Consider the following 57,671-nt stretch of genomic DNA (forward strand, 5'->3'; position numbering starts at 1 on the left):
GCATATGCTTTGCTTTGAAAGTTCATACGTCTAACCTCAACCTACACACCACATTATCAAACCTTGCGATCCGAACCCGAGGCGCGGCGCGATGCCGTATGGAAGCCATGAACGTGAAACGTCTGACTGTTTCTGCAACCCCGGGATCACTCCGAGTCGTCGCAGTCTGGAAGAGCCTGATCGAACATCATGCGCACGTGTGCGGCTGGTCCGCGCACGTGAACACCGCGGGCGGACGCGAGTCGCTGAGCGTCGATCTGGTCGATTGCCCGGCCGAACGCCTCGCGATCATCTCGGCCGCGTTGAGCGCGGGACCGATGACGGTGCTGACGAGCGACGCGGAGTCCACCCTCCATTCCTCATGAACCCAATGCCATAGCCCGCACGCCCTTCGCGGCATGGCTTTTGAGCGGCCTCCGTGGCACTGCTCCCCGAGCGACCTTCGCGGTCGCTTCTTTTTTAATGCGCGTCACGAGACTCGTTCCCCCACCTGCTGCGGCTGCATCGGCCGACTCGCCTCGATGCGCGCGCGGAAATAATGCGCGGTGCGCAGCAGCCCTTCATCGAGCGACATGCCGGGCTGCCAGCCGAGCAGTTTGATGGCCAGCGAGATGTCCGGCTGCCGGTGCCACGGGTCGTCGGCCGGCAGCGGCTGGGTTTCGAGCGGCGAAGCGGAGCCGGTCACCGCGACGATGCGCTGCGCGATCTCGCGCATCGACACTTCGTGCGGATTGCCGAGGTTGACCGGGCCGCCCGGATCGTCGGCGCTGTTCATCAGCAGGATGAAGGCATCGATCATGTCGTCGACATAGCAGAACGAACGCGTCTGCGTACCGTCGCCATAGACGGTCAGCGGTTCGCCGCGCAGCGCCTGCATCATGAAGTTCGACACCACGCGGCCGTCGGACGGATGCATGCGCGGGCCGTAGGTGTTGAAGATGCGCGCGATGCGGATCGACAGACCATGCTGGCGGCGATAGTCCATGAACAGCGTTTCCGCGCAGCGCTTGCCTTCGTCGTAGCACGAGCGCGGACCGATCGGATTCACGTGACCCCAGTAGTTTTCCTTCTGCGGATGCACGAGCGCGTCGCCATACACTTCGCTCGTCGATGCCTGGAAAATCCGCGCTTTCACCCGCTTGGCCAGCCCGAGCATATTGATCGCGCCATGCACGCTGGTCTTCGTGGTCTGCACCGGATCGTACTGGTAGTGAATCGGCGACGCGGGGCACGCGAGGTTATAGATTTCATCGACTTCCACATACAGCGGGAACGTCACGTCGTGACGCATCAGCTCGAAGTTCGCACAATCGAGCAGATGCGCGATGTTGTCCTTCGTGCCGGTGTAGAAGTTATCGACGCACAGCACGTCGTGCCCCTGCGCGACGAGCCGTTCGCACAGATGCGAGCCGAGAAAGCCGGCGCCGCCGGTAACCAGAATGCGCTTGCGGGTGAGTTCTTTCATGGTGCGTGATCCTGTGGTTGGAGCGCATGGGCGCTGAAAAGCAGCGTGGCGTCACGCGGTGACGTGCAGCAGCGCGTCGTGCCAGTCCTGCGCGAAACGGTCGATATGAAAACGCTCCAGCGCCGTGCGCCGCGCGCCTTCGCCGAGCCGCCGCGCTTCGTCTGGATCGCGCAGCAGCCCGAGCATCGCGTCGACGAGCGCATCGACGTCGGTATGCACGAAGCCGTTTTCGCCGTTACGGATCACTGTCGCGAGCTCGGTGGTCGCGAGACCGACGATCGGCATGCCGATCGTCATCGCCTCGACGATCGCGAGGCCGAGGCTGGTCCAGCGGATCGGATTGAAAAAGAAGCGGTAGCGCGCGCTGAACGAGGCCAGATCGAGATTGCCGATTTCGCCGATACCGTCGAGCCGCTGCGCGTCCATGCCCACGAGATCGAGCGGCACGCGCGTGCGCGTTTCGCTGAAGATGTCCGCGCCGAGCCGCCGGCCGCGCTGCGCGAGATGATTGACTACCACGATGCCGCGCTGCAGTTCGCCGCTGTAACGCACGCCGTCGGGCACCACGACGCCGTGTTCGATCACCCGTGTAGGCGTGACGCCGCAGTCCCACATCAGCCGGTTGAAGTGCGTGACGTGCACCAGCAGCGTGCCGGGATCGTCGACCCAATGCCATTGCTCGAACGCGTTTTCCTGCGGCGGATCGTGCTCGACGTAGACGCGCGGCAGAAGCCGCTGCGCGGCGCTCAGCACGTGCTCGCGGTCGTATTCCCAGTGCGTGCGATGCTGGTACAGCACCACGTCGAACTCGTGATTGGCGACGTCGTCGATCGCGATCTCGTGCACGTTCTCGCCCCACGGCAACACGCCGACCTTGCCGGCATAACCGGGCGGATGACCCGGTTTCGTCACCAGATAGAAATCGTGCGGCGTCTGGCTCAAGTAGTACATGTAGTTGCCGTGCACGTGCCAGGTCAGCACACGCAGTCGGCGGCAATTACGCAGCATGGTGCAGATCCTCGAAAAACAGTGAAACGGTTCCCTCATGCAGGCTACCGGGCGCGCCAGCTTGCGCGCCCGGTGCGCGCGCAAGCTGCTCGCGGGCGGTCTCGGCCACCTCATCGACGCCGATGTTCAGCGCGCACGGATGGCCATACGGGCAGTCGCGGAACATGCACGGCCGGCATGCCGGATAGTCGGCCAGCACGCGATGCCGCGCATGATCGAGCGGCGCCCAGCGCCGCGTGTCACTGCCGCACGCGATCACGACCGACGCGGTCGCCATCGCCGCGGCGATGTGCGAGATGCCGGTGTCGTTGCAAACCACGAGCCGCGCATGCGCCGTCAGTGCCGCGAGCCCGCCGAGCGACGTTGCACCGGCCAGATGCAGCGCGGGCGCGTTCATCGCGCCGAGCACCGCGCAGGTCAGCGGCGCTTCGGCGGCCGTGCCGGTGATCGCGATCTGCCAGCCGTCGGCGGCGAGGTGGTCGGCGACGGCCGCGAAGCGCTCGGCGGGCCAGCGGCGCGACGGCAATTGCGAGCCGGGGTGGATCAGCACGAGCCGCTCGTCTTCGATGCCGTGATACGCGCGCAGCGCGGCAAACTCAGCGAGGTCGGGCGCGCTGAGCGGGAACGTCAGGCGCCGGTCGTGTACCGGCGCGCCGAGTGCGCTCATCAGCGCGAGATAGCGCTCTGGCTCGGGCAGCGCATCCGGCCAATCGATGAAGCAGCCTTCGCGCGTGGCCTCATCGGGCTGCACGAAGCCGGCATCGGCACGCGCGCCGAGCCGATGCAGCAGATCGTTGGCGACGCCGCCGCTGCCGTGCAGCTGGATCGCCAGATCGAAACGCCGGTCGCGCATCCGCGCGAAGAACGCGGGCAAGCCATCGTCCGTTTCGGGCTGCTCCGGAAAACCGACGGCGCCCGGAAACACGATCAGCTCGTCGACGAGCGCCGCATAGCGCTCGACGAATGCGCGCGCCCACGGCAGTCCGATCAGCGTGATATGCGCAGCGGGGGCGGCGGCGCGCAGCGCGCGCAGCGCGGGCACCGCGCACAGCATGTCGCCGAGCTGCAGCGCGCGAAACATGACGATACGGCGCGGCGCGAGCGCCGCCAGCAGCGAGGGTATGGTCATGGAAAGAACACCTTGAAACGGATGGCGCCATAGAGCCGCCAGTAGATCGACAGGAACGGAATCAGAATGGACGTCCAGATCATTTCGGCGACGTGGCGCCAGCCGTGATTGCGCCCGCGCAGCCGGCGCGCGCAGAAATAGCCGGTCAACCAGCACCACGCGATCACACCCGCGCCCGCAAGAATCGGCTGATCCGCGAACCCGCCGCCGATCGCGAGCAACGCGGCAGCCAGAATCGCGTAATACAGCAGCGGCGGCCGCGAGCCGATGCGCGTTCGAAACAGTTCGGGATGCTTGCGGTAAAGCAGCGCATCGAATTGGCTCTTTTTCTGCTGCGCGATGCTGACGCCCCAACGCGCGGGGCGCACCGGATGCACGACTACCGCGTCGCGGGCCTGCACGATCTGGCCGCCGGCGGTAAGCAGCGTGAACTGCAGGTCCGAATCCTCGCGCCACGCCGACGTGAAACGTTCGTCGAAGCCGCCGGTCGCGACGAGCGCCGCGCGCGTCACGAACACGTTCGCGGTCGCGAACTCGGCGCGGGCGAGGCCGCTCGCGTCCGCTTCGTAATCGGTCGGCAGCTCGGGTAGCTCGGGCAGCGGCACGACGATCCTGCCGGCGGCCGCCGTGGCGCCGGAAGCGAGCGCCGCGACGCCGGCCGTCAGCCAGTGCGGATCGGGCAGCGTGTCGTCGTCGGTGAAGGCGATCAGCGACGCGCGCGCATACTGCCAGCCCGCGTTGCGCGCGCCGGCCGGACCTTGGGTGCGCGTGACCGGCAGGTAGTGCACCTCCAATCCACGCGGCGCCTGCTCGCGCGCGAACCGTTCGACGCAGGCGCGCGTGGCGTCGTCTGGACCGTCGTCGCAGACCACGATCTCGTAGCGATGCGGCGCGAACTGCTGCGCGCAAAGCGCGTCGAGGCAGTTCGCGAGCATCTGGGGACGGCGATAGGTGGGCACGACCACCGACACGTCGGGCCACGACGGCGTGCGCAGCGTGCGGCCGGTTTCCTCGGCATCCTCACTGCTGTAGCGCGCGGCCACGCCGCCATGCAGTGGCGCCGGACACATGACCGACGCGTTCATACGCGGCCCCCCGTCTTATCGACGAGGAACGGGCCGATCACGAGCGCGTCGAGCGGCGAGGTCCAGAATGACTCGACCGCGTCGCGCGGCGAATTCACCATCGGCTCGCCGCGCGTGTTGAACGACGTATTGACGAGAATCGGCACGCCGGTGCGCTGCTTGAACGCGGCCAGCAGGTCGTAGTACAGCGGGTGCTGCGCGCGGTTGATGGTCTGCACGCGCGCTGTGCCGTCCACATGCCGCACGGCCGGAATTCGCGCGGCCTTGTCGGCGCGCACGTCGAAGATGAACAGCATGAACGGCGCGGTTTGGCCGTTCACGAACCAGTCGTTTGCTTCCTCTTCGATCACGACCGGCGCGACCGGGCGGAAGTCTTCGCGATCCTTGATCTCGTTGAGCTTCGCCTGCATGTGCGGATCGATCGGCGACGCGAGGATCGAGCGAGCCCCGAGCGCGCGCGGCCCGAATTCGGTGCGGCCCTGATACCAGCCGATCACTTTGCCTTGCGCGAGCAGATCGGCGGTCTCACCGGCGATATCGTCGAGGCGCCGGTACGGCACTTTCGACCAGCGCAGAAACTGCTCGATTTCCGCTTCGCTGTATTCCGGGCCGAGGTACGCGTGATCCATTTTCCAGCGACGCTCGCGGTCGCCGCGCGCCGCGCGCTCGCGATAGTCGGTCCACAGCGCCGCGCCGAGCGCGGTGCCGGCGTCGCCGGCCGCCGGCTGCACCCACACTTCGCTGAACGGCCCCGCGTCGCGCACCTTCGAGTTCATCACGCAGTTCAATGCGACACCGCCGGCCATCGAGAGCCGGCTCAAACCGGTCTGCCGATGCAGCCAGTGAGCGAGTTCCAGCACGGTCTCCTCGAGCACGCGCTGCAACGAGTTGGCGATATCGAAGTGGCGTTGCCCGAGTGGACCGCCGCGTTCGCGCGCGGGACTGAAGCGCTCGGTCAGACGCGGCGCATCGACGGTATAGCTGCCGTCCTGGCGGTACTTGACGATCTCGCGAAACACATCCACATAGGCCGGCTTGCCGTACGACGCGAGCGCCATCACCTTGTACTCGTCCGACGAGTGCAGGAAGCCGAGCCAGTCGGTCACCGCTTCGTACAGCAAGCCGAGCGAGTGCGGCAACTCGACCTGTTTCAGGCGCGTGTACTCGCCGCCGACGAATTGCCCCATGCTGGTCGTCACGCCTTCGCCGCGGCCGTCCATCGTCAGCACGGCGGTGTCGTCGAACGGTGCGGCGAGAAACGCGCTCGCCTCGTGCGCGAGATGGTGCTCGACGAAGTGCCATGCGAAGCCGTGCTCGCGATCCACGCCCTGGAACCGCTTGCGCAGATGATGCGGCGCGCCGTCGACCAACTGGCCCTTCGCGTTTGCGATATAGCTGAGAAACAGCGGGTCCCACGGCGACGCGGACGGGTTGTCCGGACGCGTGCCGGCCGGATCGAACGGCAGCTCGATCGTCGCTCCCGGCTTCTTCGGCATGCCGCCGAACAGCGCGGGGTCGTACGAGTAAGCGACGTGATCGATGTCGGCGAGCGTGATGCCGGCGGCTTTGAGGCAGTAGTCGATCGCGTCGAACGGCAACTGCCAGGTCGAGAACGGCACCGGACGTTTCGCGTGCTTGACGTGCGTGAAGCGTTCGTCTTCGGCGGCGGCGAGCACTACGCCGTCACGCAGCAGCGCGGCCGCGCTGTCGTGATAGACCGCATTGATTCCGAGTGTGTACATGGCGTTAGCAGTGGCAGTGGGTTCAGGGGATGGTTGGCTGATCCGTCAGCGACGGCGTGTTCGTGTCATCGCTGCGGCCCGCGCGCTCGGCTGCGCAACGCCGCGGGGCATGCGCATGCGCGTGCCGCAATTCGAGTGCCGCGTGCACGACTTCTTCGATCGGAACACCGAGCAGGCAAGCGTGATGCCCGTGCGGACACACGCTGCGATAGCACCAGCGGCATTCGACGTCGCGGTACAGCACGCGTTGCGGCGTTTGCCACGGCGTGTGCTGCGGGTTGGTCAGCGCGTAAAGATCGACGACCGGCGTGCCGAGCGCGGACGCGACATGCACGGGGCCGCTGTTGTTGGAGACGAGCACGCTTGCGCGTTCGAGCAGCGCGGCGAGCTCGGCGAGCGTCAGTGCACCGCTCAGGTCATATAGCTGCGCGCACACGTCTGGAGCAGCGGCGCGCATCACGGCCTCGACGAGCGCTCGCTCACTCGCGCCGCCGGTCAACAGCACGGCGGCGCCGGTTTCGCGCGCGAGCCGTGTCGCGACTTCACCGAAGCGCTCGGGCGGATAGCGGCGCGACGCGGCGGTCGCGCCTGGATGCAGCACGATGCACTCGTCGTGGCGGGAGATGCCGAGGGTCCTCAGTTTCGAGTCGAGCGACCGGCGCGCGGCGGGCGGCACGCGAAAACGCATGGCGGTGTCGCTCGACTGGGCGCCGACGTGACGCACCAGATCGAGCTGGCGTTGCACCTCGTGCCGCGTGCGCTGCTGCGGCTCCGGTTCGTGCAGCCAGTCGGTCAACAGCGCGTAAGGATTCTCGCGGCAATGCGCGAGGCGGCGCGGAATCCCCGCGAGATAGCACAGCATCGCGGCCGGCAACGGGCTCTGGCTATACACGGTGAAAATCACCGCCGCGTCGAAGCAGCCGCGCTTCAGCCGCTGCTGCATCCGATGATCGTCGAGCAGATCGCGCGTCACGTTCGACGCGGGCGCGACCCACGGCGCGTCGTATTCGATCACGTCGTCGACGTCGTCGAGAAACGGCGCGAGCGCGACGCCGCTGCGCGACGCGAGCAGCGTGAGATGGCGATCTCCCGCGGACTCGCGCAGCGCGTGCAGCGCGGGCGTCGTCATCAGCACGTCGCCGAGATTGTCGAGGCGCACGCACAGAATCCGTTTGACGTCGTCGCCCCAGCACACCGGCTGCGACGTATCGGGCACGCGCGCATGAGCGAGCGTGGGCGGCGCAAGTGGCAGAGGTGCGTTCACCGCGGCGCCTCCTTGCGGCGTGCCGCGCTGCCCGGCGGCAAGCCGTTCAACACGACGCGTTGCGCGGCCTCGTGCAGATCGGCCGCGCGCGCATTCGGCGTGCGCTGCGGGCCGGTCCGCCATTCGGTCTCGTGGCCGTTGTCGAGCAGGATCGTGCGACAGCCGGCGCGATTGCCTGCTTCGACGTCGTCGAGAATGTCGCCGACGAACCAGCTATGCGCGAGATCGAGTTCATGTTCTTTGGCGGCGCGCAGCAGCATGCCGGGCGCGGGCTTGCGGCAGTCGCAGACGATCGCGTAGCGCTCGACGCTGCCCTCCGGATGATGCGGACACCAGTACGCGCCGGCGAGCGTGGCGCCGCACTCGGCGAACATCTGCCGCAGCCGGCGTTCGACCGCGAACAGCGCTTTGTCTTCGAACTTGCCAAGCGCGATGCCGGACTGATTGCTGATCAAGAACAGCGCGTAAGGGTAGGCGGCGAGCAGCGCGAGCGCCTCGCGCGCGCCAGGCGCGAAGCGCATCAGCGCGGGATCGGCGTTGTAGGGCACGTCTTCGAGCAGCGTGCCGTCCTTGTCGATGAACACAGCGGGTACCGTCATGATGGTTGGTGGTATTTGCGAGCGTGGGCCGAAAGTCGGAAAAAGGCGCGCCGTAGCCGCTGGACCGGCCGCGGCGCGTTCCAAATGCGCACGCCGTGCGCGTTCGCGCGGCGTGCGCCGTCGTCAACCGAACGACGCTCCGGCCGCTGCTCGCAGCGGTAGCTGCGCCGGCTCGGAGCCGGTGTCGAGCGATGTTTTGCTCGGCGCGAGCCTTGCCGCGCGTGCATAGATTTGCGCGAGGGCTTCGCTGACGCCGCGCCAGGTAAAGCTGGTCCGCGCCCGCTCGAGGCCCGCTTCGCCCATCCGGCGCGCGAGCGCGGGGTCGCGCCGCAAGCGGTCGAGACGTGCGGCGAGCGCATGCGGATCGCGCGGCGGCACCAGAAAGCCGGTCACGCCATCGAGAACCGAATAGCGAATGCCGCCGACATCGGCGCCGATCACCGGCGTCGCGCAGGCCATCGCCTCCACCGGCGTGATGCCGAACGGCTCGTACCAGGGCGTCGTCACGAACACGTCGGCGGCGCTGTAGAAGTAGCGCAGCCGCGCGCGACCACGCCGGCCGACGAAGCACGTCTCGTCCGCGACGCCGCATTCGCGTGCGATCTGGCGCAGGCGCGCGATCTCCGGTGTCGCGATTTCGTTGGGCGCGTCCGAATTGCCACCGACCACGTACAGCCGCGCTGCCGCGTTGAAGGTGTCCTTCAGCACGCCGACGCCGCGTACCACGTTGTCGATGCCTTTGCGCTGCACGAGCCGGCCTAGCTGCAGCACGATGAAGTCGTGCGGGCTCCAGCCGAGCGCATTGCGGGCGGCTTCGCGCCCGACGGGCCGGAACTCCTCGTCATCGAAACCGCACGGCACGATCCGGATACGCGCGGGATCGGCGCGATAGTGTTCGAGCAGATCGGCCTGGTCCTGCGGACATTCGGCGACGACGACGTCCGAGCGTGCGACCAGTTCGTCTTCGATCGCGAAGCGCTCGTCGGGGAAGCCGTCGTCCGCGCCTTGATGGATGCGCCGCACGCGGCCGAGCGCATGAAAGGTCGTGACCAGCGGCACGCCGAGCGCAGCCTTGACCTTCAACGCGGCGAGGCCGGACATGAAGAAGTTCGCGTGCATCACGTCGTACGGCTGAGGTTCACGCCGAAAGAACCCGATCAGAAACGCGGCGAACTCGTCCATGAACGGCAGCAATTGTTCCTTCGGCAATTGTCGCGGCGGTCCGGCAGGCACATGAATCACGCGCACGCCGTCCATGTCGACGCGCTCAGGCACCAGTGCGCGATCGCGGCGCGTGAACACGTCGACCTGATGGCCCATTTCCGCCAGCTGACGCGCGACGTTCGCGACGTAGATGTTCTGGCCGCCGCTATCGACGCCACCGGCGACAGCAAGTGGCGACGCATGTTCACTGATCAGGGCGATCTTCATTTGCACTCCTTCCTGAGATGCGCGTTCTTCGATATTGAGGAATCGTTTCACCGGCCCCGAGCATTCGCTGTGCCATTCGACCCTGAGATGCCGAGGAAACGACGGTAGACGTTGGTCCGGACGGACGAAGCGCTGTGGCGTGCCCTTTTTCGTGCAGATAGAGAAGCGCTGTGGCGTTCCCTGTTTCTACACACGATCATGTAACTTCGCACCGCTTGTGGCGAGCCGGTACTAGGATGGACGGAGGTTTGCGCGCAACGAACAGGTAAGAGGTGCGCGGCAAGGGCTGCCGTAACCGGTCATTTTTCGCTCGCCGCCGGGCGCGCCACTTGCTCTACCCCCCATTTGTGCGACGTTTATCCGGGCGCGCCCCGACCAGGATCCCATGCCGAATTCCGTCCCGCCGCCTCGCTCCGAACTGACGCGCCGAATCGTCGGCGATCTCGCGCATGCGGTATGGCGTTATCGCTGGCAGACCAGCGGGGCGCTCGCGCTGATGATCACGGCCCGGCTCGCGACCGTGCTGATGCCGCTCACGCTGAAGCACATCGTCGATGAGCTCGGCCATCCGCTCGCGCACGTGGCGTTTCCGGTGTTCCTCGTGCTCGCCTATGCGCTGCTGCGCTTTCTCGGCGACGCGCTGAACGAGGCGCGCGACGTCGTATTCAGCATCGTCGTGCAGCGCACGGTCGCGGCGCTGACCGAGCGGACTTTTGCGCATCTGCACCGGTTGAGCGCGCGTTTTCATGCGCGGCGCGAGACTGGCGCGATCGTGCGCGACGTGCAGAAAGGCGCCGACGGTATCGGTTTTTTGCTCGGCACCGCGCTGTTTACGATCGTGCCGACCTTCTTCGAGATCGCGGTGATCGTCGCGATCATGGTGCACGCGTACGCGCGCGAGTTCATGTTCGTGATCGTCGCGACCTTCGTGTTGTATGCGGGTTATACGTTCGTGTTCACGCGGCGGCGCGTCGCGTTCCAGCGCGCGGTCAATCTGCTCGAAGCGCAATCGGACGGCCGGCTCGTCGATAGCCTGCTGAACTACGACACGGTCAAGTACTTCGCGACCGAAGACAGCGAAACGCAACGGCTTGGCGACGTGCTGGAAAAGTGGGTCCACGCGCGCATCGCGAATCAGAACGCGCTGACCGCGTTGCACGTGGGACAGAGCGCGGTGATCGCGCTCGGAGTGGCGGGGGTCATGCTGCTCGCCGCGCAGCACGTGGTGGCCGGCAGCATGAGCGTCGGCGATCTGATTCTGGTCAACGCCTACCTGATCCAGGTCTGCATGCCGTTGAACACGCTCGGCTTCGTGTTTCGCGAGACCAACGACGCACTCGTCAACGTCGAGCGCATGTTCGTGATTCTGGCGGCGCGCGGCCGCGTCGGCGAGGATATCGATGCACGCGACGCGCAGCCGCTGAAGGTCGGCGCGGGGCTGATCGAGTTCGAGCACGTGGATTTTGGCTACGACACCGCGCGTCAAGTGCTGCGCGATGTCGACTTCCGTGCGTATCCGGGCAAGACGCTCGCGGTGGTCGGCGGCAGCGGCTCGGGCAAATCGACGCTCGTCAAGCTGCTATTCCGGCTGTACCGGCCCGAGCGCGGCATGATCCGCATCGACGGGCAAGACATCAGTCAGGTCACGCAGCGCAGTCTGCGCGAGGCGATTGGCATCGTGCCGCAGGACACCGTGCTGTTCAATGAAACGATCGCCTACAACATTGCGTATGGACGTCCGTCGGCGACACGCGCGGATGTCGTGCGCGCCGCACGCGCCGCGCAGCTCGACGAATTCATCGAGCGCTTGCCCGATCACTACGACACGCGCGTTGGCGAGCGCGGCGTGCGGCTGTCGGGCGGCGAGCGCCAGCGCATCGCAATCGCGCGCGCGATCCTGAAGGACCCGCGCATCATCGTGTTCGACGAAGCAACCTCGGCGCTCGACACGCGCTCCGAGCGCGCGATCCAGACCGAGCTGACGCATCTCGCGCAAGGCCGCACGTCGATCGTGATTGCACATCGGCTTTCGACTGTCGTCGACGCGGACTGGATTCTGGTGATGGAACACGGCCAGGTGGTCGAGCAGGGCACGCATCGTGAGCTGCTCGCGCGCGACGCTGTGTACGCGAAGATGTGGTCGCTGCAATGGCAGCAGGGCGAACTCGAACACGCGCAGCGCCGGCTGACCGCCCGATCGGTCAGCGTCAGCGCCTTGACGGCGGGTGTGATCGATGCGTTGCACGACGAGATCGCCGGGCAGCGCGTAGTCGTCTACGCGGAGCCGACCGACAACGAACTGCGCGTGACCGGCGACCCGAGCGTGCTGCAGCCGCTGATCGCCGAGCTGTGCCGCAACGAGATCGCGCAGGCTAGGCCGGGGCAGCGCATCGCACTGCGCGCGGAGCGTCACGGCAATCACGTATGGTTCAGCGTGCTCGGCATGGGCGACAAGCCGGCCGAGCTATCGCAGGCAATGGCGCGGCAGATGGAAAGCGCGCTGGCGGCCGCGGGCGGCAGCTTCACGCTGACCCCGCTGAACGGGCGGCTCGCGTATGTGGCGATGCTGCCGCTGCGGCCGGTCGCGGATGCGCAACCGCCAGAGTCCACCGCACCGGATTCGGCCAGACCCGCTTCGCTCGACGGCCTCTTCGTGCTCGCGATCGACGATCAGGAAGAAGCACGCGACGCGCTCGAAGCGGTGCTGAGCACGAGCGGCGCACGCGTGCGGCTGTTCGCATCCGGCCGCGAAGCGCTGGATTGGCTGCGCGCGACGGACCCCGCGCAATGGCCGCAGGTGCTGCTCTGCGATCTGATGCTGGCCGGCGAAGATGGCTATGACGTGCTGCGCCGCTTGCGCGAACTGGAAGGCGAGCGGCCGTCCTTACAGGGCATGCCATTGCCCGCGATTGCGTTGACCGGCTACACGGACGCATTCGACGAACAGCATGCGCGCGGCGCGGTGTTCGACGCGCATTTGAACAAGCCCGTGCAGCCTGAAGAACTGATCGCCGCGATCCGGGGGCTCGCGCCTGCGCCGTCGAGCGCGGACTCGACGTTGCCAGGATAAGGAAAGCGCGTGATTCGGGTCTCAGGTCGGCGCGTCGAACTTACCGCCCACGGACGTCGTCGCGGACGCGTCGAGATTGCGCTCGGCCGCGCGCACGCGGTCGCGCATCGCGAGGATCGACTGCGGGACCACCCGGCGTTCTCGCACGGTCCAGGCAAGCCCAGCCAGCAATTGGATGCCGTCGCGAACCAGTGTGCCTTCCCCCGCGAACACGTCGAGGGCGCGCAGCGTCGCGCTCATCGCTTCGCCCAACGGCAGGCGCAGCCATGCCACCCACGCGGCGTTGCGCGCGAGCATGCGTCGCCGCAACGCGCTGTCGCGCAGCGGCGACGGACGATGCTGGAGCGTCAACTGCTCGCAGTAGGCGATCGCCTGTCCCGAGGCGAGCACGTCGAGGGAAACGAGTGTTTCCTCGCCGCCGATGAAAAGGCGCGGCTCATAGCCCCCGACCTCGCGAAACAGCGCGGTACGAAACACGCACGCGCCCGCCATATAGCCGATCAGAGCAGGCCCGGGCAGGCCGACACGTCCCAGCGGGCTTGCGCGCATCAGCGCACAGGTTGGGTCCGTCGCGTCGTCCGCGCCGACGGCCACGCGCGCATTCAGCACGCCGACGCGTGGCCATGCGTCGAGCAATTGCACCGCGCGTTCGAGCGAGCCGGGCTCCCACCACGTGTCGTCATCGCAGAACGCTACATAGTCGCTCTCGACGCACGCGACCGCGTGGTTGCGGCCCGCCGCGCCGAGATTGCCGTTGCATTCGACGACGCGAACGCTCGGATAGCGCGCTTTGACGAGTGCGACCGTGTTGTCGGTGGAGCCGTTGTCGGCCACGATGATTGGCGGGTTTTCGGGTAACCCGAGCAGACGTTCCAGGGTGGCGAGCAATTCGCCCGCACGGTTATGCGTAAGAACGACGACCGAAATGCGCGGGTGGGCGGCTATTGTTCGCATGCCAAGCAATCGCTTCGACGGTTGGACAGCGATGGCGAAGCAAACCCCGTGCCGTGCGTCACGCGTTTTGCGGATGCCGACTCGATTCATCGCGGCCGAGCTGCCAATAGCGTTCGGCCGAAAAGAGGCTTGCCTGTCCGTCGGGACCGAACGCGCGCAATTGGCTGCGATAGGCGTCGAGTGCCGCGCGCTTCATGCGCTCGTGTTGCGTCGTGCCGGGCACGTCCAGCGCGTGCGGCGCGTCAGCGACATAGCCGCGTGTCGCGAGGTCGCATAGGCGCGCTTGCACGACGCCGGACAGGCGCCGATAGGGCACGTCCTCATAGGCGATGAAGCGAGCGGCTGGCTGACGCCGCATCAGTGCGAGACAGGCATTGGCCACCATAACGTGATCCGAATGGAACAGGCCCAACGGCATCAGGACACGCGTGGGCTTCGCATGAGCAACTGTCCGGCTCAACGCCGTAATCAGCTCGTCCGCAGCGGGCGACGCATGGTATTGCGCGTCGCGGAACAGCAAATGCACGGGCATTGCCGACAGCAGCCCAAGCGCCTCCCGGTCTTCCGCCTGACGCGTGCGCATCGCTTCGAATGCGTCGGCGAAACCGGCCGCGCGGTCCCAATCAGTCGTGATCTTCTCGGCGGGCGGCGCGGTGAAAACCGTGCAAACGACCGTGCCGGGATGCGCGGCGAGCAGAAGTCCGCAACTGAGGACCGCATCGTCGAGATGCGGTGAGATGACGAGCAGACGCTGGTTCGATTCCATACCGGCGCTCAGCAAGCTGCGTTCCGCAGTCGCGGCGCGCGACGGGGCGGCGCTGGAATAGCCCTTGCTCACCTGCGTTTCTCCTACCGCTTACAACTTCAACCATGAGCCCGCCTGCAAAACCACCCGATCCCATCCGTACCGTTGAAGTCCGCAAAGGTCAGGTAACCGAAGCAATGTCCCGCGACGCATTTCGCGAGCGCTTCATGGCCCGCTTCTACGACCCGGCATTTCGGGCGGAAGACGAATCGCTCGCGCGGCTCGAAGCGATCGCGTGGGATGCTTACTCGCAAGGCCGCAAGGCGCCAGTCACCGAAAAGGCCGGCCCGGGATTCGCCGACCCGGACTACGACCTGTCGGTCGAATGGCGTGCCGCGAGCGAGCGCGTGAAGGCGGCGCAGGCGCGACAGCGCGATCCGGCGACGCGCTCGCGCGTGCTCGTGATCAACGCGTCCTCGCGCAACGACTACACGTGCCCCGGCGAGATGTCGAAGAGCTTCCGGCTCGCGAAGATCGCGCAACAGGCGCTCGAACGCCGGACCTTCGACGTCGATTTCCTCGATCTGTCGCACCTGAACTCCGATCGCGACCTGCACATTCATCCGTGCAAAGGCTGTGTGTCGACCGCGATGCCGCTGTGTCACTGGCCTTGCAGCTGTTATCCGAACCATTCGCTCGGGCTCGTCAACGACTGGATGAACGACATCTACGAGCGCTTTGCCGCCTGCCACGGCGTGCTGATCGTGACGCCGGTCTACTGGTATCAGGTGTCCGCGCCGCTGAAGCTGATGATGGATCGCCTCGTTTGCGCCGACGGCGGCAATCCCGATCCCACCTCGACGCACGGCAAGAAAGCCGAGGAAGCGAAGCGTCTCGAACTGGCCGGCTGGGACTATCCGAAACATCTGGCGGGCCGGGCCTATGGCGTCGTCGTGCATGGCGACGTCGCCGGCATCGAGGACTCGCGCAGGGCGCTCGCCGACTGGCTCGACTGGATGGGCTTCGTCGAAGCGGGCGCGAAGTCGCGGCTCGATCGCTTTATCGGCTATTACGAGCCTTATGCGACCAGCCATGAGGCGCTCGATCGCGACGAGGACATGCAGCAGGAAGTGGCCAACGTGGCCCAGGCCGTCGCGACCTGCGTCGAGCAGATTCGTGGCGGGCGCAAGGAACCGGACGACGGCCTCGGCACGCCGCGCGCCAAATGATCCCCAACTCGGATAAGAAAGGAGAAGCATGACGAACGACGAAGTGGCGAGCCCGCGCACGCAACGGCGCCGGCTCGGAGGATGGCTGCCGCGCGACGAAGCGCATCTCGCGCGCTACCGGACCGCGCTGGCCGCGAAAGCGCGCGAACGTGCGCGCACGGCGCCACGCACGCGTGCCGTCGCGGAACTCGCGGCGCTGATCGAAGGCGATCCGGTGCTGCGCATGGATATGACGCGGGCCATCATGCAGGCACAGCAAGCGGGCTACGTGCTCGGCTATGCAACGATCGACGAGCTGATGACGCTCGTCGATTACCTGATGACCTACGCGCCGCCGTTCAGCGAATCCGATCTGATTCATTGTCCGCTGAACGCGGTGCTCGACTGGCCGATGTGCATGCCGTCCGGCTATGCGCTGTTTCGCGACCCGGCGCTCAACGCGCAGCTCAAGCACGTGCTGAATTGCTGGTGCGGCTTTCTGAGCGGTCCGCATTCACGCGAACATTTAAATACGTCGTCGCCGGACGGCTGGTTCAGCTCCGAGGCCGACAAACGGATCGGCCTCGCGCAATTCGCTTGCGATCCCGAGCAACCGTATTGGGGCTTTACGTCGTGGAACGATTTCTTCACGCGGCGCTTCCGTCCCGGCATGCGGCCGGTCGAGGAGCCGGACAACGACAAGCTGATCGTCAGCGCGTGCGAGGCGACGCCGTACAACGTGCAGCACGGCGTGAAGCTGCGCGACACGTTCTGGATCAAGTCACAGCCGTATTCGCTCGAAGACATGCTGAGCTCGCGCGAGCGCGAACTGGCGCGGCGCTTCGAGGGCGGCTCGGTGTATCAGGCCTTTCTGAGCGCGTTCAACTATCACCGCTGGCATGCGCCGGTCAGTGGCGTGATCTTGCGCGCGTACGCGGCGGACGGCAGTTACTATTCGACCGCCGATAGCGAAGGCGAAGACCCGAGCGGGCTCAACGATTCGCAGGGCTACATCACGGCGCTCGCGGCGCGTGCGGTGATCGTGATCGAATGCGACGATGCGGCGGTGGGGCAGGTGGCGTGCGTGTTCGTCGGCATGGCGGACGTGTCGTCGTGCATGATCGAGGCGTTGCCGGGTCAGCGCGTCCGAAGGGGCGATGAGTTGGGGTTTTTCCAGTACGGCGGATCGACTTGCTGCCTGGTGTTCGAGCCGGGCGTGATAGAGCGCTTCGTCGTCGAGCCGCCGTTCGGCGACAAGCAGCCGCCGATCAAGGTCAACGCGGCCGTTGCAAGGGCCGGGTCGCGCAATGCATCGCCGTCGCAAAGCAACGGCTAGACGCGCTGCGCGCCGCCGGGCGGCGGATTCAACTGCGCAGCCGCGCGAAAATGCTCAGCAAGTCTTCGAGAACCACCGGTTTTTTCAGGTGCGCGTCGAAGCCCGCATCTTCGGCTGCGCTGACGTCCGCCTGCTGCCCGAAGCCGCTGACCGCGATACAGATCACGGACTTCATCGCCGGCATGCCGCGCAGCTTGCCGATGAACTCCATACCGTCCATGCCCGGCATGCCGATGTCGGACAGGATGATATCGGGCGCGTTGCCGTTGATGATCGACAGCGCTTCTTCGCCGCTCGTCGCGGTGCGCACTTCGGCGCCCTCGCTTTCCAGCAGCAGCTTGAAGGTTTCGACGGTCGCGGCGTCGTCGTCGACCATCAGGATGCGCGTGCCTTTCAGCGGCTCGCCGGTGACTTCGATCCCCGCGCTCGTGCGGGTGGCGAGCCGGTGGGTAGGCAGCGTCACCGTGAACGTTGCACCGCGGCCGACGCCGTCCGACTCCGCGCGCACTGCGCCGCCGTGCAGGTTGACCAGATCGCGCACCAGCGCGAGGCCGATGCCGAGGCCCCCGCGGCGCGAGCCCGGATCGCGGCTCTGCTGGAACATCTCGAAGATATGCGGCAGCAGCGAGGCTTCGATGCCGATGCCGGTATCGCTGACGCGCAGCACGGCCTCGGCGTGGTCATTGACCTGCAACGACACCTGGATCGACCCGCGCTGCGTGAACTTCAGCGCATTACTGATCAGATTCCACACGATCTGCTCGATACGCGTCAGATCAGCATGAATGATCACGGGCGCATCGGTCACTTCGACGCTCAATGTGAGGCCGCGCTGCGCGGCATCGTCCTGCACCGCGCTGCACACGCGCTGCACGATCTCGCGCATGTCGACGACGGTGCGCACGACCGACAGCTTGCCGGTGCGCACGCGCGAAATGTCGAGCAGGTCGTCGATGATTTGCGCCTGGCCGATCACGGTGCGCCGGATCGTATCGGTCGCGCGCGACACGTTCAGGTTCTGGCGCGTTTCCGGCGCGCGCGCGATCAGTTCGGCGCTCGCTGAAATCAGGTTGAGCGGATGCTTGAGCTCGTGCGACACGACTGCGAGAAATTCATCGCGCCGCCGCTGCGCTTCGCGCTCGCTCGCGGCGCGCAGCGTTTCGACGTGGGTGCCGCGTCCCGAGGTCGGGTCGCTGGCGAACTCGCCGAGATCGCGCGTGATCTTCGCAAAACCGCTGATGCCCGGCTCGTCGAGACGGGACAGCACACCGCTCGCGAAAAAGCGCGTGCCGTCCTTGCGCAGATGCCAGCTCTCCTCTTCGGCGCGGCCGTTCAGACGCGCTTCGGCGAACTCGCGTTGCGCAACGTTCGCGGCGCGGTCTTCGTCGGTGTACAGGATGTCGGCGGACTGGCCGATCATTTCGGCTTCGGAATAGCCGAAAATCCGTTCCGCGCCCGCGTTCCAGCTATTGATCACGCCGCTTTCGTCGAACGTGATGATCGCGTAGTCCTTGGTGCCCTCGGCGACGAGGCGCATGCGCCGCTCGCCTTCGCGCAGCCGGTCTTCCGCCTGACGCCGGCCGGTGATGTCGATGAACGACAGCACCGCGCCGTCGATGCGGTCTTCGGTCGTGCGGTAGGGCACGAAGCGCGCGAGATACCAGCGCCCGTCGTTGCTCTTCAGCTCGCGTTCGATCAGGCGCAGCGATTCGAATGCTTCGGCCGCGTCGTCGGCGAGCTTGTCGTATTCGAGGCGGTGGGTGATGTCGAGCAGCGAGCGCCCGATGTCCGACGGAATGATGCTGAAGACGTCGGTGGCGCGCGGCGTATAGCGCTTGATGCAAATGTTGCGGTCGACGAAGATCGTGCCGATGTCGTTCGCGGCGATCAGGTTGTGCAGGTCGTCGTTGATCTTACCGGTTTCCTCGACCTTCGACTTCAGCTCCGCGTTGACCGTAGTCAGCTCTTCGTTGATCGATTGCAGCTCTTCCTTGCTGGTTTCGAGCTCCTCGGTCGCCGAGCGCAGTTCCTCGTTGATTGCCTGCAATTCCTCGTTCGACGCCTTCAACTCCTCCGTCGAGGTCTCCGACTGCTCGATGGTGGATTGCAGCTGCTCCTTCGTGCGTTGCAGCTCGCGTTCGAGCTGGCTGATGATCGGGTCTTTCTGCACGTCGGCCGACGCCGTTTCGGCGTTGGCCATGCTGTCTTCGACCTCGTCGAACAGCACCAGCACGAAGTCCGCGTTCGCTTCCGGGTCGTGCACCGGCCGCGCGGTCATGTTGACGAAGTACGAACGGCCATCGCGCTCGATGTGCACGCGGCGCGCTTCGACGCTGCGGTTCGTGTGCAAGGCCTGATAGATCGCGGTGCGCAGTTCGAGCCGCAGTTCCGGACGCACGGCGGCCACGATGTTATGCGACGGCTCGCCGCCCGAATATTGCAGAAAACGCCCGGCGCGATCGGACAGATGAACGATTTCGGATTCGCGGCTCACCAGCACGCTGGGCGGCGCATATTGCTCGACGAGCCGCTGATGCAGATCGCCGAACGAAAAGCGCCGGCGCCCCGGCGGCTGCACCGTAGTGACGAGGGGGCGCGAACTCATCGTGCCCGAAATCGCGATCGGCATCGGCGTGTCACCGCGCACGGCCATGTTCGCACGATAGATGCGGTTGCGTTTGTCGACCACGGTGAACATCGAGCTCACGCTGTCGGCCGACTCCGAGCTGCCGAGGAACAGTACGCCGCCGGGCCGCAGCGCGAAGTGGAACATCTTCAGAATTTCGATCTGCGCTTCGCGGTCCAGATAGATCAGCAGATTGCGGCAGCAGATCATGTCGAGCCGCGAGAACGGCGGGTCGCTGAGCACGTTATGGTGCGCGAACAGCATGTGTTCGCGCAGCTCCTTCTTGATCCGGAAGTGCGCGGCGTCTTTTGTGAAGAACTGGCGGATGCGCGCCGGTGTCAGGTCGGCCGAGACCGAATCCGGGTACAGGCCCACGCGCGCGAACGCAATGGCGCGCTCGTCGATGTCGGTCGCGAATACCTGGAACGACACGCCCTCGGGCGACTTCAGCGAGCGCTCCTGCAGCAGCATCGCCAGCGAATACGCCTCCTCGCCGGTCGCGCAGCCCACCGACCAGACGCGGATGCGGTCCTGTTCGCCGCGGTTTTCGAAGAGGGGGGGCAATACCTCGCGCTCGAGCACGTCGAACGCTTCCTTGTCGCGGAAGAAGTTGGTGACGCTGATCAGCATGTCCTGCAGCAGCGCCTGAGTTTCTTCAGGGTGCAGATGCAGATAATCGCGATACGCCTGCAGATCCGTAATGCCGTTGACCTGCAGCCGGCGTTCGATGCGGCGCAGAACCGTAGCCCGTTTGTAATGCCGGAAGTCGTGCGCGGTGCGGGTGCGCAGGATCACCATGATCTCGCGCAGCGCGCGCTCGGCCGACTCGTTGACCGTGTCTTCCTCGGGCTCGTCCGGCTGCACGGCCGGCAGGTGGATTTCCCGCGCGGTGGACCACAGATCGAGCAGCCGCTGCGGCATCTCGGCCGCGGTCATTACGAAGTCGGCCATGCCGGTCGCGATCGCGCTGCGCGGCATGCTGTCGTATTCCGCTTCGGAAGGGTCCTGCACGAGCGTGATGCCGCCCATTTCCTTGATGCGCGACAGGCCGACCGAGCCGTCCGAGCCTGCACCCGACATCACTATGCCGATCGCGCGTTCGCGATGCGCCTCGGCGAGCGTGCGGAAGAACAGATCGATGCTCGCGCGGCGTCCCTCTTCGGACTGCTTCTGCGTGACGCGCAGGTAGCCGTCGACCATGATCATCTCGAACGAGGGCGCGACCAGATAAACGTGGTCCGATTCGATTTGCGTGGGGCCCGTGACCTGCTGCACCGGCATGCTGGTGACCTTTTGCAGCAGCGAGGCCAGATTGCTTTCGTGGTCCGGCGACAGGTGAACGACCACGACGAAGGCCATCGACGTGCGCGCGGGCAGCGCCTCGAAGAATTCCGTCAGCGCGTTAAGCCCTCCTGCCGATGCGCCGATACCGACGATCGGATAGAGTGCCTGGCTAGGCAGAGTTTGCCCTCGCTTCTTTGACATGGCTGCGTGTCCCTTCTTGGAAAAGGATAGTGTCCAGCGGTGGATTTTTATAGGGCAACGAGCCCATTTCTTGCTCGGCCCGGATCGCTATTATCCCGCATTGCACTCATTTTTCCAGCAGCGTCGACTGCAACAGTTCGGCCGCGTGGCCCGCGCGCCGGGCGTTGTCCTCCTCGCGTTGTTGGGCAGCGGTGTCTCCTATCGCCGCGAAGTGTTCGCCGAGTTCGCGGCTGAACATTTCGCGCTCGCGCAGCGCCCGCAGCGCATTGCGCAGCGACATCTCCGCATCGATCATGCGGCCGTCGTCGAGCGACGCGGCCGAATACGCATGGCCGGTATGGCAGCGGTAACGCAGCACGCGCGAACCGGTGATGCGCCACAGCGTGCCGTTGCATTCGGGGCATGTGAAAGTCGACGGCGTTGCCAGTCCCTCGATCGCCTCGAACGGCGCGGTGCCGGACAGCCACGCGCGCTGTTCGAGGGCGACGCGGTCGGAGGCCTCGCGCTGCGCCGGGCCGAGATTTACCCGCGGATTGGCAATGCCGCCGGTCAGTTTTACCAAACATGGGCCCAGTTGCTGGAGCGGCAGCACGTGGTCGGCGAAGGGCGTTGCGTGCCGTGGCATCTCGCTCGCGAACGCGTCGTCGGGGTCCTGCACGACCGTCGTGCCGCCGCACGCCTGGATCGCTTCGAGGCCCGCGGCGCCATCGTCGAGCAGGCCGGTCAGGATCACGCCGATCGCGCGCGGTCCCATCTGCGCGGCCGCGCTGCGAAACAGCGGGTCGATCGCGGGGCGCGCGAAGTTTTCTTTCGCGCCATGCAGCAGCCGCAGCTGGCCATCGTCTACCACGAGGTGCCGATCGGGCGGCGCCACGTAAATTCTGCCGGGCGCGTAATGTTCGCCATCCTGCGCGTGCTTGGCGGGTAGCGGGCCGGCCTGGTTTAGAAGCGTGGGCAGCATGCTGCCGTGCGCGCCGATGTGCAGCACGACGGCGATGCTGGCGGGCATATCGACGGGAAGCTGCGACGCAAGCGCGCGCAGTGCGTCAACCCCTCCCGACGACGTGCCGATTACGATGAAATCACGGTGGGTCAAGTGGACTCCGGGACGTGGAAGCAGGACGGAAAAACGGGCCTTTCGTGTCAGTCAAAGTAATGAGCAAGCGATATGCCGTCCGGGCATTTTTATTGCGCCGTCGTCGGTGAAAGCGTCCTTGCGCCGGCACCGGTTTTCAGCCTGCGCCACAAAGCGGCCAAGCTGGCCGAAAGCGCCGCGCGCCACGCACAGGCATATGATGAACATGTAAGGACAGGCGTGCCGGACATGGCCGGCACGATATGACGTTCCTGCGCAAGCTCACACTCATGGCGACTCCGATTCAAGCTTCCGCGCCAGCGGAAAGCTGCCACGTCGTCGGCATTGGCGCATCCGCCGGCGGCATCGAAGCGATGCATCGCCTGCTTCAGGCCTTGCCCGCCGAACCTGCGCTTGCGCTCGTCGTCGTGCAACACCAGCTGCCGGGTGGATCGGACGAGCTCGTGAATCTGGTCAGCAAGTGGACGTTGCTGCCGGTCCGTGCCGCGAACAACGGCGAGCGTCCCGAGCCGAATCACGTCTACGTCGCGGGTTCCGACGACGTGCTGACCCTCGAAGGCGGGCTCTTTCGCACGCGGCCGGTCGACGGCGGCAGCCGCCGTCCCGGCATCGATACCATCGACGCATTCCTCGAAAGTCTCGCGCAAGATCGCGGCTCGCACGCGCTTGCCGCGATCCTGTGCGGCACAGGCACCGATGGCGCGGCCGGCGCGATCTGCGTGAAGCGGGCCGGCGGCGTGGTGCTCGTGCAGGACCCGGTCACCACGATGAACGACAGCATGCCGAGAGCGGTGATTTCGCGCGGCGCCGCCGACTACATTCTGCCGGTCGGCGAGATCGCGAAACAGCTGCTCCGCTGTGCGTCACCCGCCTATGTGCGGCCGGCCAACGAAGTCGCGTGGACCGGCGAGATTACGCGAACGCTCGACGAGATCGTCGGGCTGATCCGCAAGCAGGCGGGCTTCGATCTGGGTGGTTACAAAGCGACCCCGCTGCTGTGGCGCATCCAGCAGCGCATGGATTTGCGGCGTACCGAATCGTTCGGCGACTATGAGTCGCTGTTGCGCGACGACCCGGCTGAGCTCGAAGCGCTGATTCGCGGCATTCCGATTCACGTGACCGAGTTCTTCCGCGATGCGCCCGCCTGGGACGTGCTGCGGCACGAGGTCATAGAGCCGATGCTGAGCGAGCGCCGCGCGAGCGATGTCGTACGGGCCTGGACACCGGCGTGCGCGACCGGCGAAGAAGCGTATTCGGTCGCGATGCTTCTGCACGAGCATGCGGAAAAGACTGGCCGTCCCATCGATTTCCAGGTGTTCGCGACCGATGCGTCGCCGGAGATCGTCGCGCGCGCGAGCCGCGGCGCGTTTTCGAGCGACGCACTGAAGAACGTCTCTTCGGCACGCCAGCAGAAGTTCTTCTATTCCACCGACGGCAACTGGCGCATCAAACGCCACCTGCGCGAAAAGATGGTATTCGCGCCACAGGACCTGCTGCTCGATCCGCCGTTCAGGAACCTGGATCTGGTCACTTGTCGCAACCTGCTGATTTATCTCGACCCCGAAGCGGTCAAGCGCGTCGTATTCCTGCTGCACAACTCGCTGAAGGTGGGCGGCTATCTGTTCCTCGGCAAGGGCGAACCGCTGTTGTCGCGGCAAGGCGGTTTCAAAGTCGTGTCGAGCCGTTGGCATATTTACCGCAAGACCGGCCCCGCGAGCGACGTCGAGGTCCGCTTCCCGTTGCGTGTCGCGACAAGCTTGCGCGCGAGCGCGGTGCCTTTCATCGGTCATTCGAGCGTGCATGCGCAGCGGGACTTCCCGTCGGTGCTGATCGACGACGAATTTCGCGTGCTGCGGGTGTATGGCGATACGGAAAAATACCTGCGCGTCCCGGCCGGCCAACCCACCGACAACCTGCTCGAACTGACGCAGCGCGAACTGGCGTCGAGCCTGAAGGCGGCCGCGAAGATAGCGCTCGAAGACGGTCAGCCGACGATCGTCAACGGCCTGCGTGAAGAAGGGAACGTCACGCACGCGTTCCAGATCCGGCTCACACCGATTCGAAGCGCGCAAAACGGCGCCGCGCCGCGGCTGCTCGCATCGTTCATTTCCCGCGCGCGAGAGATTCGGCCCGGCGCCACCGAACCCGTTGCGCTGCCGAGCCACGCTGCGGACGTCGCAGCTTCGAGCGAGTGGAGCGAAGCGATCCGCATCTCGCGCGAGGAACTGGAGGCGTCGCGCGAAGAGTTGCAGGTGCTCAACGAGGAACTGAAAGCCGCGAACGAGCAACTCAATCTCGTCAACGACGACCTGAACCAGGCCAATGCGCGGCTCACCGGCAAGATCGCGGAACTGGAGATGCAAAGCGGCGTATTGAGCGCCGGTGCGGTGATGGCGATGTTTCTCGATCAGGCGCTGCGCGTGCGCTGGTTCACGCCTTCGATCTGCGAGATATTTCCGCTGAAAACGGGCGACGTCGGACGCGGCATCGCCGATATTTCGCCGAAGGTCGACGACGTGAATTTCCTGCGCGACGTGCTCACGGTAATGCAGAGCGGGACACCGCGCGAAGCCGAGGTGCGCAATGCCAGCGGGGGATGGTTCCTGCGGCGCATTCGCCCGTTTCTGTCGCAGACCGGCACGAGCGGCGTGGCCGTCACGGTCACCGACATCTCGGACCTGAAGCACGCGGAAAGAGTGCTGCGCGAAAGCGCGATGCACGATTTCATGGTGCGCTTCGCCAACGCGCTGCGCGGGCTGTCCGGATACCGCAATACCCGATCGACGGCGATCCGGATGCTGCGTCAGCAGTTCGGCGCCGCGCGCGTCAACTACTCGGAAGCGCGTGGCCCCGACGAACTGGAAATCGTCGCGACCGACGCGCTCGCGGGCACGGCCGATATGCTGGGCCGCCGCTGCGCGATCAACGACGCCGGGCCTGCGCTCACCGCCGCGCTGTTCACCGGCCGCAGCGGCTGGAGCAACGACGTGATGGCCGATCCCGCCGCTAGCGCGGCCGAGCGGCGCGCCTGCCACGCATTCGGCATCGGCGCGTGGGCCAACATGCCGTTCGTGCAGTCGGGCCGCGTGCTCGGCGCGCTGACGGTGCACTTCGACACCGCGCACACGTGGGCGCCCGACGAACTGATGTTTCTCGAACTGATGGCCGAGCGCACTTGGGCCGCGGTCGGACGTGCGCGGGCCGAGGAAGACCTGCGCGCGCGCAACGAGGAACTCGAGCGGTCCAACAAGGCGGCGATCGGCCGCGAACTGCGCATGATCGATCTGAAGAACGAGGTGAACGAGTTGCGCCGGCAACTCGGCCAGTCGCGTCGCTATGCGACGGAGTCCGACGATCATGACGATCGTACCAAGGCGCCCGATCGCAACTGAACGGCGATTACACCGGCGCGGGATGACTGCCGGTCGCGCGCGGATGGTCTCGTGTGGCGCGTGCGAGCAGCGCGTCGTAGATCGTCAGGTAGTCGTCGGTCATGCGCGCGGCCGTGAATCGGCGCTCGAACGCGCGGCGGCACGCGTCGCGCCCGATGCCGTCGATGCGCGCAACGGCTTGCACGGCCGCGTCCACGTTGTCGACGATCAGGCCGCTCACGCCGTCTTCGATCAACTCCGGCACCGCGCCGCGGCGAAACGCGATCACCGGCGTACCGCACGCCATCGCCTCGATCATCACCATGCCGAACGGCTCGTCCCATTCGATCGGCAGCAGCAACGCGCATGCGTTCTCGATCAACCGCCGGCGCGCGAGGCCGCCGACTTCGCCGAGGTATTCGGTGAACGTGGTCGAGCGCCGCAACAGCGGATCGATGCGCTCGCGGAAATAGTCGCGCTCGCCGGGATGGATCTTCGCGGCGATCTTCAACGGCAAGCCGCTGCGCCGGGCAATTTCGATCGCGAGATCGGGACGTTTCTCCGGCATCATGCGGCCGAGGAAAAGCAGGTAGGAACCGGCTATCGGCTGAAACGAGAACTCGTCTTGCGGCAGGCCGTGATGGACCGTGCCCTGCCAGTTCGCCCACGGCACCGGCCGGCGCTGACTCGCGGAGATCGACACCACCGGCACGCGGGCGAATTCGCGAAACAGCGGGCCATGATCGTGCAGCAGCAGACGGCCGTGCAGCGTCGTCAGCGTACGGCACGGCAAGCGCTCGGCCCACGCGAAATGCAATGGCTCGCCGTGAAAATGAACGACGTCGAATTGATCCGCGTCGCGAATCACGCGCGCGAATTGCCGGACGTGATGCGTTTGCGTGTCCCATACGTTCGTGTCGCGCCAAAGACCGCGCGGGCAGATTGGCACGAGCCGCGCGGCGGTCGTCGAATCGGCGCTCGCATAGAGCGTCACGTCGTGGCCGCGGGCGACCAGTTCTTCAGTCAGATACGACACGACGCGTTCGGTCGCGCCGTACGCGAACGGCGGCACACTTTCGTAAAGCGGAGCGATCTGGGCGATTCTCATCGGGCGTTGAAAAGAGGGGAGGGAGGTTGGCGCGCAACACGCCGCGCCGGACCACCAGCAGCAATCGACGTACCGCCACGCGACCGGTCACACGGTACGGCGTTTGCTCGATGCGGGCACTTGACCGATCGAAGGAGCCGCCATGAACCACCGCGCAACGCAATCCGCGTCTAACGACACGAAGCCCACCGCTGCACGCGAAACCGCCAACGCACCCGACGCGCTCGCGCTGCTCGAAGCCGATCATCGCGCCGTCGAAAAGCTGTTCGATGCGTTCGGCAAGTCGCGCGGTGACGAGCGCGACACGCTCGAAGCCAAAGCCGCGCTGGCGCAGCGTGCGTGCGAAGAGCTGACGATGCATACGATCATCGAGGAAGAGCTGTTGTATCCGGCCGCGCAGCAAGCACTACCCGACGACGGCAAGCTCGATGTCGATGAAGCCTACGTCGAGCATTTTCTGGTGAAGACGCTAATCGCGAAGTTCACGACGCTGAAGCCGGGCGACAAAGGCTTCGACGCGACGTTCAAGGTCATGGCCGAACTGGTGCGGCATCACGTCGAGGAAGAGGAAGGCGAGCTCTTTCCGGCCTTGCGGCGCACCGGCTGCGATCTCGCGGGGCTCGGTAAAAAGATCGCGGCGCGCAAGGAAACGCTGCAAGCGCGGCTGGATCAGGCGGGCAGCCGGGCGGTTGGCGACAGGACCTGATTGGAACCTTAAAGCGTCGCTGCGACAGTCCCGTTCATAAGTCGACGCTTACGGACGAACGCACCCGTTTGCATGTCCATTAACATCGATTTCAGGAGGGCACAACAGGATCGCCTGATGCAGGCAGGGAGAGCCATGTCAAGGAGAAAGCTGAAACTCACGCAGTATCCGGCGGCAGCGATCGCCTCGCGCGACGACTTTTCGATCTACGTCACTGCTCGACGCAGCGCCGATGGACGATTCTATGCCGATCTGCTGGTGAGCCGTAAAGTGGATGGCCGCCGTCTGTTCCCGTTCGATGGCGCGCCCGAAGTCGGTCCGTTCAACAGCATCGAGGAAGCGCGGCTCGCCGCCGAGGAGTACGGCGCGCGGATCGTCGCGGCCGACCTTGCCTGCCCCGAGGCGTAAGCGCGTGGACTGGGTAGCGCGCGGCGACCCGCCGCGGTGACGACGGCATCCCCATCAAACGCTTGTCCCGGTTCACGACCGGCTCACGGTGGAGTTGTGTGGCAGCCGCTCTCTTGCTGACGCGGTGCCATCGACCCAACGCGCGCCGCGCGGAACAACCCTTGCTCGCCTTTCGCTCGCCGTCATCCGGACCCGGCGCGCGCGGCGCCGTGCCGCGGCATCGCTCACGTTCACGGAGAAACACATATGGACAAGGAACTCGAAGCCCGCATCCGCACGCGGGCATACCAGATCTGGGAAAACGATCCGTCGCCGGAAGGCAGAGCCGACGACCATTGGGAGGAAGCGCGCCGGCAGATCGAGGCGGAAGGCACTGCCGCGCCGCAGGAGCCGACCGATCAGTCCGCCGATCGCGACCGCGGCTCGCGCATCGCGCCCGAACAGCAACTGCAGGAAACGCCGGGCGAGGACATCGAAGCGCCGAAGCGCGCCAAACGCCCGCGCGCCGGATAAGCGGGCGCCGCGCTCTACACCGACGCCGACGATCGCGTCGGCGCCACCGGCAGCGCGCGTTTGTGGCGCGTCGCCATGTAAAAGCGGCGAATCGTCGTCAATACTTCATCGCTGACCTGCTTGCCTTCGAGAAAGTCGTCGATGTCCTGGTAGCCGATGCCGTAGCTGTCTTCGTCCGGTTTCTGCGGCGTCAGCGATTCGAGGTCCGCCGTCGGCACCTTGTCGACGAGCCGCCCCGATGCGCCGAGCGCATGCGCGAGTGCGCGCACGCGGCGCTTCGTCAGACCCGCCAGCGGCAGGATATCGGCGCCGCCGTCGCCGAACTTCGTGAAGAAGCCCATCAGCGATTCGGCCGCATGGTCGGTGCCGATCACCACGCCGACCCGCGCGCCCGCAATCGCGTATTGCGCGATCATGCGTTGCCGCGCCTTGATGTTGCCGAGCACGAAGTCTTCATGAAAGTCGTCGACGTACTGCACGTTGCCTCGCTTGAGCGAAGACAGCATCGCGTCGGCGGGCTCCTTGATGTTGACCGTCAGCGTTTCGTCGGGGCAGATGAACGCGAGGGCGGCCGCGGCGTCCTCTTCGTCGCGTTGGCTGCCGTACGGCAGACGCACCGCGACGAAGTGCGCTTCATAGCCGGTGGCACGCAGACGTTCGACGGCAAGCTGCGCGAGGCGTCCGGCAGTCGACGAATCGACGCCGCCGCTGATGCCAAGCACATAGGTGTGCAAGCCTTGCGAGGCCAGGTAGTCGCTGAGGAACGCGACACGCCGCTCGCGCTCGCGGGCCACGTCGAAATCGCGCTCGACGCCGAGTTCGTCGATCACTGCCTGCTGCCACGCGTCGGTGTCGAAGGAAGGGAGCAGATTCATCGTTCGGCCTCTCTTCAGTGGTCCCGCTCGAGGCGCGGAAGTTGATCGAAGTAATGCTCGACGCGCGACAATGCATACAGCGCGGCGGCCGAACGCACGTCGTTGCGGTCGCCCGAAAAGCGCCGCGTCTCGGCGAACGTGACGAACTGATTGCCGGGCCGTCGGAACGACCATGCGAAGCATTGCGTGCCCGGTGGCGGGCCGTCAGCGGAGCCCCCATCGGCAAGCCCCGTGTTCGATACCGCGATGTCAGCGCAGCAGCCTTCCTGACGCAGCGCACCCTCGGCCATTTCGCGCGCGACCGCTTCGCTGGTGAGCCCGTATTGCTTCATCGTGCTTTCCCGCACACCGAGAAAGCCTGCTTTGCCTGATGGCGAGTAGCTGACGAAGCCGACATCGAGACACGCGCCGCTACCCGGCACGCTAGCCAGATACGACGCGATCTGGCCGCCGGTGCAGGATTCGGCGGTCGCGAGCGTCAGACCTCGCGAACTGAGGAAGGACACGACCTGCATGGGAACGTTCATGATTTTCGCCCTTGTTGTGCGACGGATTCGGACCGGCGTTTTGTTCGTGCAAAAGCTCAGCAAGGATCGGTCCGCGCGCGCTTCACGTTTCGCGCATCGCCATCGGTTCAAGCCGGCGGTATGCTCATTGCTGAAGCGTGGAAGAGCAGCGAACTCGCGCGCGGCCCCGTCGCGATGCGTGGCGCGCGCAGCGCTGCGCATTCGCGAGGAGGCGGCGATGGGCGATTTCGACGAAGCGCGCGCATGGATGGTCGAGCGGCAAATCGTGCAACGCGGCGTGCGCGACGACTTCGTGATCGAGGCGATGCGGCGCGTGCCACGCGAAGCGTTCGTGCCGTCCGATCTGCGCGACTTCGCGTATGACGATACGCCGCTGCCGATTGGCGGCGAACAGTCGATCTCGCAGCCGTACATCGTCGCGAAGATGCTTGCGGCCGCCGAATTGCAGCCCGGCGACCGTGTACTCGACATCGGTACGGGCTCGGGCTATGCGGCCGCGATTGCCGCGGAGATCGCGGGCCGGGTGGATTCGATCGAACGCGACGCGAGCCTCGCCGAGGGCGCGCGCGAGCGCTTGCAGCGGCTCGGCTACGAGAATGTAGAAGTGCATGTCGGCGACGGCACCGCGGGTTTTGCCGCGCATGCGCCGTATGACGCGATCATCGCGGCGGCGGGCGGGCCGCGTGTGCCGCAGGCGCTGCGCGTGCAGCTTGCGGTAGGCGGTCGGCTCGTGATGCCGGTCGGCAGCAGTCCGAGCCGTCAGCGGCTCGTGAAGATCGTGCGGCGCGACGAGCACGACTACGACGAACATGCATTCGCCGACGTGCGCTTCGTGCCGCTCGTCGGTGACGACGGCTGGCCGGCGCCGGGCGGGGTGCCGCATGCGGATTCGCGGCCCACGCCTGAGCCGGCCGCGCCTGAGCCGGCCGTGCCTAAGCCGGCCGCACCTAAGCCGGCCGCGCCTAAGCCGGCCGCACTCGAACTCGCGCTTCGCGACGCGGCCGAACCGTTACCCGACATCGATTCCGCGGAATTCGCGGCGTTTTTCGACCGCTTCGCCGGGCGGCGCGTCGTGCTGCTCGGCGAGGCCAGTCACGGCACGTCGGAGTTCTATCGCGCGCGGGCGGCGATCACGCGACGCCTCGTCGAGCGGCACGGCTTTTCGATGATCGCGGTCGAGGCCGACTGGCCCGATGCCGCGATCATCGACCGGCATGTGCGCGACCGGCCGATGCCCGGCGAACGGTCTCGACCGTTTCGCCGCTTTCCGACCTGGATGTGGCGCAACAACGATTTCATGAGCTTCGTCGCGTGGCTGCGCTCGCACAATGCCCTGCACCGCGACAGCGAGACGCGCTTTTACGGGCTCGACATCTACAGCCTGTCCGAATCGATCGACGCGGTGCTGCGCTATCTGGACAGCGTCGACCCGGCCGCGGCGCGCATCGCGCGCGGGCGTTATGGGTGCCTCAGTCCGTGGCAGAAAGATCCCGCCGTGTATGGGCGCGCCGCGTTGAGCGGCGGCTACGCGCAGTGCGAAGAGCACGTGGTCGCCCAGCTCGGCGATCTGCTGAAAAGCCGGCTCGACTATGCACGGGAAGACGGCGAACGCTTCCTCGACGCGGCGCAGAATGCGCGGCTCGTGGCTGTCGCCGAGCACTACTATCGCGCGATGTATTACGGCGGACCGCAAAGCTGGAATCTGCGCGACACGCATATGTTCGACACGCTGCGTCATGCGCTCGACAGTCACGGGCCGCAGGCGCGTGTGGTCGTGTGGGCGCATAACTCGCATATCGGCGACGCGAGCGCCACGCAGATGGGCCGCGTGCAGGACGAGATCAATTTGGGCCAGCTGTGCCGCGCGCAGTTCGGCGACGCGGCGGCGCTGATCGGCTTCGGCACGCACAGCGGCACGGTCGCCGCGGCCAGCGACTGGGACGGGCCGATGGAAGTGAAGACCGTGCGGCCATCGCTCGATGGCAGCGTCGAATTCAGCATGCACGCCACCGGCCTCGCACGCTTTCTGCTCGACCTGCGGCCCGGCGTGCACGACGCGCTGCGCGAACGGCTGCGCGCGTCGCTGCTGGAGCGCTTCATCGGCGTGATTTATCGTCCGGAGACCGAGCGGTATAGCCACTACGCGGAAGCGTCGCTGGCCGATCAGTTCGATGCGTTCGTGTGGTTCGATCGCACCAGCGCGGTGACCGCGCTGCCCGTTTCCGCCGACGAGAAGTACCACGCGGCTGAGACTTTTCCATTCGGTGTGTGAGCGAGGAACGCGGCTTGCAACGGAGCGGACAGTGCATATCCAGCTTGTCCAAACCGGGGAGCCGCTGATGAACAAGGTTGTACAGCGCTTGACCATTGCCGCGATGTTCAGTGTTGCGAGTGACTTCGTCTGCGCGCAAGCCGTCGAGTGGGCCGGGACTCAGCCGGCTGACGCCGCGCCACCGTTGCTATTCGCGCAGGCCGGCAAAGACGCGGGCACCGAAGGCGGCGCGGGCACAGCAGGCCAGTCGGGCACGCCACCCGGCGAGTTGAGCCGCGACCAGACGAAACGCGAACAGGCGGGGCGCGCGAACCAGGCCGCGGCTCAGCACGGACAGCGCAGTCAGCAGGGCGCGAGCGCGCCCCACGGTGCCAGCCGCGCGCACTAGCGGCGACGCGGCCCGGTTGCCGCCGTCGCCGCTTGCGCGCGCGATTCCGCCATGAGAGACGAACCGGTCTGGTTCCTGCTGATCGGCGCACTGCTCACGTTCATGGCGGTCGCGCGCGGGCCGATCCGCCGCTTGCCGCTGACCGGCGCGATGATCTATCTGCTGGTCGGCGTGGCGGTCGGTCCGGCCGTGTCCGGGCTCGTCGGTGTCGATCTGCTCGCCAATACCGTGCTGCTCGCGACGCTCGCCGAAGTCGGGCTCGTCGTGTCGCTGTTTTCGATCGGCATGCATCTGCGCGTGCGGCTGCGCAATCCATTGTGGTGGTTGCCTCTGCGGCTCGGCGGCCCCGCGATGATCGTCACCGTCGCGTTGATGTTCGGTTTCACCGCCTGGCTGACCGGACGCGCGGACGGCGCGGCGTTGTTCCTCGCGGCAGCGCTCGCACCGACCGACCCAGTGCTCGCCAACGAGTTGCGCGTGACCCAGGCCGGCGACGACGAACCCGTGCGCTTCGCTTTGTCGGGTGAAGGCGGGCTCAACGACGGCGCCGCCTATCCGTTTGCCGTGCTGGGTCTGACGCTTGCCGGCGCGCGGCTGTTCGGCTCCGGCAGCGGCGTGCATTTCGCCGGCTCGGTGCTGTGGGGGATCGTCAGCGCGCTCGCGGTCGGCTGCGTATCCGCAATCGTGTTCGCGCGCGCGATCTTCTTGCTGCGCACCCGCTACGGCGAAGCGATCGGTCTCGACGGCTTTCTCGCGCTAGGGCTGATGGCGACGTCATACGGCGCGGCGCTGCTGGTGCACGCGTATGCGTTCGTGGCGGTATTCGTGGCGGGCGTCGCCGTGCGTCACGAGGAATTGCGCTCGACCGGCGACAAGAATCCGTCCGAAGTGCTCGACGAAGTGCAGCACGGCGAAAGGGCCGATGTCGCGAAAGACCCGGAAAAGGCGCATGCGGTTCTCGCCGAATCGATGATGGGCTTCACGCGCGAAATGGAACGGCTCGCGGAGTTGTCGCTGATGTTGATCATCGGCTGCGTCGTGTCTGCGCATTGGCGCGAGATGCTCGACGTGCGCGCCGTGTTGCCCGCGGTGTTTCTGTTTTTCGTCGCACGGCCGCTGTCCGTCGTCGTCGCGATGATGGGTGCGCGCATCGACAGCAGCCAGCGGTATCTGATGGCATGGATGGGGATTCGCGGTGTCGGCGCGTTTTACTACCTGATGTTCGGCCTCGAATACGCGCGCGGCGCGATGACGCCGCTGCTGCCCGCGGTGCTCGATGCAATCGTGTTGTCGGTGCTGCTGCATGGCTCGAGCGCGAACTATCTGCTGCGGCGGTATTTCGACCGGCGTCGCTGAATGAAGCGACGGGCGCGATGGCGTGCGCGAGTTGCCGCGCGCCGCTCCTTGTATCGCAATGTATCTGCGCGGCCCACGGATACGTGCGCATACCAAACCCGCTGATCCAGACACATGCGAGATACGTCGGCGCGTTCAAATACGTCCAACGCAAGTTCGAGCCCGGATTTGCAGATATCAGATCACTGGATCAACAGGAGTAAGCCACCATGACCCGCATCGAAAACGTGCTGTACACCGGCAAGACCCATACGACCGGCGGCCGCGAAGGCGCCGCGCGCAGCTCGGACGGCCGTCTCGACATCAAGCTGTCGTCGCCCGGCACCTCGGGAGTTGGAACGAACCCCGAGCAGTTGCTGGCTGCCGGCTGGTCGGCGTGTTACATCGGTGCGCTCGGTTTGGCGGCGCGCGCGCTGCACCTTTCGTTGCCTGCCGATACGAGCGTCGATGCCGAAATCGATCTCGGCACCACCGATGGCGCCTATTTCCTTCAGGCGCGTCTGTTCGTCAGTCTTCCCGGTGTCGAGCGGGACGTGGCGCACGCGTTGATCGAGCGCGCGCATCAGACCTGCCCGTATTCAAAGGCGTTGCGCGGTAACGTGGATGTGCAGACTACGCTCGTTTGAGGGTTGGTCAGGGTAGTGTGTGGCGGGGCGGCGCCGAAGTATCGGGCGCGGCTCCGCCTTTCTGTTACGCCGCGACGCAGCGCTTCACACTACGCGGTGTCGGCTTGAAGCCGACCGCTACGCCGCGGGTGCAACGGACGCCCCGGCGATCCCATGCCGCGCGAGCGATTCCGCCACGAAGCCCGACGCTTTCACCTCTTCGACGAACGAACGCAACGCCCGAGCCGCCGCTTCGCCGCGGCTCTTCGGTACACCCATCGCCTGCCGGATCACCATGAAGCGCTCGTCGAGCAGGCGCAGGCCGGCCGTTTGCTTCGCATCGGCTTCGAGTTGCTGCTTCACGCCTGCCGCCACTTCCAGTTGCTGCTCGATGAACGTCGGCACGACACTCGCTGAACTCGGCGCGCGGACGATCTGCGCGGCTTTCAGCTCGCGCGTGAGGAACAGATCGTACGCGCTGCCTTTGCCGACGACGACCCGGTTGTGCGCCTGATCCACATCCTGATTCGACCGCACCGGCGAGTCGTCGCGCACCAGATAGAAGCCTTCGATCAGTACATACGGCGCGGTGAATTCAATCGTTTCGCCGCGCAATGGATCGATCGCGAAGAAGCCGAAATCCGCGCGTTCCTCGCTGACGGCCTGCACCGATTCGGCGGCCGTATCGAATACCACCAGTTCCAGTTCGACGCCTAGTTTCGCGGCGAACGCGCGCGCGAGATCGATCGACACGCCGAACGGCTCGCCGGACCCGGCATGGCGATTGGCGAGGATCGGATTGCCGAGATTGATCGACGCGCGCAGCTTGCCCGTGGGCGTGAAGGCGGTGACGACGGAGGGATCGATAGTCATGGAGGTTCTCGTGGCGACCGCGTTCAGGGCGAAGGGCGGTCTCAGGGTTCAAGGAGTTCGCTGATGCGCGACAGCGCGTCGAGCGTATGCAGCAGATGCTGACGCATCGCTTCCGACGCTTCTTCGTTGCGCTCTTGCTCCAGCAGTTCGAGCAGATGCAAATGCTGCTTCGCGTGTTCGACATAGCGCTCGCGATGCTGCATCGAGCGATACGACAGCAGACGGCGCACGCGGTTCACGCGCCGGATCGTATCGATGAAAAAGCTGTTGCCCGAAGCCTCGACGAGCGACTCGTGAAAGCGCACGCCGCGATCGTGCAACTGGTCGGCGCTATCCGTTTCGATGCCGCCCGCGAGCAGATGCTTCTCCACCTCGCGACACCGCTCCAGCACCTTGCGCTCGAGCCGGTAACCGGGCTCGAGCAGTGCCGCAGGTTCGAGCGCGAGGCGCAGCCGGTACGACTTTAGCAGGCTGTCGGGCGTGGTCAGCATTGGCGAGAACTGCCAGCCATAGCCCGGTTTGCGTTCGGCCCATCCTTCCCGCGCGATGCGGCCGAGCACCGCGGTCAGTTGCGCGCTGGTCAGTCCGTAGCGGGTGCGGATCAGCTGCTCGGAGAATTCATCGGGCAATTCGTTTTTCAGGCGGTCGTCGGCGATCTGGAAATAGGCGCGCGTCACGACGTCGGTCTCGGCGAGGCGCAGTTCGTCGTCCACGTCCGCAAAAGATTCGGAGAGCGGCTTCGCGAGGAAGAAGCCGCGATTCTTTTCCCGCGTCAAGATGCCTTTCTCGTGCAGCAACGCGAGCGCTTCGTTCACGGGGGAACGTGAGACGCGCAGACGGTCGGCGAGCATCTGTGCGGGCAGGTGCGCGCCGGCGTCGAGTCCTTCGCTCTTGATGAGCTCGACAATCTGCTTGGCGATGGATCGATCGATCATTTGGTTTGCCTTCGGCCGCAACGTCAGCGCAGCGGCGGCGGATGGCACGTCGATTGAAAACGGCTCTGGACGGGGTGGCCGGATGTGCCGATCTGCTTCCAGCGAAATCGCGCATTCGGATGAAGCAGCCGAACGGTGTGTGAGCCTTGCATTACTCAATAGGGACAATTCCCCGTCCGCCAGACGGTAGTCCATCGCGGCCATTTCTTGCGGTTGGTTTTAAATGGCGTACGATTAACCTCACGTTAGCAAAGCGCGTATCAATTAGTAGTTCGAGGCGAGAAGTCGCGGTGCGCCGTCTACCCAATGCTAACAGCAATATTTGCAAGAGGTGGCTACATGAAAAGCGCACACAACGTTATCGACGCTTCTCGGCTCGTTGCAGCTTTGATCCTCGCCTGCGCGGCGGGCTCGGGCGCACAAGCGCAAAGTTCGAACGCGGCACCGGCAGCGGCATCTGCGCCGGGTCTTGCAGTAGCCGCTCAGGCGTCGTCAAACGCACTGAACCCATTCCCTCATGGCCCGCACCCGCATGGCGTCGGACCGAAAGTGCCGCCAGCCGCCGCCCTCGATGGATCGGACGTGGACAAACAGAACGGCGGAGACAAGATCAATCCGAATAAATTCCTCGACGATCGCGGGCCGGCGGTGGATACGCCGTACCAGGCTCCCGAAGCAGCGACTGCCGCTACATTGAGCCGGACACCAGGGGCCGTCGCGGCGCCAACCTTTACGACGACCGACTGGCCGACGTTTGGTATGAACAGGCAGCGGACTGGGTATAACCCAGTCGAGACGGTGCTCACCCAGACCAACGTTAGGACGTTGATAAAGCACTGGGACTCACCTGTGCTGGACGGTGCCATCCTGACTCAGCCGGTACTGGCTGTCGGGGTGATGATCAACGGGGTGCCAACCGATATCGTCTATGTTGGGACAGAGGGGAACAGTACATATGCACTGAATGCCGCGACAGGGCATATCATTTGGAAGAGCGCCCCTATCCCTCAAGCTATCTTGACGTCGGCCTGCCAGGGGCTGTTCCAAGGCAAGATCGGGGTGCAGGGCACGCCCGTCATCGACCATGCCGACAACCGGATTTTCGTTGTGAGCGGGCGAGGCTACCTGCATGCGTACAACCTCCAGACCGGCGTGGATCTCCCGGGCTTCAACCTGCTACTTCTCGACCCAAACAACGCTACTCCAAGAACGATGGTCTATGGCGGCTTGACGCTTAGTCCCGACAATTCGTCGATATACGTGGCGACAGCCGGCGACCCCTGCGATACGGAGCCGTACCATGGACAGGTCGTCCGCGCGTCCACCACCAACCCAGCTGCGATTCTGCAACGCTGGTATCCAACCGGCGCAACCGGGCCAGATGGGGGCGGTGTATGGGGTATGGGCGGCGTATCGATTCCGCCGGATGGGACGGTCGTCTATGCACTCACGGGCAACGCATTCGCCCAGCCGGAAAATGCCGCGTTCGCGGAGCACGTCGTGAAGCTCACGCCGACCCTGGCGGTAGCGGCGTCGAACTCGCCGCTTTCTCCGCCCCTCACGGACGTCGACTTCGGCGCTACAGCATTGCTCTTTCAGCGTCCCACCTGCCCGACGATGCTCGCGGCCTACAACAAGTCCGGCAACCTGTTCATTTATAACCGAGCCACTATTCAGCAGCAGGGCCCCATTGAAAAGTTGACGATTTCCCAAACTTCAGCCGACGGCAGCAACATAGGCCTTCCTGCATTCGACCCGGTGCTGAATCGGCTTTACGTCGTGTCCCCTGGCGGTTCGGGGAGCAACAACTTATACCAGCACGGGGTCATTGCACTGTCGATCGACAGCAACTGTACTGTGAACCCCAAACCCGTGTGGACGGCGCAAGTCGGCTTGAACCAAGTCGCGTTCAACCCGGCTATCCCGCCCGTCGCCGCAAATGGTGTGGTGTATTACGCAGACGGTTTGGGCAACGACTTTTATGCATTGGATGCCGCGGACGGGACCATACTCTTCCACGACCAATACACGCCAGCTCAAAACGGCGAGGGCAACTTCGCGTCGCCGATGGTCGTGAACGGGCAAGTCTTCGTCGCTGGTGGCGACCACGTGGTTCATGCCTATGGCCTCTGACTGCTAAACCCGTTAGCGAAACGTAACTTTTTCGCAAGCATAGCCACTCTGCTCTGATTGCGCGCAGTGATTCGCAGTATCGCGCCGCTGCGCGCGTCCTTCTGACCCCTCGCAATTCGATGACGTCGAGGCGTTCCCGGCGCGCGCGCCGCATCGCGCCGTCGCGGTGACGCGCGCGAGTCGACGTTGCTCTCGCACGCAAATACAAGGCTCCCCGGGCTTCTAAACGTAGCGCGAGTTGGGCATCATGATGGCCATGCCGCCCACCGCCATCCCTGTCGCGGAATTGCCGATCGAGCCTGATGCGCTACAGGCGTTCGCGCTCGAACAGAGCGCTTTGCGCGCTGTGTGCGCAAGATCGTGGCCGGTCGGCAGTTGTTTGCCTCAATACTTAAAGTAACCGTTCGCCGCCGAGAGGAGGGGCGACGCGCTATGGAATGCGACTTCATTTCATCGTTGCTTGTACTATGATGAACCGGCGTGTCCCCGTCTTGTCTCTTTAGTAGCCGCGATCGGTGCTGCACCCTGAGGCGCGGTTATTAGCATCGGCACTCTTGGTGTTCGTAAATTCGTGATGTAGACGACGCCAAATTCAGTGTGTCCCGATACTCGCATGTATGTTCCTTAGACAATGTGCTCGTCGGCACCTACGAAGGAGAAGCATGACTGCATCCCGTTCTAACGCGGCGTCGAGGCGAGTCGCTATTCTGGTCCTGCTCTGTCGCGACTACGCAGCGCTCGAACTAACCCTCGCCAGTCACATGGCGTACCGGCCAACAGGCGTAGAGTTCATCCTGCTTCAGAACTGTCGGGGCGGCTATGACGCGGAACGCACGCTTGCCGTCGCGCGGCGCTACGCAAGGCTTTTTCCGGGCGTCGTTCGGGTCGTCGACGACATTCCGCCTGGTCCACCCTATCGCACGATCAAAAAACTACTCTCGCAGCCGGCGTTCGCCGAAATCGACCTGATCTGCAAGGTGGACGACGACGCGTTCCCGATCGCCGGCGGGTGGCTCGACAAGATGCTCGCCACGTACGACGCGGCGGAAAAGGAAAGCGGGAACGGGCTTGCCTACGTCACCCCGCTCATCAACAACAACAACTGGGGCTTCCCTGAGGTGATGCGCGTGATGAACCTGGAGCGCGAGTACTTCACGAACCAGGCGCATCCGCATTTCGTCGGGGCCGAGGGGGACAAGCGCTTTCCGCTGCGAATCATCCCTGCGGAGCAGATCGAGATCGGCACCAATGGCACGATATGGGGCTATCCGCACATCGCGCGCTGGCTACATGAACGGACCACGCTGCAGCCTGATGCTTTCATCGCTGCGACTCGGGACCTCGAACCTTGCGAAGTGCCGGCAGAATCGCGCTATTCGATCGGCTGCATTCTTTTTCGCAAGGGGTTATGGGACAAGATCGACGACGGTGGGCAGGACGACGAGCACATGATGCATATGTACTGTGCGCGACACCAACTGCGAATCGTTTGTACGCGCAGCGTGCCATTCGTGCACATCGCGTACTTTACCCAGCGCGAGGAGAACCGCGACATCGTCGATGCCGCTCGCGCGCTTTACGACGGGAGGCTTGGCCATCCCTTCCCGATTTCACTCTACGCGGACCGTGAACGCGATATCGAAGCGCGGTTGCGCTGGCTCGAAGACCACCCGCCGCAGGCCACCCAGGGGACGCTTCAAGCGTCGAAGCGTGTCAGTCGCGCGATCTATCGGCGAGTGCGCACGCTGTGGAAAAACGGTCGCCGAGCGTGGTATGTCGTGACTGGCAAGCGCGATGCGACGAGCGGCCGGAGGTCTCCGTCATCATGACGTCTGCTATTGCTTCATGAGAAGCCTTCATCGCCGCTGACCCTGCGAAATGCGCCATCTGGCACATAACGCAGAGCATGCGCTGCTATCTATCGAATCGCGTGCGCGCAGCGCTTGCTCATGGCGGTGATTCTCGTACCGTCTAAACCGATGGCGCCGAAGTGGCCACAGGAGGCCCCACCAAACGAGTGGCAGAGGCTACTTTGTCACCCGGAGATAGCAACAGCAGCGAGGCAGACGCGTAAAGGTACTCCCAACCATCCCATGGCGACGCTCTCACGCCGGTTTGTGGATATCTATTGGCATACCTGCCTGAGCCACTATCGAAGTGGTGGAATGCGCCAATACCTCTCCAATTTGTGCCGGTTGATGACATTGGTGCAGCGAAGCATGTACAAATTTCTAAAGTACTTCGTTTCCTGGCCGCAGCTGGTCGACCTTTCGTGTGATTGCGCCGCAACGGCACAAACCCGTTTTACCTAATCAATTGTCTGCTTATTTCAGCTCCTGGCGATTCTGGTGGCGACTCGTTTACGGTGCGCCACGAATTTCATCCGAGTCGGACAACAGTGACGCATCCGCGCCCGACCAGTGCGGACTTGCGGCTTATTGCCGGTAGCGGTGGCTTCCTCGGACGAAGAGTCGGGGAGCCGGTAGCAAGGCCCAACCGGCGTCGGCCTGATCAGGTATTCGCTTCCGCGGAGACCTACTCGCACTCCGCCAAGGGGATATAAAGATATGTCTCCAAGCGATCCTTCATCGATGTATTGACAACGGCTAACTCATGACGAGTCCCCTCCGACACAACATCGTTGCGCTGTCAGTTCTGCAAGCAGCCAACATGCTGCTGCCGCTTGCAACATTTCCCTACCTGTTGCGTGTTCTGCGCCCGGAACACTTTGGTGCGTACGTCTTCGCGCAAGCCTTAGTTGGTTATCTCGTGCTGCTGACGGACTACGGTTTTAACTGGTCAGCGACTGCTCAAGTCGCACGGGTCCAAAAAGATCGGCACGCGGTATCGAAGATCTTTTGGGCGACGCAAGGCGCAAAGGCGCTTATCGCTGTGGTCTGCTTCGCCATCCTGCTTGTAGCGGCGTTCTTCGTAGCAAGATTGCGCGAACTGCTGCCGGTTCTGCTGGCTACCTATCCGGTCGTTATCGGAACGGTCCTGTTTCCACAGTGGCTCTTCCAGGGCCTGGAGCAGATGACGTTTACTACGGTCTCCACGTTGAGCGCGCGGGTGCTACTGCTTCCGCTAACGTTCTTCCTGGTGCACTCGCCGGCCGACACGTGGATCGCGTCGCTCATCAGTTCGATGAGCGTGATTGCTGCCGGAGTCGTCGCATCGATCCTGATCGCAAAAAACCGACTGATCATCCCCTTGATGCCGAGCATGGCGGACGTCATCGAAGCGCTTCGTGAAGGCTGGCACATGTTCATTTCCACGGCAGCGATCAGTCTGTACACAACCACTAATAGCGTGGTGCTTGGATTTATTGCGGGAGACGTCGCTGTCGGCTACTTTGGCGTAGCCGACAAGATTCGGAACGTCGCCCAGGCGCCGCTCGTACCGTTCGCCAACGCAATTTACCCGCGCGTGACGGCGCTCTTTTCCGAAGACTCCGATAAGGCGTTTGGCCTGGTGCGCAAGATGCTCTACCTGGGGGGCTCGACCATGTTACTGGCTTCGGTCGCGCTCTGGGCCGGCGCCGATTTGATCATTCGCATCGCCGTGGGCCCTGGGTACGAACCAGCGGTCATCGTCCTTAAGTGGATGGCCCTCCTGCCGCTGCTCATCTGTTTGAACAATGTACTCGGCGTTCAGGTGATGCTGCCGCTCGGCATGAAGAAGAGAGTCAGCGAGATACTGGTCGTCTGCGGCTTGATCAACCTTGCCCTGCTCGTGCCTCTTGCATCGGCTTATGGCGCTCAGGGCGCGGCAATGTCGGTGTTTGCCACCGAATTTCTGGTTACGGCCTTAATGGCTCTCCACCTGATCAAATGCAAGATTCCAGCTTTTTATACGAGGATGCGCAGAGATGAATTATGACTTCCTTATCGTAGGCGCCGGCTTTGCAGGCGCGGTCTGTGCCGAACGTCTGGCGGCAAGCGGCAAGCGTGTGCTGGTCGTAGACAAGCGAAATCATATTGGCGGCAACGCATATGACCGCGAGGATGAGAACGGTGTGCTGATCCATCCGTATGGTCCGCACATCTTTCATACGAACAGTAAGCGGATATTCGAGTACCTGTCGGGTTTTACCGATTGGCGCTTCTACGAGCATCGCGTAAAGGCTTATGTAGACGGGGATCTGTATCCAATACCGATCAATCGCACGACGATCAACAAGCTATATGGCCTCGATCTGAGCGAGCAGGACACGATAGCGTTCCTTGAGTCGGTACGTGAAGCGCGAGAGGTCAATACGACCAGCGAGGACGTGGTGCTGAGCAGCGTTGGCCCGGATCTGTGCGACAAGTTTTTCCGTGGCTATACGCGCAAGCAATGGGGACTCGATCTGTCTGAATTGTCTGCGGGTGTCGCTGCGCGAATACCAACGCGTTCGAACGACGACGACCGGTACTTCACCGATACTTTTCAATTTATGCCGGCGCACGGCTACACCGCGATGTTCGAAAAGATGCTTGACAGTCCAAATATCGACGTGCGTCTGTCGACCGACTATGACGTGGTGAAAGCGAATATCGAATGTGGACACGTTGTGTACACTGGTCCGATCGACGCGTATTTCGGGTATCGGTTCGGCAAGCTTCCGTACCGCAGCCTCCACTTTCAACACCAGCATCTGAGCGACGTGGAGCGTTTTCAGACGACGGGTACCATCAACTATCCGAACGATCACGAATATACGAGGATTACTGAGTTCAAGCACCTCACCGGGCAACAGCATCAGGGGACTTCGATTGTAAAGGAGTATCCGCGAGCCGAAGGCGAGCCGTACTACCCGATTCCACGCAAGGAAAACGAGGCATTGTTCATGCGCTACAGCGAGCTCGCGGAGACAGTTACCGATGTGACTTTTGTGGGCAGGCTGGCGCAGTATCGCTATTACAACATGGACCAGGTCGTTGGTGCGGCGCTCAAAGCAGTAGAAACACTCGTCTAAAGGAGCAGTAATAAGATGTACTCGTCCTACGAAGGAGAAGCATGACTGCATCCCGTTCTAACGCGGCGTCGAGGCGAGTCGCTATTCTGGTCCTGCTCTGTCGCGACTACGCAGCGCTCGAACTAACCCTCGCCAGTCACATGGCGTACCGGCCAACAGGCGTAGAGTTCATCCTGCTTCAGAACTGCAGGGGCGGCTATGACGCGGAACGCACGCTCGCCGTCGCGCGGCGCTACGCAAGGCTTTTTCCGGGCGTCGTTCGGGTCGTCGACGACATTCCGCCTGGTCCACCCTATCGCACGATCAAAAAACTACTCTCGCAGCCGGCGTTCGCCGAAATCGACCTGATCTGCAAGGTGGACGACGACGCGTTTCCGATCGCCGGCGGGTGGCTCGACAAGATGCTCGCCACGTACGACGCGGCGGAAAAGGAAAGCGGGAACGAGCTTGCCTACGTCACTCCCCTCATCAACAACAACAACTGGGGCTTCCCTGAAGTGATGCGTGCGATGAACCTGGAACGCGAATACTTCACGAACCAGGCGCGTCCGCATTTCGTCGGTGCCGCCGGGGACGGTCGCTGTCCGATGCGAATCATCCCTGCGGAGCAGATCGAGATCGGCACCAATGGCACGATATGGGGCTATCCGCACATCGCGCGCTGGCTACATGAACGGACCACGCTGCAGCCTGATGCTTTCATCGCTGCGACTCGGGACCTCGAACCTTGCGAAGTGCCCTCAGAATCGCGCTATTCGATCGGCTGCATTCTTTTTCGCAAGGGGTTATGGGACAAGATCGACGACGGTGGGCAGGACGACGAGCACATGATGCATATGTACTGCTCGCGGCACCGGCTGAGAATCGTCTGTGCGCGCAGCGTGCCGTTCGTGCACATCGCGTACTTTACCCAGCGCGAGGAGAACCGCGACATCGTCGATGCCGCTCGCGCGCTCTACGACGGGAGGCTTGGCCATCCCTTCCCGATTTCACTCTACGCGGACCGTGAACGCGATATCGAAGCGCGGTTGCGCTGGCTCGAAGACCACCCGCCGCAGGCCACCCAGGGGACGCTTCAAGCATCGAAGCGTGTCAGTCGCGCGATCTATCGGCGAGTGCGCACGCTATGGAAATGAGCAAGGGTGCGCGTCGCCGGGCGGAGTATGTCGTTTCGTGATTTCGCGCGGTTGGTGTCAGTCAAATGCAATTCTTCGCCAGTGACTGTCTTTACGTGCCGCGCAATCTGCTTCTACGCATAGGGAAATTGAAAGATGAACAAGTACCTGGTCGTTCTGAGGTGTGGAGACAGTTCCTTGCATCCGCAATGGTTCAGCGGCGGACAGGCGCCAAACTTTGATTTGGTGCTGAGTTACTACGGGAAGAACGAAGATTATGCAGACATCTTTGCCAAAGCCATACATCGATTCAAAGGATCAAAATGGGAAGGTCTTAACGACTTCATGTTGCAAAATGCCGAATTGATTCTGCAATATCGTTACATCTGGCTCCCGGACGACGACATCCTGACGGATGTTCAAACCCTGAACGACTTCTTCGAGTATGTAGAACGAGAGAATTTCGCACTCGCGCAACCGTCTCTCGACGAGAGAAGCTATTTCGGTCACCAAACGACGTTACAAAACAGGGAGTTTGAATTTCGCGAAACAAATTTCGTGGAGTTGATGATGCCATGTTTATCTTCGAATGCTTTGCATGCGATAAAACACAGCTTCGGGATGAACAAATCAGGCTGGGGCCTCGATTTCTTGTGGCCCAAGTGGGTCGCTTCTTTTGGAAAGGTTGGCATTATTGATCGTTTTTCCGTGTTCCATACACGCCCGGTCGGTTCGGCTGGGAGCGGCATGGGAGACGATTCAAGGACGAGCCCAATTTTTGAATTGAATCAGACGCTCGCGCAATACGGGATGCTGGACACTCCGATAAAGGTCATTCGTGGCAAAACAAGAGATGTAGGCAAATCATATGCGAGCGGTCGACTGGGCAATCCAATGTTGTTCATTCATGCGGTAAAGGGCAGCAATCCGGTGCGACGGAAAGATATCGTCAGTTTTATGAGGTTGCTGAAAGAGTATCTCCCGTGGCTTCATCATATCAAGCGCACAACGTGGCCAATACATCCGGCTCCGGAAAGGCGCTCGAGCCGTTGAGAATGATAATGGGCGCCTCAGAATGAGTTCAAAGCCGTCGGCAGTGTGGTGAACGTCGAGATCGTCCTGGCGATGGAGGAGATCTTCGATTAAATGATTAATTAGCCACACCCAACCATTGGCGACATTAGTCGGGCGAAAAGAGACATGCTCTATGGATCGCATTTAGTTCTGTATAAACTCTCGTATCGCGTAGTCCGTTGCAACCACCTCCTCGCGTACGGCCACGCTACCTCGAGTCTCCAATGGTATGCAGCAACGCAGCGATGCTCTCAACGAAGCAAATCGAGGAGGGTAAATTATGAGCGATGCAAAATTTGCAACGTTCTGGAATGGTCCGGAGTTATCTCCTTATGAAATCGCTTGTTTGAATACGTTCACTGCTAATGGCAGCGAAATCGCTGTATATAGTTACAAACCCATCAGCAACTTGCCAAGAGGCGTGATCGAAAAGGACGCCCGGTCGATCCTTTCTGCCGACTCGCTGAGCGCTTTTCCCGGTAATGGCGTTCCTTCAATGGCGCATTTCACAGATTATTTCCGGTTGATAATGTTTACCAAAACGGATGAAATCTGGGCGGACACAGATATTCTTCTCCTGAGACGATTTGACCTGAACATTGCGGGCGACTTGGTCGGCCGGGGAAAGCCAGATCTGCTTTGCACCGCACTCCTGCGCCTCGACCCGAGGAACCCACGGTTGGGTGAGCTAATTCAGCGGGTAGAAGCGATGGAAAACACGCATATAAAATGGCGTGCTACTGGCTCCAATATTTTGACGGAAGTCTACGGTGCAAAGGCCGGCTTGCCTGAAAAAGTGTTTTATCCGGTGCATGCCGATTCCTATTATAAGGTATTTTTGCCCCACTATTTCGAAGAGTGCGCTGCGCTTTGCACTAATGCATATACGCTTAAACTTTGGAATAATCTTGTGGTTAAGCTTGGCGTGTTCAAAAGGGTCTGTCCACCAGAGGGGTCATTCCTGCATCACGTGTTTGCCAGTACTGGCTCCGATCAGCTTTTCGACGAGATCTACCCCGCGGATGTGATGCAGAGGTTGATCAGTAACGCCGAAGAGAGGGTCGGCCGCGATGAAGGCGTTCGCAAACTCATGCGAATAGCATTGGGGCGCGGGTTATCCAGCTAATTTGACGACACACCGCTCACACACCGGATTAATTGATATCTGTTGGCATATTCGTCTCATCATCGCAAAAACGATTTCATTAAAAAATTCCTATTTGACATACTCGCTTGATCCACTGCCGCAGTGGTGGAATACGCCAATATCTCACCAATTTGCGCCGATTCCTACCATATATTGGTACAGCGATGCATTCTAGTACCTTCGTTCCCGGCCGCATGCTGGTCGACTTTGTCCTGTGATTGCGCCGCGACGGCAAGTTCCGTTTTACCCAATTAATTGTCTGATTATTTCAGTTGCTGGCGATCTTGGTAGACCCAGACTGCCGGCACTTCAGGTCGGCCCGATTTGCTCCCACAACATGATTTGTGATAGTTGATTTCTTCGCGAAGCAGGATTTTGCGATAAGAAGGGTAGTTCACGCCTCGTTTACCTCCAGGAGCATTGTCAATGTCCGCACCGAGAATCAGCGTTCTGCTGCCTATCTACAAGGTCGAGGACTATATCGAGGACTGTCTCGACTCACTGCTGTCACAATCCTGCACCGATTTCGAAATCGTCGCCGTCGACGACTGCAGCCCCGATCGCTCCGGTGAAATCGCTGCCCGGGTTCTCGCGCAACAGGATCGCATTCCGTGGAAGTTGATCAGAAACATCGACAACAAAGGGCTCGCTGAAACGCGAAAAATCGCAGCATCGGAAGCGCGGGGCGACTATGTGCTCTGCGTTGACAGCGACGACCACGTCCATCGCGATCTCATTTGCACCGTGCTGCGCGAAGCCGACCAGTACGACGCCGATGTCGTCATTTTCGCCGCCGAGCGCATCAGTCCCGATGGCGCCGTCAACGCTCGGATCGATTCCGGCGACGGCATTATCACTGGCGTGGAAGCCGTCCAGAAAATTCTCGAACTCAAGCTGCAAGCCTTTTGCTGGAACAAGCTTGTGCGCCGCTCCATCTTCGTCGCAGCCGACCATCCGTGCGGTCTCATCTTCGAAGACGTTTGCGTTTCGGTGCAAACGCTCGCCAACTCGAAAGTGGTACGCCTCATTCCGGACAACCTCTATTCATACATGATCCGTGAATCAGGAATTTCGAGACGCTTCAACCCGCAGGTCGTCGACCTTTTTGCCATCATGGACCGCGTGGAAAAAAATACCGCGTCCCTCCCGATTACCGACTACAAGCGCCTCTTCTTCCGGCTCAAATACAGCTGGGCATTCCGCGCGATCGCGTTTCAGACCGCGATCACCGCGCCGACCTACCGCCTCGCCAGCCCTATTCTGCAAAGCGTATCGGAGAAGCTGCGCGTGAAGCACCTGCTTGGCCTGTTTGCCGATCGGCATCTGAAGCTTTCCATCACTATGACCATGCTCAAGATCCATCCGTGGATCTTTTATTGCGTCGTAAGACGCTTCAACCGCCGCTGACACAGCCGAATGCGCCATCCGGCACATCATTTAACGCCGACCGCGTTGGAGGTGCACGAGATCGCGTGACCGAATCGAACGTACTCTTGTTTCCCCCAACAGGTACGCCGAGAGTACTGGAACTTGTAGTTCATTGTGTCGCTTGCCGCTTACGCATCGCCGACTAGATATTGGGGGCTTTGTCAGGTTGCGAGGCCGGTCGGATAAGGTGGCGTGATGAAGAAATCGAAATCGCTCTATCACGGTCACCGTTTTCCGGCTGGGGTGATCAGCTGCGGGGTTCGATGGACGTTTCGGCTTGCGCTCAGCACGATTTCGAACGCATGTCACGGACGCTCGAAAAGAAGGTATCTGCGATCGAGCGGATCATGGCTGACTGCGACAACGAACTTCGAGCAAATAGCGAACCCGAGGCACTTCCCTATTTCCGCAGAGGAGAGGGCAGGAGAGCCGGAAGCTCTATCGCGACAACGAATCTTATGCGGAAGTGTATGAGGTTGGACAGGCGTCGTTGCGATTCGTCGAGTTTTGGGACTGCATGACGAGAATTACCAGGAACCGATTTGGTGAACTGACAAGGCCAATCAATCAGTAAGCCTGGGTGCTAATCACTCACTGGGTCAACTCCGCTGCATCCCAGTCGTGACAAAAAAAGGGCGGGTGACGCCAATCATGCGTCCCCCGCCCTCCGGTTGTGTCACCGACAAACGCTACATCAATCGCGCAACTTCACCGCCGTCATCCGCGGCATCAACAGATGAATGATGCCCAGTGCAACCAGATACGCCGATGCGCCGACCGTAAACAGCGCCCAATAATTCCCAGTGCGCTGCAAGGTCTCGCCGATCACGCCGGAGAAGAAGAACGAACCGACCATCCCCGCCACGCCGCCGATACCGACCACCGTGCCGACCACCCGCTTCGGAAACACGTCGCCGACCGTCGTGACGAGATTGGCCGACCAGCCCTGGTGCGCCGCCGCCGCGAGACCAACGGCGAGCACCGCCCACCACAGGCTCTGGAATGCCGACAACGTTGCGATCGGCACCACGCACAATGCACAGATGAGCATCGTGAGCTTGCGTGCGAAATTCGGCCGGTTGGTGCGCGCCATCAGATGCGACGACAGCCAGCCACCTGCCACGCTGCCGACCGACGACATCGTATAGATTGCGATCAGCGGCAGGCCCATGTGGGCGATATCGATATGGCGCGACTCATTGAGCCACTTGGGCAGCCAGAACAGATAGAACCACCACACCGGATCGGTCAGCAGCTTGCCGAAGACGAACGCCCACGTTTCGCGGTACTTGAGCACCGACAACCAGCTGACTTTCTGCTCGACGACTTCTTCGCGGTCCGCATTGATGTAGGCGAGTTCTTCCTTCGACACCGACGGATGCTCCGAAGGCTGCCGATAAACCAGCCACCACACCGCCAGCCAGACGAACCCGGTCGCGCCGCCCGCGATGAACGTCGCGCGCCAGCCCCACATCACCGCGGCGATCGGCACGAAGGCCGGCGCCACGATGCCGCCGATCGTCGCGCCCATGTTCCAGAAGCCCGTCGCAAGCGCGCGTTCCTTCTTCGGAAACCACGTGGCGGTAGTGCGGATCGCAACCGGGAAATTGGCCGCTTCGCCGAAGCCGAGCAGACCGCGTACGGCCGCGAAACCAGGCACGGTCGATGCCACCGCGTGCAGCATCGCCGCGAGACTCCACAGCGCCATCGCGCTGCCGTAGACCTTCTTCGTGCTGACGCGATCGGCGATGCGGCCGAAGATCGCGAGACCCACCGCATAGGCGACCGTAAACACCATCACGGTCTGTGCGTACTGCACCTGGTTCCAACCGATATCCTTTTGCAGCAGCGGCGCGAGCAGCCCGAGCATCTGACGATCCATGTAGTTGATCGTCGTCGCCGCGAAAATCATCGCGCAGATGGTCCATCGATATCGTCCGACGGCCGTCCGTGCGGCAGCCGTCGTAGCTTCTAGTGTTTTCATCGAGTCTCCTGAAGGTTTCCGAAAATGTGTCTATATGGTTGTTCGATACGGTCAATGCGCTGAGGCCGGTAATCCTTCGCGCGGGCTCATGCGCGAGAAGAACACGACCCCGGCGGCAATCACCGACATCACCGCGAGTCCAGTGAGGCCGCCCTCGATCGAGCCGGTTTTCTGTTCGAGGAAGCCGAAGGTCGCCGGCGCCACGAAGCCGCCGAGATTGCCGATCGAGTTGATCAGCGCCAGCACCGCGGCGGAAATCCGCGCGTCGAGATAGCCCTGCGGGATCACCCAGAACAGCGACGAGGCGGCCTTGAAGCCGATCGCAGCAAAGCAGATCGCGACGAACGAGAACACCGGGCCGCCCTGGCCGGCCGCATACATGCCGAGCGCGGCGATCAGCAGCACACACGCGACCCACGCCTGCTGGAACTTGAAGCGCGCCGCGAGCATCGCGAACAGATACATCGCCGCGATCGAGATCAGCCACGGAATCGAGTTGAACAGGCCGACCTGGAAGTCGTTGAAATGGCCCATCTTGTGGATGATGCTGGGCAGCCAGAAGGTCGCGCCGTAGATGGTCAGCGATACCGCGAAGTAGATCAGGCAAAAGATCAGGATTTGCGGATCGCGCAGCAGGGTTCCGAGCGACGGTTTGACCGGGTGCGCGGCGGCGCGCTGGCGTTGCTCTTCGTCGATCGCATCCAGCACCGCGTCCTGCTCGGCGCGGGCGAGCCAGGCGGCGTCGCGCGGCTTCGAGTCGAGCCACAGCAGGATGAAGCTCGCGAGCACGACCGAGAACATGCCTTCGATGATGAACATCCACTGCCAGCCACGCAGCCCCGCGCCTTCGATCAGCATCAGCCCGCCGGAGATCGGCCCGGACAGCACCGACGCGAGCGCCGAGCCGCTCAGGAAGATCGCCATCGCCTTGCCGCGCTCGTTGCTCGGCAGCCATTGCGTGAAGTAGTAGATGACGCCGGGAAAGAAGCCCGCTTCGGCCGCGCCGAGCAGCAGCCGCATCGCGTAGAACGACGTCTCGCCGCGCACGAATGCCATGCCGGCCGCGGCCAGCCCCCACGTGAGCATGATGCGCGCGAGCCACAGCTTCGCGCCGTAGCGCTGCAGCAGGATGTTCGACGGCACTTCGAAGATCGCGTAGCTGATGAAGAAGAGCCCCGCGCCGAGCCCGTAGGCCGCCGCGCCGATGCCCAGATCGGCGCTCAGATGCTGGCGCACGAAGCCGATGTTCACGCGGTCGATGTAGTTGACGATGAACATCACGACGAACAGCGGCAGCACGCGCCACTTGATCTTGTGCACCGCGCTCGCCAGCGCGCCGGCGCGCTCGGGCCGCGCCGTGTCGGCAATCGGGCTACTCATGGGGTTGTCTCCTTCGATGGCGACGCGCATTGCGCGTCGCGGGCCTCGTAGGCGCGGATTTGGAAGCGAGAATTAAAAGCGCGGATTCTTGCCGGTGAAGCCCGGTTCGTACTTGCGCATCTGCGAGAGGTCATCGCGATTGCGCACGCCGCACGACAGATACTGCGCATGCAGTTCGGCGAGCCGCTCGCGGTCGAGCTCGACGCCGAGGCCCGGCGTGGTGGGCACACGCACCGAGCCGTTGTCGAACGTGACACGGCCGCCCTTGATGACTTCTTCCTCCTGCCACGGGTAGTGCGTGTCGCACGCATAGGTCAGGTTGGAGATGCTGGCCGCGACGTGCGTCATCGCCATCAGGCTGATGCCGAGGTGCGAGTTCGAGTGCATCGACATGCCGAGATCCCACAGCTTGCACATGCGCGCGAGCGTCTGGGTCGCGCGCAGGCCGCCCCAGTAATGGTGATCCGACAGCAGGACCTTGACCGAACCCATCTCGGCGCCGCGGCGGAAATCTTCCATCGTCGTGATGACCATGTTGGTCGCGAGCGGCAGGCGCGTGTGCTTCGCCAGTTCGGCCATGCCTTCGAGACTCGGGCACGGGTCTTCGTAGTACTCGAGCAGTTCGTCGAGTTCAGGGGCGGCGGCGATGCTCGTTTCGAGCGTCCAGTTCGCGTTCGGGTCGAGGCGCAGCGGCACGCCGGGGAACGCCTGATGCAGCGCGCGCATGCACGCGATTTCGTGTGCCGGCTCGAACACGCCGCCCTTCAGCTTGATGCTCTGGAAACCATACAGCTCGATCATCCGACGCGCCTGCGCGACGATCTGCTCGGGGCTCAGGCCTTCGCCCCAGGCATCGGGCGCATAGGGCTTGTCGATGTGCTCCGCGTACTTGAAGAACAGATAGGCGCTGTACGGCACGGCGTCGCGCACCTTGCCGCCAAGCAGATCGACGATCGGCGCGCCGACGATTTGCCCTTGCAGGTCGAGCATCGCGACTTCGAGCGTGCTGATGACTTTCGGCGCGTTCTTCGCCGCGTGCGAGCCGGGCGCGAGTTCGAATTCGACCGCGCCCGGGGTTGCCTTGATCGTGCCCCGCACGCGTTCTTCCATGCGATTGAGGTCGAACGGCGACAGCCCGATCACCAGCGACTTCGCCTGTTCCAGCACACGCAGCATCGGTTCGTCGCCATAGGTCTCGGAGATGCCGACGCGGCCGTCGCTCGTCTCCAGTTCGACGATGGCGCGCAGCGCCCAGGGTTCGTGGATTCCGGCGGCGTTGAGCAGCGGGCCGTCGCGGAAGGCGATCGGGGTGATGCGCACCTGGGTGATGGTGATGTCGCGAGTCATGATGTCAATCGGCACAAGTGGAGTTTAACGGGACGGATAGTAAAGCACTAATATATTAGTGCGTTAGTGGGGTAAACTCTCATGCGTACTGCGTGGCGAATTCCGCTTGCAAGCCCGCTGGAAGCGGCGAGCGTCAGCTATAGTACTAGTGCCTCAGCGGACCGCCGCGTCGGTCCGCCTGCTTCCAAGCTTCAATTTCAACCATGAAAAACCACGCTCACTCGTCGACGGTCACCCGGCTCGACCGCTCCCGCCACGCTGCGCCGCAAGTCTTCGAACGACTGCGCGAAATGATCCTTTCTCTCGAATTGACGCCGGGCACGGTGCTGTCGCGCACCGAGCTCGCGAACCGCTACGGGCTCAGCCAGACGCCGGTGCGCGACGCGCTGATGAAGCTCGGCGAGGAAGGACTCGTCGATATCTATCCGCAGCACGCGACGGTCGTTAGTCAGATCAAAGTGACCTCCGCGCTGCAGGCGCATTTCCTGCGCCGCTCGATCGAACTCGAAGTGGTGCGCACGCTCGCGGAGCAGCGCAACGCCACGCTGATCGCGGAACTGCGCGTCACGATCGCCCGGCAAACGGAATTGCTCGACCTGAAGAACTACGAGGAGTTCTCGCTGCTCGATCAGGCGTTTCATCGGCAGATGTACGAGGCGGCGGGCGTGCCGCAGCTGTGGGACCTGGTGCGCAGGCTGAGCGGGCATATCGACCGGCTGCGGCGCCTGAATCTGCCGGCGGAGGGCAAGACGATGGCGGTCGTGCGCGATCATACGGAGATCGTCGATGCGATCGACAAAGGCGATGTCGAGGCCGCGCAGGCAGCGCTACGCAAGCATCTGTCGGGGACGCTGAGTCAGATCGATCAGATTCGCACGAGTCATCCGAATTTTTTGGCGGACGAGTGAGCGTTCGCTGAATCGCTGGCTACGGCTGGATCACGGTCATTCTGAATGGACCGCCGTTTGCGGCCGCGTGGGACACCGCTTCATTGGCGCGATCGAGCGGGAATGTCTTGACGTCGAAATGGCGGAGATCGAGCAGCCCCGAGCGAATCAGGCCCGTCATCAGCGTCACGGCTTCCGTCGGATACATCCATTTGCCGCGCACGGTGATGTCGTTGCGCATGAGCCACGGATATGGCAGATCGAGCCCAGCATCGCCCAGCATGCCCACGCCACCCATCAAAATGACGCGGCCGTACGGCCGCACGGCCATCATCGCGGCGCGCACGGCCGTGACGGGCGCCGAGGGCGGCAGTAGATCGATGACACAATCGATCGGACAAGGAGCCGCCTGTTGCATCCGTTCGCGATCCGCCTGTTCATCGCCTGAAAGTCTGACCGGGCGCACGCGCGCGCCGAAGCGCTGTTTCAGATCGTCGAGTGCTTCCGCATTGCGTCCCGGCGCGACCACGCAGCGCGCTCCCATCGCGAGGGCGACAGCCACGCAGGCGCTGCCGAAGTTGCCGGTAGCCCCGCTGACGAGCAGAGTTTCGCCAGCCCGCAGCGCGGCCGCAAGCAGCCCGCCATAAGGCACGAGCATCACGTTGAGCGCACACCAGCGCGCCGCCTCGCCAGGATCGATGTCGCCGATACGAACCGCGTTCTCGGTCGGCACACGCACCTGTTCGGCGAACGGGCCGTCGTGAAAGTACCGTTGTAGTCGCAAGCCCCCGTCTCCACGCGAACTCCAGCCCTGCAGCGCTATATCGGGCATCAACGCGTCGTCGCGCGAGCGCACGGTCGGATCGCAGAACACCCAGTCGCCCACCTTCAGGTGAGTCGCATCGGGACCGCTCGCTCTTACACGACCGATCGCGCCGCAACCGGGCACGATCGGCAGCTCGAGCGGATAGCGGCGCTGCCCATTGAACACTTCATTCGCGTATGACAGCACCGGCGCGGCGGCGACATCCACGATCACCTCGCCCGTGCCGATTTCCGGATCCGGCATTTGCGTAATCGCGAGCGGTCGCTCAAGCGAATTCAGGATTGCAGCTTTCATCGTCGTTCTCCGTCAAGGGTGGTCTGACGAGGTCATTCTGGCGAACCTAGAATAGGCAACAAGGCCTGGTACTATCCCAGGATTCATCGATACCTCCTTGCGAGGACGAACGTGCCGGCATCGAGACGGAGTGAGTTTGGCGATTTTCTGCGGTCGCGCCGGGAGAAGCTGAGCCCGGCATCGGGGCGGCTCGGGAGCGGCCGGCGCCGTCGTACGCCGGGTCTGCGGCGGGAAGAAGTTGCCGAACTGGCCGGCATCGGTGTGGACTGGTATGTGCGGCTGGAGCAGGGGCGAACGGTCAGCCCCTCCGATGCCACCCTCGACGCGCTTGCTCGCGCCCTGCGGCTTGGCAAAGCAGAAGCCGCGCATCTACGGGCGCTCGCGCGCAGCAACGATCAGCGGACGTTTGCTGCCGAGAAAGTGCCGCCGGCAATCGCGCGCATCGTTTCAGACCTCGGCCTGCCGGCATACGTGACCGGCAGCCGGTGGGACATCCTGGCGTGGAACCGGGCGGCCGCCGATCTACTCGGCTTCGATCGGCTGAGCGAGGCGGACCGCAATATCCTCGTTTTCATGTTCATCGAACCGGACGCGCGGCGGCTATTCGGACCCGCGTGGGAAGACGAAGCGCGCCGCATGATCGCGCTCTTTCGCGCAACGCATGATCTCTTCGCCACCGATCCATCGTTCGTACAGCTAGTGGAGCGCCTGCGTTCGTCGAGTGCGGAGTTCGCTAGCTGGTGGATCGCGCATGACATCCGTGGCGGCGCGTCCGGCGAGAAAGTACTCGCTCATCCTCAGCGTGGTATCCAACGTTACCAATACGCTACGTTTCAGGCGAACGACGACCCGTCGCTGAAACTCTCGATCTACACACCCGTTTGAGCTTCGCCCGCCTGACAAAGCCATCGCGACGGCCCTAGGTCCTTGGTCCGATTGACGCGACTCCCACGCGTGGCACCCTTGTACAAAGCCGGAATACTCACATGCAACCTGTCAGGGAGGTCGCCATGTTTTCATGGAGCCGGCAGTTCGCGGCCGCGGTCATGGCTGTGTTCGCGATGGCTTGCGCTGGAAGCTGCTGGGCAACCGAACAGGCTCAGCAACGTCGCGCCGGACGTGACGTTCGACAGGAGACACGCCAGGGCGCCCGCCATACGAAGCAGGAGTGCAGAGCCGCGGACCAGAAGAGCAATTCGCAATGCCGGCAGGACAAGCGGCAAACCAAGCAGGGCGGCCGTCAGGCGGCCAGGAATATCAAGTATTGAGCGTTTGCGTTCGCGTGCGCCGGCTGGGCACTGAACCAGCGACAGTATGGGAAGGCAGACACCACATCCACCACATCGAGCGGGGGAGCCGATGCGAGCCTGGCGATATGTAGCGCTTTGCACTTTGCCGTTCATGATCGTTGGCTGCAACACGCCTCCGATCGCACCGGGCAAGCCCGTCGATATCCCGACTGCCCTCGAGCAGGTTCTCCAGGGCCTGTGCAATTTCCGCAAAGATCAGGCCGGCCGGAAGCAGGATCTCGGCGCCGCAATCGACTCGATCACCGTGGAGCTCGACCTGACCGTCGGCGGGGCGAGAAATCCGCCCGTGGCGGTCGCGCCGGATATCCAGTTCATTCCGACCGTTAGCTACGGTCAGATCATGACGGCAAACCGGGGCAGCAGACTCGTGCTGACGCTGAAAAACACTGGCAGCGGCACCCATGGCGGCGATTGCGATGTGACTGCGCCAGCCAAGTAGAGATCAGACAGCCGGGGCACTTCCCGCGCGTTGACCCGCGCAAGTGGCCCCAGCATTGCACTTCAACCTTGTGCGATTTTTTCCCACGCGCCTGACTGAGCCGAGCGGAACACGGCATCGATCACCCGCATATTTGCGCGCGCATCTTCCAGCGCAATAGCTTGCGGGCCTCCACTCAGGATCGCCTCCGCGAACGTGGTGGCGGCTACGCCGTATTGATCGCACACCGGAACTTCCAGCCAGCGATCAGTCGCGACACCGTCGCTATTGTGCTCACTGATTAGCAGACGCGTCGGTCGATCGTGTGGCGCATTGAACGGAATTTCGACTTCGATTCTCCCCTTGGTGCCGTGAAATTGCATCCGCTGGTACGGATAGGTCTGAGTCGAGTAAAAGAAACTCGCCTGCACGCCATCGAAGTCCATCAGCACGGAGCCGAGCCGGTCTACCTTGAAGGCAGGATCCTGTTCCACCAGCGCTACTACGCGCCGTGGCTCACGCCCGATCGTGAAGCGCGACGTCGTGATCGGATAGCAACCAATATCGAGCAGACCGCCGCCGCCTAGCTCGCGCTTGTTGCGGATATTGTCTTCGTTCGTGTTGTGATAGGTGAAACCGCCAGTCACTGCCCGCAATTCGCCGATCGCGCCTTTGTCGATCAGGGTCCGCACCTTCAACCATTGCGGATGCGTGCGAACCATGAAGGCTTCCTGGATGTATCGGCCGCTCTTGTCGCGCGCGGCGATCAGCCGTTCGACCTGTTGCGCGTCCAGGCTGATCGGCTTCTCACACAGCACGTGCTTGCCCGCCTCGACCGCTTTGATCGTCCATTCCACGTGGAGATGATTGGGCAATGGAATATAGACCGCGTCGATTTCCGGGTCCGCGAGCAGCGCCTCATAGCCGTCGTATGCAACAGCCAGACCATATTTGGCCGCGGCTTCCCGCGCCTTCTCCAGAGAGCGCGACGCGATGCCTTTCACCCGGCACTTCGGCGCGTTGTGCATGGGCACGACCACCTTGTCGTTGATCTTTGCGGCGCCCAAAATTCCCCAGACTATTTGATCCTTTGCCATGACATCCCTTTTCCGATTGCGTATCCGATGAGTCGAGCAGGCTGAGCATTCACGTGAGTCGGCAAGTCGCGTGAGTCCGCGAACGACCAGGAGC

46 protein-coding genes and 1 pseudogene (1 of these 47 cut by a window edge) are annotated in these 57,671 nt (G+C 63.4%); 25 read left to right on the plus strand and 22 right to left on the minus strand.

All coding sequences use genetic code 11. The annotated features are described in order from the left end of the window. The first annotated feature begins 107 nt into the window (after positions 1–107). Positions 108–365, plus strand: coding sequence for a hypothetical protein (locus AB3X95_RS28650; protein ID WP_368623181.1), 258 nt, complete (start codon positions 108–110; stop codon positions 363–365). Positions 366–469: 104 nt separating this feature from the next. Here AB3X95_RS28650 and AB3X95_RS28655 read toward each other — a convergent pair whose 3' ends face one another. The 8 genes from AB3X95_RS28655 to AB3X95_RS28690 form a co-directional block, all read right to left on the minus strand. Continuing rightward, positions 470–1,465 carry a UDP-glucuronic acid decarboxylase family protein gene (locus AB3X95_RS28655; RefSeq protein ID WP_368623182.1) on the minus strand — a complete coding sequence of 332 codons (996 nt, stop codon included), beginning with the start codon at positions 1,463–1,465 and terminating at the stop codon, positions 470–472. A gap of 51 nt (positions 1,466–1,516) precedes the next feature. Continuing rightward, positions 1,517–2,473: a glycosyltransferase family 4 protein gene (locus AB3X95_RS28660; protein ID WP_176111735.1), complete on the minus strand. Its 957-nt coding sequence runs from the start codon at positions 2,471–2,473 to the stop codon at positions 1,517–1,519. Beyond that, a complete protein-coding gene (locus AB3X95_RS28665) occupies positions 2,463–3,602 on the minus strand; it encodes a glycosyltransferase family 9 protein (protein WP_368623183.1) in 1,140 nt (379 codons plus the stop codon). The genes AB3X95_RS28660 and AB3X95_RS28665 overlap by 11 nt, the downstream gene beginning before the upstream one ends. Next, a complete protein-coding gene (locus AB3X95_RS28670) occupies positions 3,599–4,687 on the minus strand; it encodes a glycosyltransferase family 2 protein (RefSeq protein ID WP_368623184.1) in 1,089 nt (362 codons plus the stop codon). Before AB3X95_RS28670 ends, AB3X95_RS28665 begins: the two co-directional genes overlap by 4 nt. Next, positions 4,684–6,429, minus strand: a complete 1,746-nt coding sequence (locus AB3X95_RS28675) for a carbamoyltransferase (RefSeq protein ID WP_368623185.1) — start codon at positions 6,427–6,429, stop codon at positions 4,684–4,686. The genes AB3X95_RS28670 and AB3X95_RS28675 overlap by 4 nt, the downstream gene beginning before the upstream one ends. 22 nt (positions 6,430–6,451) lie before the next feature. Beyond that, positions 6,452–7,693, minus strand: a complete 1,242-nt coding sequence (gene waaF, locus AB3X95_RS28680) for a lipopolysaccharide heptosyltransferase II (RefSeq protein WP_368623186.1) — start codon at positions 7,691–7,693, stop codon at positions 6,452–6,454. Further along, complete coding sequence (locus tag AB3X95_RS28685; RefSeq protein WP_368623187.1) at positions 7,690–8,292, minus strand: D-glycero-alpha-D-manno-heptose-1,7-bisphosphate 7-phosphatase; 603 nt, start codon at positions 8,290–8,292, stop codon at positions 7,690–7,692. Before AB3X95_RS28685 ends, waaF begins: the two co-directional genes overlap by 4 nt. 123 nt (positions 8,293–8,415) lie before the next feature. Further along, a complete protein-coding gene (locus AB3X95_RS28690) occupies positions 8,416–9,723 on the minus strand; it encodes a glycosyltransferase family 4 protein (RefSeq protein ID WP_368623188.1) in 1,308 nt (435 codons plus the stop codon). Between the two features lie 385 nt (positions 9,724–10,108). Between AB3X95_RS28690 and AB3X95_RS28695 the strand changes: the two genes are divergently transcribed. Next, a complete protein-coding gene (locus AB3X95_RS28695; RefSeq protein ID WP_368623189.1) occupies positions 10,109–12,793 on the plus strand; it encodes an ATP-binding cassette domain-containing protein in 2,685 nt (894 codons plus the stop codon). A gap of 21 nt (positions 12,794–12,814) precedes the next feature. Here AB3X95_RS28695 and AB3X95_RS28700 read toward each other — a convergent pair whose 3' ends face one another. Next, the gene (locus AB3X95_RS28700; RefSeq protein WP_368623190.1) at positions 12,815–13,747 is read right to left on the minus strand and encodes a glycosyltransferase family 2 protein; all 933 of its coding nucleotides are present in this window, start codon (positions 13,745–13,747) and stop codon (positions 12,815–12,817) included. Positions 13,748–13,805: 58 nt separating this feature from the next. Next, complete coding sequence (locus AB3X95_RS28705; RefSeq protein WP_368623225.1) at positions 13,806–14,513, minus strand: PIG-L deacetylase family protein; 708 nt, start codon at positions 14,511–14,513, stop codon at positions 13,806–13,808. 176 nt (positions 14,514–14,689) lie between these two features. Here AB3X95_RS28705 and AB3X95_RS28710 point away from each other — a divergent pair, with 176 nt between their 5' ends. Both AB3X95_RS28710 and AB3X95_RS28715 read left to right on the plus strand, forming a co-directional pair. Continuing rightward, positions 14,690–15,721, plus strand: coding sequence for a flavodoxin family protein (locus tag AB3X95_RS28710; protein ID WP_368623191.1), 1,032 nt, complete (start codon positions 14,690–14,692; stop codon positions 15,719–15,721). A 28-nt stretch (positions 15,722–15,749) separates the two neighbouring features. After that, complete coding sequence (locus AB3X95_RS28715; RefSeq protein ID WP_368623192.1) at positions 15,750–17,036, plus strand: phosphatidylserine decarboxylase family protein; 1,287 nt, start codon at positions 15,750–15,752, stop codon at positions 17,034–17,036. Between the two features lie 28 nt (positions 17,037–17,064). Here the strand turns inward: AB3X95_RS28715 and AB3X95_RS28720 are convergent, their stop codons facing one another. Together AB3X95_RS28720 and AB3X95_RS28725 are read right to left on the minus strand one after the other, a co-directional pair. Further along, a complete protein-coding gene (locus AB3X95_RS28720) occupies positions 17,065–21,147 on the minus strand; it encodes a CheR family methyltransferase (RefSeq protein WP_176123640.1) in 4,083 nt (1,360 codons plus the stop codon). Between the two features lie 106 nt (positions 21,148–21,253). Further along, a complete protein-coding gene (locus AB3X95_RS28725) occupies positions 21,254–22,243 on the minus strand; it encodes a chemotaxis protein CheB (protein ID WP_368623193.1) in 990 nt (329 codons plus the stop codon). 269 nt (positions 22,244–22,512) lie between these two features. Here AB3X95_RS28725 and AB3X95_RS28730 point away from each other — a divergent pair, with 269 nt between their 5' ends. Then, positions 22,513–25,635 carry a CheR family methyltransferase gene (locus AB3X95_RS28730; RefSeq protein WP_368623194.1) on the plus strand — a complete coding sequence of 1,041 codons (3,123 nt, stop codon included), beginning with the start codon at positions 22,513–22,515 and terminating at the stop codon, positions 25,633–25,635. 7 nt (positions 25,636–25,642) lie between these two features. Here AB3X95_RS28730 and AB3X95_RS28735 read toward each other — a convergent pair whose 3' ends face one another. Further along, complete coding sequence (locus AB3X95_RS28735) at positions 25,643–26,722, minus strand: glycosyltransferase family 4 protein (RefSeq protein ID WP_368623195.1); 1,080 nt, start codon at positions 26,720–26,722, stop codon at positions 25,643–25,645. Positions 26,723–26,864: 142 nt separating this feature from the next. Here AB3X95_RS28735 and AB3X95_RS28740 point away from each other — a divergent pair, with 142 nt between their 5' ends. From AB3X95_RS28740 to AB3X95_RS28750, 3 genes are all read left to right on the plus strand, one after another. Continuing rightward, positions 26,865–27,428 carry a hemerythrin domain-containing protein gene (locus AB3X95_RS28740; protein ID WP_368623196.1) on the plus strand — a complete coding sequence of 188 codons (564 nt, stop codon included), beginning with the start codon at positions 26,865–26,867 and terminating at the stop codon, positions 27,426–27,428. Positions 27,429–27,563: 135 nt separating this feature from the next. Next, on the plus strand, positions 27,564–27,836 hold the full coding sequence (locus AB3X95_RS28745) for a DUF6723 family protein (protein ID WP_176111751.1): 273 nt from the start codon (positions 27,564–27,566) through the stop codon (positions 27,834–27,836). Between the two features lie 246 nt (positions 27,837–28,082). Further along, on the plus strand, positions 28,083–28,349 hold the full coding sequence (locus tag AB3X95_RS28750) for a DUF2934 domain-containing protein (protein WP_368623197.1): 267 nt from the start codon (positions 28,083–28,085) through the stop codon (positions 28,347–28,349). Positions 28,350–28,363: 14 nt separating this feature from the next. On the opposite strand, the gene nadE is transcribed toward AB3X95_RS28750, so the two are convergent. After that, the gene (nadE, locus tag AB3X95_RS28755) at positions 28,364–29,224 is read right to left on the minus strand and encodes an ammonia-dependent NAD(+) synthetase (protein WP_368623198.1); all 861 of its coding nucleotides are present in this window, start codon (positions 29,222–29,224) and stop codon (positions 28,364–28,366) included. A 14-nt stretch (positions 29,225–29,238) separates the two neighbouring features. Next, a complete protein-coding gene (locus AB3X95_RS28760) occupies positions 29,239–29,751 on the minus strand; it encodes a CinA family protein (protein WP_368623199.1) in 513 nt (170 codons plus the stop codon). Positions 29,752–29,968: 217 nt separating this feature from the next. Between AB3X95_RS28760 and AB3X95_RS28765 the strand changes: the two genes are divergently transcribed. From AB3X95_RS28765 to AB3X95_RS28780, 4 genes are all read left to right on the plus strand, one after another. Beyond that, the gene (locus AB3X95_RS28765) at positions 29,969–32,023 is read left to right on the plus strand and encodes a protein-L-isoaspartate(D-aspartate) O-methyltransferase (RefSeq protein ID WP_368623200.1); all 2,055 of its coding nucleotides are present in this window, start codon (positions 29,969–29,971) and stop codon (positions 32,021–32,023) included. A gap of 67 nt (positions 32,024–32,090) precedes the next feature. Next, a complete protein-coding gene (locus AB3X95_RS28770) occupies positions 32,091–32,411 on the plus strand; it encodes a hypothetical protein (RefSeq protein WP_368623201.1) in 321 nt (106 codons plus the stop codon). A 51-nt stretch (positions 32,412–32,462) separates the two neighbouring features. Beyond that, complete coding sequence (locus AB3X95_RS28775; protein ID WP_184228714.1) at positions 32,463–33,767, plus strand: cation:proton antiporter; 1,305 nt, start codon at positions 32,463–32,465, stop codon at positions 33,765–33,767. A 209-nt stretch (positions 33,768–33,976) separates the two neighbouring features. Beyond that, positions 33,977–34,393: an organic hydroperoxide resistance protein gene (locus AB3X95_RS28780; protein ID WP_176123628.1), complete on the plus strand. Its 417-nt coding sequence runs from the start codon at positions 33,977–33,979 to the stop codon at positions 34,391–34,393. Between the two features lie 117 nt (positions 34,394–34,510). Here AB3X95_RS28780 and AB3X95_RS28785 read toward each other — a convergent pair whose 3' ends face one another. Both AB3X95_RS28785 and AB3X95_RS28790 read right to left on the minus strand, forming a co-directional pair. Further along, positions 34,511–35,245 carry an ABC transporter substrate-binding protein gene (locus AB3X95_RS28785; RefSeq protein WP_368623202.1) on the minus strand — a complete coding sequence of 245 codons (735 nt, stop codon included), beginning with the start codon at positions 35,243–35,245 and terminating at the stop codon, positions 34,511–34,513. Positions 35,246–35,286: 41 nt separating this feature from the next. After that, the gene (locus AB3X95_RS28790; protein ID WP_368623203.1) at positions 35,287–36,180 is read right to left on the minus strand and encodes a GntR family transcriptional regulator; all 894 of its coding nucleotides are present in this window, start codon (positions 36,178–36,180) and stop codon (positions 35,287–35,289) included. A 582-nt stretch (positions 36,181–36,762) separates the two neighbouring features. On the opposite strand from AB3X95_RS28790, the gene AB3X95_RS28795 reads away from it, so the two are divergent. The 9 genes and pseudogenes from AB3X95_RS28795 to AB3X95_RS28835 all read left to right on the plus strand — a co-directional run. Continuing rightward, positions 36,763–38,313 carry a PQQ-binding-like beta-propeller repeat protein gene (locus tag AB3X95_RS28795; protein WP_368623204.1) on the plus strand — a complete coding sequence of 517 codons (1,551 nt, stop codon included), beginning with the start codon at positions 36,763–36,765 and terminating at the stop codon, positions 38,311–38,313. Between the two features lie 662 nt (positions 38,314–38,975). Continuing rightward, positions 38,976–40,142 (plus strand): hypothetical protein, encoded by a 1,167-nt coding sequence (locus tag AB3X95_RS28800; RefSeq protein ID WP_176366819.1) that lies wholly within the window; start codon positions 38,976–38,978, stop codon positions 40,140–40,142. Positions 40,143–40,926: 784 nt separating this feature from the next. Further along, a complete protein-coding gene (locus AB3X95_RS28805) occupies positions 40,927–42,192 on the plus strand; it encodes a flippase (protein WP_176123623.1) in 1,266 nt (421 codons plus the stop codon). Next, complete coding sequence (gene glf, locus AB3X95_RS28810) at positions 42,182–43,270, plus strand: UDP-galactopyranose mutase (RefSeq protein ID WP_176366818.1); 1,089 nt, start codon at positions 42,182–42,184, stop codon at positions 43,268–43,270. Before AB3X95_RS28805 ends, glf begins: the two co-directional genes overlap by 11 nt. Positions 43,271–43,311: 41 nt before the next feature. Next, a complete protein-coding gene (locus AB3X95_RS28815; protein ID WP_368623205.1) occupies positions 43,312–44,406 on the plus strand; it encodes a hypothetical protein in 1,095 nt (364 codons plus the stop codon). Between the two features lie 135 nt (positions 44,407–44,541). Continuing rightward, positions 44,542–45,438: a DUF707 domain-containing protein gene (locus tag AB3X95_RS28820; protein ID WP_176123620.1), complete on the plus strand. Its 897-nt coding sequence runs from the start codon at positions 44,542–44,544 to the stop codon at positions 45,436–45,438. A gap of 301 nt (positions 45,439–45,739) precedes the next feature. Further along, positions 45,740–46,585, plus strand: coding sequence for a hypothetical protein (locus tag AB3X95_RS28825; RefSeq protein WP_368623206.1), 846 nt, complete (start codon positions 45,740–45,742; stop codon positions 46,583–46,585). A 447-nt stretch (positions 46,586–47,032) separates the two neighbouring features. After that, positions 47,033–48,013: a glycosyltransferase family 2 protein gene (locus AB3X95_RS28830; protein ID WP_176123618.1), complete on the plus strand. Its 981-nt coding sequence runs from the start codon at positions 47,033–47,035 to the stop codon at positions 48,011–48,013. A gap of 216 nt (positions 48,014–48,229) precedes the next feature. Further along, a pseudogene (locus AB3X95_RS28835) lies at positions 48,230–48,322 on the plus strand (IS6 family transposase); the annotation flags it as partial. Between the two features lie 406 nt (positions 48,323–48,728). On the opposite strand, the gene AB3X95_RS28840 reads toward AB3X95_RS28835, so the two are convergent. From AB3X95_RS28840 to AB3X95_RS28850, 3 genes are all read right to left on the minus strand, one after another. Further along, positions 48,729–50,018 (minus strand): MFS transporter, encoded by a 1,290-nt coding sequence (locus AB3X95_RS28840; RefSeq protein ID WP_176123617.1) that lies wholly within the window; start codon positions 50,016–50,018, stop codon positions 48,729–48,731. 51 nt (positions 50,019–50,069) lie between these two features. Next, entirely contained in the window at positions 50,070–51,398 is a 1,329-nt protein-coding gene (locus AB3X95_RS28845) for an MFS transporter (RefSeq protein ID WP_368623207.1), read from the minus strand. 72 nt (positions 51,399–51,470) lie between these two features. Further along, positions 51,471–52,745 carry a glucarate dehydratase family protein gene (locus tag AB3X95_RS28850; protein WP_368623208.1) on the minus strand — a complete coding sequence of 425 codons (1,275 nt, stop codon included), beginning with the start codon at positions 52,743–52,745 and terminating at the stop codon, positions 51,471–51,473. A 203-nt stretch (positions 52,746–52,948) separates the two neighbouring features. On the opposite strand from AB3X95_RS28850, the gene AB3X95_RS28855 reads away from it, so the two are divergent. Next, the gene (locus AB3X95_RS28855; protein ID WP_176123614.1) at positions 52,949–53,653 is read left to right on the plus strand and encodes a GntR family transcriptional regulator; all 705 of its coding nucleotides are present in this window, start codon (positions 52,949–52,951) and stop codon (positions 53,651–53,653) included. A 19-nt stretch (positions 53,654–53,672) separates the two neighbouring features. Here the strand turns inward: AB3X95_RS28855 and AB3X95_RS28860 are convergent, their stop codons facing one another. Next, entirely contained in the window at positions 53,673–54,752 is a 1,080-nt protein-coding gene (locus AB3X95_RS28860) for a zinc-binding alcohol dehydrogenase family protein (protein ID WP_176123613.1), read from the minus strand. A gap of 111 nt (positions 54,753–54,863) precedes the next feature. Between AB3X95_RS28860 and AB3X95_RS28865 the strand changes: the two genes are divergently transcribed. From AB3X95_RS28865 to AB3X95_RS28875, 3 genes are all read left to right on the plus strand, one after another. Next, positions 54,864–55,637 carry a helix-turn-helix transcriptional regulator gene (locus tag AB3X95_RS28865; protein ID WP_368623209.1) on the plus strand — a complete coding sequence of 258 codons (774 nt, stop codon included), beginning with the start codon at positions 54,864–54,866 and terminating at the stop codon, positions 55,635–55,637. A 125-nt stretch (positions 55,638–55,762) separates the two neighbouring features. Further along, positions 55,763–56,020, plus strand: a complete 258-nt coding sequence (locus AB3X95_RS28870; protein ID WP_368623210.1) for a hypothetical protein — start codon at positions 55,763–55,765, stop codon at positions 56,018–56,020. Between the two features lie 133 nt (positions 56,021–56,153). Next, on the plus strand, positions 56,154–56,501 hold the full coding sequence (locus AB3X95_RS28875) for a hypothetical protein (RefSeq protein ID WP_368623211.1): 348 nt from the start codon (positions 56,154–56,156) through the stop codon (positions 56,499–56,501). A gap of 62 nt (positions 56,502–56,563) precedes the next feature. Here the strand turns inward: AB3X95_RS28875 and AB3X95_RS28880 are convergent, their stop codons facing one another. Beyond that, positions 56,564–57,671, minus strand: partial view of a Gfo/Idh/MocA family protein gene (locus AB3X95_RS28880; RefSeq protein WP_368623212.1) — the 3' portion only. Its footprint extends 2 nt past the window's final position; 1,108 of the gene's 1,110 nt are visible here — the last part of the coding sequence; only part of the start codon is in view: it crosses the right edge, with 1 base visible at position 57,671; it ends in the stop codon at positions 56,564–56,566.

The organism is Paraburkholderia sp. BR13444 (genome assembly GCF_040948755.1).
In the GTDB taxonomy this organism is placed as follows: domain Bacteria; phylum Pseudomonadota; class Gammaproteobacteria; order Burkholderiales; family Burkholderiaceae; genus Paraburkholderia; species Paraburkholderia youngii.

Coding starts and splice junctions, on each gene's coding strand:
- AB3X95_RS28650 (WP_368623181.1), top strand. CDS start 108: ATGAACGTGAAACGTCTGACTGTTTCTGCAACCCCGGGATCACTCCGA.
- AB3X95_RS28655 (WP_368623182.1), bottom strand. CDS start 1,465: ATGAAAGAACTCACCCGCAAGCGCATTCTGGTTACCGGCGGCGCCGGC.
- AB3X95_RS28660 (WP_176111735.1), bottom strand. CDS start 2,473: ATGCTGCGTAATTGCCGCCGACTGCGTGTGCTGACCTGGCACGTGCAC.
- AB3X95_RS28665 (WP_368623183.1), bottom strand. CDS start 3,602: ATGACCATACCCTCGCTGCTGGCGGCGCTCGCGCCGCGCCGTATCGTC.
- AB3X95_RS28670 (WP_368623184.1), bottom strand. CDS start 4,687: ATGAACGCGTCGGTCATGTGTCCGGCGCCACTGCATGGCGGCGTGGCC.
- AB3X95_RS28675 (WP_368623185.1), bottom strand. CDS start 6,429: ATGTACACACTCGGAATCAATGCGGTCTATCACGACAGCGCGGCCGCG.
- AB3X95_RS28685 (WP_368623187.1), bottom strand. CDS start 8,292: ATGACGGTACCCGCTGTGTTCATCGACAAGGACGGCACGCTGCTCGAA.
- AB3X95_RS28690 (WP_368623188.1), bottom strand. CDS start 9,723: ATGAAGATCGCCCTGATCAGTGAACATGCGTCGCCACTTGCTGTCGCC.
- AB3X95_RS28695 (WP_368623189.1), top strand. CDS start 10,109: ATGCCGAATTCCGTCCCGCCGCCTCGCTCCGAACTGACGCGCCGAATC.
- AB3X95_RS28700 (WP_368623190.1), bottom strand. CDS start 13,747: ATGCGAACAATAGCCGCCCACCCGCGCATTTCGGTCGTCGTTCTTACG.
- AB3X95_RS28705 (WP_368623225.1), bottom strand. CDS start 14,513: ATGGAATCGAACCAGCGTCTGCTCGTCATCTCACCGCATCTCGACGAT.
- AB3X95_RS28710 (WP_368623191.1), top strand. CDS start 14,690: ATGTCCCGCGACGCATTTCGCGAGCGCTTCATGGCCCGCTTCTACGAC.
- AB3X95_RS28715 (WP_368623192.1), top strand. CDS start 15,750: ATGACGAACGACGAAGTGGCGAGCCCGCGCACGCAACGGCGCCGGCTC.
- AB3X95_RS28720 (WP_176123640.1), bottom strand. CDS start 21,147: ATGTCAAAGAAGCGAGGGCAAACTCTGCCTAGCCAGGCACTCTATCCG.
- AB3X95_RS28730 (WP_368623194.1), top strand. CDS start 22,513: ATGGCGACTCCGATTCAAGCTTCCGCGCCAGCGGAAAGCTGCCACGTC.
- AB3X95_RS28735 (WP_368623195.1), bottom strand. CDS start 26,722: ATGAGAATCGCCCAGATCGCTCCGCTTTACGAAAGTGTGCCGCCGTTC.
- AB3X95_RS28740 (WP_368623196.1), top strand. CDS start 26,865: ATGAACCACCGCGCAACGCAATCCGCGTCTAACGACACGAAGCCCACC.
- AB3X95_RS28745 (WP_176111751.1), top strand. CDS start 27,564: ATGTCAAGGAGAAAGCTGAAACTCACGCAGTATCCGGCGGCAGCGATC.
- AB3X95_RS28750 (WP_368623197.1), top strand. CDS start 28,083: ATGGACAAGGAACTCGAAGCCCGCATCCGCACGCGGGCATACCAGATC.
- nadE (WP_368623198.1), bottom strand. CDS start 29,224: ATGAATCTGCTCCCTTCCTTCGACACCGACGCGTGGCAGCAGGCAGTG.
- AB3X95_RS28760 (WP_368623199.1), bottom strand. CDS start 29,751: ATGAACGTTCCCATGCAGGTCGTGTCCTTCCTCAGTTCGCGAGGTCTG.
- AB3X95_RS28765 (WP_368623200.1), top strand. CDS start 29,969: ATGGGCGATTTCGACGAAGCGCGCGCATGGATGGTCGAGCGGCAAATC.
- AB3X95_RS28770 (WP_368623201.1), top strand. CDS start 32,091: ATGAACAAGGTTGTACAGCGCTTGACCATTGCCGCGATGTTCAGTGTT.
- AB3X95_RS28775 (WP_184228714.1), top strand. CDS start 32,463: ATGAGAGACGAACCGGTCTGGTTCCTGCTGATCGGCGCACTGCTCACG.
- AB3X95_RS28780 (WP_176123628.1), top strand. CDS start 33,977: ATGACCCGCATCGAAAACGTGCTGTACACCGGCAAGACCCATACGACC.
- AB3X95_RS28785 (WP_368623202.1), bottom strand. CDS start 35,245: ATGACTATCGATCCCTCCGTCGTCACCGCCTTCACGCCCACGGGCAAG.
- AB3X95_RS28790 (WP_368623203.1), bottom strand. CDS start 36,180: ATGATCGATCGATCCATCGCCAAGCAGATTGTCGAGCTCATCAAGAGC.
- AB3X95_RS28800 (WP_176366819.1), top strand. CDS start 38,976: ATGACTGCATCCCGTTCTAACGCGGCGTCGAGGCGAGTCGCTATTCTG.
- AB3X95_RS28805 (WP_176123623.1), top strand. CDS start 40,927: ATGACGAGTCCCCTCCGACACAACATCGTTGCGCTGTCAGTTCTGCAA.
- glf (WP_176366818.1), top strand. CDS start 42,182: ATGAATTATGACTTCCTTATCGTAGGCGCCGGCTTTGCAGGCGCGGTC.
- AB3X95_RS28815 (WP_368623205.1), top strand. CDS start 43,312: ATGACTGCATCCCGTTCTAACGCGGCGTCGAGGCGAGTCGCTATTCTG.
- AB3X95_RS28820 (WP_176123620.1), top strand. CDS start 44,542: ATGAACAAGTACCTGGTCGTTCTGAGGTGTGGAGACAGTTCCTTGCAT.
- AB3X95_RS28825 (WP_368623206.1), top strand. CDS start 45,740: ATGAGCGATGCAAAATTTGCAACGTTCTGGAATGGTCCGGAGTTATCT.
- AB3X95_RS28830 (WP_176123618.1), top strand. CDS start 47,033: ATGTCCGCACCGAGAATCAGCGTTCTGCTGCCTATCTACAAGGTCGAG.
- AB3X95_RS28840 (WP_176123617.1), bottom strand. CDS start 50,018: ATGAAAACACTAGAAGCTACGACGGCTGCCGCACGGACGGCCGTCGGA.
- AB3X95_RS28845 (WP_368623207.1), bottom strand. CDS start 51,398: ATGAGTAGCCCGATTGCCGACACGGCGCGGCCCGAGCGCGCCGGCGCG.
- AB3X95_RS28850 (WP_368623208.1), bottom strand. CDS start 52,745: ATGACTCGCGACATCACCATCACCCAGGTGCGCATCACCCCGATCGCC.
- AB3X95_RS28855 (WP_176123614.1), top strand. CDS start 52,949: ATGAAAAACCACGCTCACTCGTCGACGGTCACCCGGCTCGACCGCTCC.
- AB3X95_RS28860 (WP_176123613.1), bottom strand. CDS start 54,752: ATGAAAGCTGCAATCCTGAATTCGCTTGAGCGACCGCTCGCGATTACG.
- AB3X95_RS28870 (WP_368623210.1), top strand. CDS start 55,763: ATGTTTTCATGGAGCCGGCAGTTCGCGGCCGCGGTCATGGCTGTGTTC.
- AB3X95_RS28875 (WP_368623211.1), top strand. CDS start 56,154: ATGATCGTTGGCTGCAACACGCCTCCGATCGCACCGGGCAAGCCCGTC.